At 75.5% G+C, this 55,495-nt stretch carries 58 protein-coding genes and 1 pseudogene (2 of these 59 only partly in view); 20 read left to right on the top strand and 39 right to left on the bottom strand.

Annotated elements, in window-relative coordinates:
• The 3 genes from J5O08_RS00720 to glp all read right to left on the bottom strand — a co-directional run.
• Window positions 1-353, bottom strand: the start of a protein-coding gene (locus J5O08_RS00720) for a hypothetical protein (protein WP_218704929.1). The gene continues 784 nt to the left of window position 1, outside the view; the window shows 353 of its 1,137 coding nt (coding positions 1-353); its start codon is at window positions 351-353; its stop codon lies beyond the left edge, outside the window.
• A gap of 150 nt (window positions 354-503) precedes the next feature.
• The gene (locus tag J5O08_RS00715) at window positions 504-1,109 is read right to left on the bottom strand and encodes a GNAT family N-acetyltransferase (RefSeq protein WP_147795702.1); all 606 of its coding nucleotides are present in this window, start codon (window positions 1,107-1,109) and stop codon (window positions 504-506) included.
• Entirely contained in the window at window positions 1,109-2,332 is a 1,224-nt protein-coding gene (glp, locus tag J5O08_RS00710) for a gephyrin-like molybdotransferase Glp (protein ID WP_218704928.1), read from the bottom strand. The genes J5O08_RS00715 and glp overlap by 1 nt, the downstream gene beginning before the upstream one ends.
• Window positions 2,333-2,435: 103 nt before the next feature.
• On the opposite strand from glp, the gene J5O08_RS00705 reads away from it, so the two are divergent.
• A complete protein-coding gene (locus tag J5O08_RS00705; RefSeq protein WP_147795700.1) occupies window positions 2,436-3,074 on the top strand; it encodes a 5-formyltetrahydrofolate cyclo-ligase in 639 nt (212 codons plus the stop codon).
• Window positions 3,075-3,245: 171 nt separating this feature from the next.
• Window positions 3,246-3,338: pseudogene (locus J5O08_RS21460) on the top strand (FmdB family zinc ribbon protein); the annotation flags it as partial.
• Between the two features lie 62 nt (window positions 3,339-3,400).
• Here J5O08_RS21460 and J5O08_RS21455 read toward each other — a convergent pair.
• On the bottom strand, window positions 3,401-3,601 hold the full coding sequence (locus J5O08_RS21455) for a hypothetical protein (protein ID WP_308281224.1): 201 nt from the start codon (window positions 3,599-3,601) through the stop codon (window positions 3,401-3,403).
• 121 nt (window positions 3,602-3,722) lie between these two features.
• On the opposite strand from J5O08_RS21455, the gene J5O08_RS00695 reads away from it, so the two are divergent.
• Together J5O08_RS00695 and mscL are read left to right on the top strand one after the other, a co-directional pair.
• Window positions 3,723-4,523, top strand: coding sequence for an SAF domain-containing protein (locus tag J5O08_RS00695; RefSeq protein WP_308281209.1), 801 nt, complete (start codon window positions 3,723-3,725; stop codon window positions 4,521-4,523).
• A 40-nt stretch (window positions 4,524-4,563) separates the two neighbouring features.
• Entirely contained in the window at window positions 4,564-5,154 is a 591-nt protein-coding gene (mscL, locus tag J5O08_RS00690; RefSeq protein WP_217615134.1) for a large conductance mechanosensitive channel protein MscL, read from the top strand.
• 253 nt (window positions 5,155-5,407) lie between these two features.
• Here the strand turns inward: mscL and J5O08_RS00685 are convergent, their stop codons facing one another.
• Window positions 5,408-5,581 carry a hypothetical protein gene (locus tag J5O08_RS00685; RefSeq protein WP_218704926.1) on the bottom strand — a complete coding sequence of 58 codons (174 nt, stop codon included), beginning with the start codon at window positions 5,579-5,581 and terminating at the stop codon, window positions 5,408-5,410.
• Between the two features lie 352 nt (window positions 5,582-5,933).
• The gene (locus J5O08_RS00680; protein WP_374225895.1) at window positions 5,934-10,706 is read right to left on the bottom strand and encodes a hypothetical protein; all 4,773 of its coding nucleotides are present in this window, start codon (window positions 10,704-10,706) and stop codon (window positions 5,934-5,936) included.
• Window positions 10,707-11,354: 648 nt separating this feature from the next.
• Between J5O08_RS00680 and J5O08_RS00675 the strand changes: the two genes are divergently transcribed.
• Entirely contained in the window at window positions 11,355-11,768 is a 414-nt protein-coding gene (locus J5O08_RS00675) for an OsmC family protein (protein ID WP_218704925.1), read from the top strand.
• Here J5O08_RS00675 and J5O08_RS21450 read toward each other — a convergent pair.
• Window positions 11,734-14,406, bottom strand: coding sequence for a LuxR C-terminal-related transcriptional regulator (locus J5O08_RS21450; protein ID WP_218704924.1), 2,673 nt, complete (start codon window positions 14,404-14,406; stop codon window positions 11,734-11,736). The two genes, J5O08_RS00675 and J5O08_RS21450, sit on opposite strands and share 35 nt — an antisense overlap.
• 287 nt (window positions 14,407-14,693) lie before the next feature.
• Between J5O08_RS21450 and J5O08_RS00665 the strand changes: the two genes are divergently transcribed.
• Window positions 14,694-15,293 (top strand): NADPH-dependent FMN reductase, encoded by a 600-nt coding sequence (locus J5O08_RS00665; protein ID WP_218704923.1) that lies wholly within the window; start codon window positions 14,694-14,696, stop codon window positions 15,291-15,293.
• Window positions 15,294-15,330: 37 nt separating this feature from the next.
• On the opposite strand, the gene J5O08_RS00660 is transcribed toward J5O08_RS00665, so the two are convergent.
• Window positions 15,331-16,323, bottom strand: a complete 993-nt coding sequence (locus tag J5O08_RS00660) for a pirin family protein (RefSeq protein ID WP_218704922.1) — start codon at window positions 16,321-16,323, stop codon at window positions 15,331-15,333.
• Window positions 16,324-16,481: 158 nt separating this feature from the next.
• On the opposite strand from J5O08_RS00660, the gene J5O08_RS00655 reads away from it, so the two are divergent.
• Window positions 16,482-18,482 carry a hypothetical protein gene (locus J5O08_RS00655; protein ID WP_218704921.1) on the top strand — a complete coding sequence of 667 codons (2,001 nt, stop codon included), beginning with the start codon at window positions 16,482-16,484 and terminating at the stop codon, window positions 18,480-18,482.
• A 25-nt stretch (window positions 18,483-18,507) separates the two neighbouring features.
• On the opposite strand, the gene J5O08_RS00650 is transcribed toward J5O08_RS00655, so the two are convergent.
• The gene (locus J5O08_RS00650; RefSeq protein WP_218704920.1) at window positions 18,508-19,068 is read right to left on the bottom strand and encodes a hypothetical protein; all 561 of its coding nucleotides are present in this window, start codon (window positions 19,066-19,068) and stop codon (window positions 18,508-18,510) included.
• 14 nt (window positions 19,069-19,082) lie between these two features.
• Entirely contained in the window at window positions 19,083-20,231 is a 1,149-nt protein-coding gene (locus tag J5O08_RS00645) for a zinc-dependent alcohol dehydrogenase (RefSeq protein ID WP_218704919.1), read from the bottom strand.
• A 100-nt stretch (window positions 20,232-20,331) separates the two neighbouring features.
• On the opposite strand from J5O08_RS00645, the gene J5O08_RS00640 reads away from it, so the two are divergent.
• Window positions 20,332-20,751, top strand: coding sequence for a hypothetical protein (locus J5O08_RS00640; protein ID WP_218704918.1), 420 nt, complete (start codon window positions 20,332-20,334; stop codon window positions 20,749-20,751).
• A 6-nt stretch (window positions 20,752-20,757) separates the two neighbouring features.
• Here J5O08_RS00640 and J5O08_RS00635 read toward each other — a convergent pair whose 3' ends face one another.
• Window positions 20,758-21,198 (bottom strand): DUF5615 family PIN-like protein, encoded by a 441-nt coding sequence (locus J5O08_RS00635; protein WP_218704917.1) that lies wholly within the window; start codon window positions 21,196-21,198, stop codon window positions 20,758-20,760.
• On the bottom strand, window positions 21,195-21,821 hold the full coding sequence (locus tag J5O08_RS00630) for a DUF433 domain-containing protein (RefSeq protein WP_218704916.1): 627 nt from the start codon (window positions 21,819-21,821) through the stop codon (window positions 21,195-21,197). Before J5O08_RS00630 ends, J5O08_RS00635 begins: the two co-directional genes overlap by 4 nt.
• Window positions 21,822-21,988: 167 nt before the next feature.
• Here J5O08_RS00630 and J5O08_RS00625 point away from each other — a divergent pair, with 167 nt between their 5' ends.
• Window positions 21,989-24,229, top strand: coding sequence for a DEAD/DEAH box helicase (locus J5O08_RS00625; RefSeq protein WP_218704915.1), 2,241 nt, complete (start codon window positions 21,989-21,991; stop codon window positions 24,227-24,229).
• Between the two features lie 7 nt (window positions 24,230-24,236).
• On the opposite strand, the gene J5O08_RS00620 is transcribed toward J5O08_RS00625, so the two are convergent.
• The 11 genes from J5O08_RS00620 to J5O08_RS00570 all read right to left on the bottom strand — a co-directional run bounded on the left by J5O08_RS00620 (window position 24,237) and on the right by J5O08_RS00570 (window position 33,278).
• The gene (locus J5O08_RS00620; protein WP_147795687.1) at window positions 24,237-24,485 is read right to left on the bottom strand and encodes a hypothetical protein; all 249 of its coding nucleotides are present in this window, start codon (window positions 24,483-24,485) and stop codon (window positions 24,237-24,239) included.
• A gap of 97 nt (window positions 24,486-24,582) precedes the next feature.
• A complete protein-coding gene (locus tag J5O08_RS00615) occupies window positions 24,583-24,795 on the bottom strand; it encodes a hypothetical protein (protein WP_218704914.1) in 213 nt (70 codons plus the stop codon).
• 51 nt (window positions 24,796-24,846) lie between these two features.
• Complete coding sequence (locus J5O08_RS00610) at window positions 24,847-25,374, bottom strand: hypothetical protein (RefSeq protein WP_218704913.1); 528 nt, start codon at window positions 25,372-25,374, stop codon at window positions 24,847-24,849.
• Window positions 25,371-25,637 (bottom strand): hypothetical protein, encoded by a 267-nt coding sequence (locus tag J5O08_RS00605; protein WP_187365211.1) that lies wholly within the window; start codon window positions 25,635-25,637, stop codon window positions 25,371-25,373. Before J5O08_RS00605 ends, J5O08_RS00610 begins: the two co-directional genes overlap by 4 nt.
• On the bottom strand, window positions 25,634-27,046 hold the full coding sequence (locus J5O08_RS21445) for an ADP-ribosyltransferase (protein ID WP_218704912.1): 1,413 nt from the start codon (window positions 27,044-27,046) through the stop codon (window positions 25,634-25,636). The genes J5O08_RS00605 and J5O08_RS21445 overlap by 4 nt, the downstream gene beginning before the upstream one ends.
• Window positions 27,043-27,363: a type VII secretion target gene (locus tag J5O08_RS00595; RefSeq protein ID WP_218704911.1), complete on the bottom strand. Its 321-nt coding sequence runs from the start codon at window positions 27,361-27,363 to the stop codon at window positions 27,043-27,045. The genes J5O08_RS21445 and J5O08_RS00595 overlap by 4 nt, the downstream gene beginning before the upstream one ends.
• Before the next feature lie 4 nt (window positions 27,364-27,367).
• Window positions 27,368-27,739 (bottom strand): YbaB/EbfC family nucleoid-associated protein, encoded by a 372-nt coding sequence (locus tag J5O08_RS00590; protein ID WP_218704910.1) that lies wholly within the window; start codon window positions 27,737-27,739, stop codon window positions 27,368-27,370.
• A 153-nt stretch (window positions 27,740-27,892) separates the two neighbouring features.
• On the bottom strand, window positions 27,893-30,001 hold the full coding sequence (locus J5O08_RS00585) for a glycoside hydrolase family 2 protein (RefSeq protein ID WP_218704909.1): 2,109 nt from the start codon (window positions 29,999-30,001) through the stop codon (window positions 27,893-27,895).
• Window positions 30,002-30,031: 30 nt separating this feature from the next.
• Window positions 30,032-30,973, bottom strand: coding sequence for a carbohydrate ABC transporter permease (locus tag J5O08_RS00580; protein ID WP_218704908.1), 942 nt, complete (start codon window positions 30,971-30,973; stop codon window positions 30,032-30,034).
• On the bottom strand, window positions 30,973-31,884 hold the full coding sequence (locus tag J5O08_RS00575; protein ID WP_218704907.1) for a carbohydrate ABC transporter permease: 912 nt from the start codon (window positions 31,882-31,884) through the stop codon (window positions 30,973-30,975). The genes J5O08_RS00580 and J5O08_RS00575 overlap by 1 nt, the downstream gene beginning before the upstream one ends.
• Window positions 31,881-33,278: an ABC transporter substrate-binding protein gene (locus J5O08_RS00570; RefSeq protein WP_218704906.1), complete on the bottom strand. Its 1,398-nt coding sequence runs from the start codon at window positions 33,276-33,278 to the stop codon at window positions 31,881-31,883. The genes J5O08_RS00575 and J5O08_RS00570 overlap by 4 nt, the downstream gene beginning before the upstream one ends.
• Window positions 33,279-33,428: 150 nt before the next feature.
• Between J5O08_RS00570 and J5O08_RS00565 the strand changes: the two genes are divergently transcribed.
• On the top strand, window positions 33,429-34,439 hold the full coding sequence (locus tag J5O08_RS00565) for a LacI family DNA-binding transcriptional regulator (RefSeq protein ID WP_218704905.1): 1,011 nt from the start codon (window positions 33,429-33,431) through the stop codon (window positions 34,437-34,439).
• Between the two features lie 135 nt (window positions 34,440-34,574).
• Window positions 34,575-34,901 carry a hypothetical protein gene (locus J5O08_RS00560; RefSeq protein WP_218704904.1) on the top strand — a complete coding sequence of 109 codons (327 nt, stop codon included), beginning with the start codon at window positions 34,575-34,577 and terminating at the stop codon, window positions 34,899-34,901.
• On the opposite strand, the gene J5O08_RS00555 is transcribed toward J5O08_RS00560, so the two are convergent.
• Window positions 34,849-35,826, bottom strand: a complete 978-nt coding sequence (locus J5O08_RS00555) for a DMT family transporter (RefSeq protein WP_255589020.1) — start codon at window positions 35,824-35,826, stop codon at window positions 34,849-34,851. The genes J5O08_RS00560 and J5O08_RS00555 overlap by 53 nt on opposite strands.
• Before the next feature lie 35 nt (window positions 35,827-35,861).
• On the opposite strand from J5O08_RS00555, the gene J5O08_RS00550 reads away from it, so the two are divergent.
• Window positions 35,862-36,440 carry a TetR/AcrR family transcriptional regulator gene (locus J5O08_RS00550; protein WP_218704903.1) on the top strand — a complete coding sequence of 193 codons (579 nt, stop codon included), beginning with the start codon at window positions 35,862-35,864 and terminating at the stop codon, window positions 36,438-36,440.
• Here the strand turns inward: J5O08_RS00550 and J5O08_RS00545 are convergent.
• Window positions 36,437-36,784: a hypothetical protein gene (locus tag J5O08_RS00545; RefSeq protein WP_218704902.1), complete on the bottom strand. Its 348-nt coding sequence runs from the start codon at window positions 36,782-36,784 to the stop codon at window positions 36,437-36,439. The two genes, J5O08_RS00550 and J5O08_RS00545, sit on opposite strands and share 4 nt — an antisense overlap.
• Window positions 36,781-37,269: a hypothetical protein gene (locus J5O08_RS00540; protein ID WP_218704901.1), complete on the bottom strand. Its 489-nt coding sequence runs from the start codon at window positions 37,267-37,269 to the stop codon at window positions 36,781-36,783. The genes J5O08_RS00545 and J5O08_RS00540 overlap by 4 nt, the downstream gene beginning before the upstream one ends.
• 100 nt (window positions 37,270-37,369) lie before the next feature.
• Between J5O08_RS00540 and J5O08_RS00535 the strand changes: the two genes are divergently transcribed.
• On the top strand, window positions 37,370-38,122 hold the full coding sequence (locus J5O08_RS00535; protein WP_218704900.1) for a class I SAM-dependent methyltransferase: 753 nt from the start codon (window positions 37,370-37,372) through the stop codon (window positions 38,120-38,122).
• A gap of 15 nt (window positions 38,123-38,137) precedes the next feature.
• Here J5O08_RS00535 and J5O08_RS00530 read toward each other — a convergent pair whose 3' ends face one another.
• From J5O08_RS00530 to J5O08_RS00505, 6 genes are all read right to left on the bottom strand, one after another.
• The gene (locus J5O08_RS00530; RefSeq protein WP_218704899.1) at window positions 38,138-38,737 is read right to left on the bottom strand and encodes a hypothetical protein; all 600 of its coding nucleotides are present in this window, start codon (window positions 38,735-38,737) and stop codon (window positions 38,138-38,140) included.
• Window positions 38,734-39,537 carry a hypothetical protein gene (locus J5O08_RS00525; RefSeq protein ID WP_217616545.1) on the bottom strand — a complete coding sequence of 268 codons (804 nt, stop codon included), beginning with the start codon at window positions 39,535-39,537 and terminating at the stop codon, window positions 38,734-38,736. Before J5O08_RS00525 ends, J5O08_RS00530 begins: the two co-directional genes overlap by 4 nt.
• A complete protein-coding gene (locus J5O08_RS00520; RefSeq protein WP_217616546.1) occupies window positions 39,534-40,832 on the bottom strand; it encodes a hypothetical protein in 1,299 nt (432 codons plus the stop codon). The genes J5O08_RS00525 and J5O08_RS00520 overlap by 4 nt, the downstream gene beginning before the upstream one ends.
• A complete protein-coding gene (locus J5O08_RS00515; protein ID WP_218704898.1) occupies window positions 40,832-41,128 on the bottom strand; it encodes a hypothetical protein in 297 nt (98 codons plus the stop codon). Before J5O08_RS00515 ends, J5O08_RS00520 begins: the two co-directional genes overlap by 1 nt.
• Before the next feature lie 57 nt (window positions 41,129-41,185).
• The gene (locus J5O08_RS00510) at window positions 41,186-41,650 is read right to left on the bottom strand and encodes a hypothetical protein (protein WP_218704897.1); all 465 of its coding nucleotides are present in this window, start codon (window positions 41,648-41,650) and stop codon (window positions 41,186-41,188) included.
• Window positions 41,651-41,722: 72 nt separating this feature from the next.
• Window positions 41,723-42,007, bottom strand: coding sequence for a hypothetical protein (locus J5O08_RS00505; RefSeq protein WP_218704896.1), 285 nt, complete (start codon window positions 42,005-42,007; stop codon window positions 41,723-41,725).
• A 71-nt stretch (window positions 42,008-42,078) separates the two neighbouring features.
• Between J5O08_RS00505 and J5O08_RS00500 the strand changes: the two genes are divergently transcribed.
• Window positions 42,079-42,387 (top strand): hypothetical protein, encoded by a 309-nt coding sequence (locus J5O08_RS00500; RefSeq protein ID WP_218704895.1) that lies wholly within the window; start codon window positions 42,079-42,081, stop codon window positions 42,385-42,387.
• Between the two features lie 339 nt (window positions 42,388-42,726).
• Here J5O08_RS00500 and J5O08_RS00495 read toward each other — a convergent pair whose 3' ends face one another.
• From J5O08_RS00495 to J5O08_RS00465, 7 genes are all read right to left on the bottom strand, one after another.
• Window positions 42,727-43,446, bottom strand: a complete 720-nt coding sequence (locus tag J5O08_RS00495; RefSeq protein ID WP_218704894.1) for a WXG100 family type VII secretion target — start codon at window positions 43,444-43,446, stop codon at window positions 42,727-42,729.
• Complete coding sequence (locus tag J5O08_RS00490) at window positions 43,443-43,751, bottom strand: hypothetical protein (protein WP_218704893.1); 309 nt, start codon at window positions 43,749-43,751, stop codon at window positions 43,443-43,445. Before J5O08_RS00490 ends, J5O08_RS00495 begins: the two co-directional genes overlap by 4 nt.
• A gap of 384 nt (window positions 43,752-44,135) precedes the next feature.
• Window positions 44,136-44,627, bottom strand: coding sequence for a hypothetical protein (locus tag J5O08_RS00485; protein ID WP_218704892.1), 492 nt, complete (start codon window positions 44,625-44,627; stop codon window positions 44,136-44,138).
• Window positions 44,621-46,393 (bottom strand): alpha/beta hydrolase, encoded by a 1,773-nt coding sequence (locus J5O08_RS21440; RefSeq protein ID WP_218704891.1) that lies wholly within the window; start codon window positions 46,391-46,393, stop codon window positions 44,621-44,623. Before J5O08_RS21440 ends, J5O08_RS00485 begins: the two co-directional genes overlap by 7 nt.
• Window positions 46,390-46,692, bottom strand: coding sequence for a hypothetical protein (locus J5O08_RS00475; RefSeq protein WP_218704890.1), 303 nt, complete (start codon window positions 46,690-46,692; stop codon window positions 46,390-46,392). The genes J5O08_RS21440 and J5O08_RS00475 overlap by 4 nt, the downstream gene beginning before the upstream one ends.
• Window positions 46,689-47,228 (bottom strand): hypothetical protein, encoded by a 540-nt coding sequence (locus J5O08_RS00470; protein ID WP_218704889.1) that lies wholly within the window; start codon window positions 47,226-47,228, stop codon window positions 46,689-46,691. The genes J5O08_RS00475 and J5O08_RS00470 overlap by 4 nt, the downstream gene beginning before the upstream one ends.
• Window positions 47,229-47,294: 66 nt before the next feature.
• Window positions 47,295-48,131, bottom strand: coding sequence for a hypothetical protein (locus J5O08_RS00465; protein WP_218704888.1), 837 nt, complete (start codon window positions 48,129-48,131; stop codon window positions 47,295-47,297).
• 395 nt (window positions 48,132-48,526) lie between these two features.
• On the opposite strand from J5O08_RS00465, the gene J5O08_RS00460 reads away from it, so the two are divergent.
• The 6 genes from J5O08_RS00460 to J5O08_RS00435 all read left to right on the top strand — a co-directional run.
• Complete coding sequence (locus tag J5O08_RS00460) at window positions 48,527-49,471, top strand: carbohydrate ABC transporter permease (protein ID WP_218704887.1); 945 nt, start codon at window positions 48,527-48,529, stop codon at window positions 49,469-49,471.
• A complete protein-coding gene (locus tag J5O08_RS21435; protein ID WP_308281205.1) occupies window positions 49,468-50,439 on the top strand; it encodes a carbohydrate ABC transporter permease in 972 nt (323 codons plus the stop codon). Before J5O08_RS00460 ends, J5O08_RS21435 begins: the two co-directional genes overlap by 4 nt.
• An 88-nt stretch (window positions 50,440-50,527) precedes the next feature.
• Window positions 50,528-51,883: an extracellular solute-binding protein gene (locus tag J5O08_RS00450; RefSeq protein WP_218704886.1), complete on the top strand. Its 1,356-nt coding sequence runs from the start codon at window positions 50,528-50,530 to the stop codon at window positions 51,881-51,883.
• 80 nt (window positions 51,884-51,963) lie between these two features.
• The gene (locus J5O08_RS00445; RefSeq protein WP_218704885.1) at window positions 51,964-53,583 is read left to right on the top strand and encodes a glycoside hydrolase family 31 protein; all 1,620 of its coding nucleotides are present in this window, start codon (window positions 51,964-51,966) and stop codon (window positions 53,581-53,583) included.
• A complete protein-coding gene (locus J5O08_RS00440; RefSeq protein ID WP_218704884.1) occupies window positions 53,580-54,779 on the top strand; it encodes a Gfo/Idh/MocA family protein in 1,200 nt (399 codons plus the stop codon). Before J5O08_RS00445 ends, J5O08_RS00440 begins: the two co-directional genes overlap by 4 nt.
• A protein-coding gene (locus J5O08_RS00435; protein WP_255589019.1) for an ROK family protein crosses the window boundary here: on the top strand, window positions 54,772-55,495 show its 5' portion. 314 nt of this gene lie beyond the right edge of the window; the window shows 724 of its 1,038 coding nt (coding positions 1-724); the start codon lies at window positions 54,772-54,774; its stop codon lies beyond the right edge, outside the window. The genes J5O08_RS00440 and J5O08_RS00435 overlap by 8 nt, the downstream gene beginning before the upstream one ends.

Below are 55,495 nucleotides of genomic sequence, written 5' to 3'. Positions count from 1 at the left end.
GCGGCACGACGGGCGGCGTCGGCGCCGATCCTGTCCTGGGTCCCGTGCGGTCGGTCCACCTCGGCCCCTCCCCTCTCCGTCGTCGCGAGCCGGTTCCCCGTCCCCGGGGTCAGCAGCCCGGCCCGCTTCTCCACCGGGCCGCAGTCCTGCCGGACCCCGCCCGCCACCTCCGCGCGCCGCCGGCGGCCGGACCCCTCCGGGCCGGTCACGGCGAGCACCCGCAGGGCGTCGGAGAACCGGTCGTCGGTCCGCGACTCCAGCAGCTGCTGCCGGTGCCGCAGCTTGTGCGGCACCAGGTACGCGATCCACAGGCCGACCACCACGAGGGCGGCTGGTCCGGCGAATTCGTACACTCCACGACGGTAGGTGCGGCGCAGGCACCGGCCCCGGACCCGTCGCGGCGTGTCGAGCGGCCCGCCGCGTGAAAATCACACCGATGTCATTCGGCGAGCCGAGCACAGCCTGCCACACCCGGACGAACCCGGGCAGAGCGGACGGATCGGTCAGACGTCCGAGGACCGCCGCGCGTGCCAGCGCGCCAGCAGCCCGCGCGGCACGTCCTCCGTCGTCAGGGCGAACGTGCGGTGGTCGCACCACGCGCCCTGGATGTGCAGGTACCGCTCGCGCAGGCCCTCGTCCCGGAACCCGAGCTTCTCGACCACGCGCAGCGACGGCCGGTTCTCCGGGCGGATGTTCACCTCGACCCGGTGCAGCCCGAGCGCGGTGAAGCAGTGGTCGGTCGCCAGCGCAACCGCGGTCGGCGTGATCCCCCGGCCCGCGACGTGCTGCGCGACCCAGTAGCCGACCGACGCCGAGTAGAGCGACCCGTAGGTGATCCCCGAGACGGTGAGCTGGCCGACCAGCTCCCCGGCGTGCTCGATCGCGAACGGCAGCGACGTCCCGGAGCGGGCCTGCCGGTCGAGCGTCCGCACGAACTGCCCGAACGTCGGCCGCCGACCCGTCACGGGCTCGGGCGACGTCGCATCCCAGGGCTCCAGCCACGCCGCGTTCACCGCGCGCAGCCGCATCCACGCGGCCTCGTCGGACCGCCGCAGCGGCCGCAGCCGGACGTCGCCGTCGGTGAGGGCCACGGGCCAACCGCGCGGCATCAACCCTCCAGCACCAGGCAGTGCACGACCTGCCCGGCGACGACGGCGGAGTCCTGCTCCCCCACGACGGCGAGGGCGTTGGCGTGCGCGAACCCGGTGATCGACGGGACGGCGGGGTCGCCGACGGGCGTGACGCGGTACCCCTCGCCCGGGGTGCCGACGACCGCGGCCGGCACGAACTGCCGCACGCCCGCCGGAGACGGCCAGCCGACGTCCGCGCGCGCCGTCACCGACGGCCGGAACAGGTCGGTGTGCCCGGCCATCGCCCGCAGCGCGGGGCGGACGAACACCTCGAACGCGACTTGCGAGGCCACCGGGTGACCCGGCAGAGCGAACAGCGGCACGGCGTCCGGCCCGTCGCCGAGGGTGCCGAACCCGTGCCGGAAGCCCGGTGCCATCGCCACCTGGTCGAACCGCACCGTGCCCAGCGGCGCGAGGACGTCCGCGAGGGTGTCGTGCTGCGACTCGGACAGCCCGCCCGTGGTGACCACGACGTCCGCGCGCACCAGCTGGTCCTCGAGCGCCTCGCTCAGCACGGCGCGGTCGTCCGGCACGACGCCCGCCCGGACCGGGGTCGCGCCCGTGTCCCGGACCGCCGCCTCGAGCGCGTGGCCCGCCGACTCGTACACGCCGCCGTCGCGCGGGGGCGTGCCGGGCTCCGCGAGCTCGGAGCCGATCGAGACGATCACGACGCGCGGCGCGGGGTGCACCCGGAGCCGGCCACGACCCGCGGCCGCGGCGGTCGCGAGCTGCCGCGCGCCGAGCCGGGTGCCGGCCGCGAGCACGACGGTGCCGCGCACGGTGTCGGCCCCGACGGCGCGGACGTGCTCGCCCGGCACCGGCACCCGGTGCAGGGCCACCCGCACGGCACCGCGGTCCGTGTCCTCGGCCGGGATCACCGCGTCCGCGCCGGCCGGCACCGGGCCGCCCGACGCGATCCGCACCGCCTGGCCCGGCGCCAGCCGCAGCGCCGCCGGGTCGCCCGCGAGCACGTCGTGCGCGACCGGCAGCACCAGGGGCGCGCCCGGGGCACCGCCGCGCAGGTCGCCGGTCGCCACCGCGTAGCCGTCGCGCGCGGCGACCGGCCGGGCGGGGACGTCCGCCGGGGCCACGACGTCCTCGGCGAGGATCGTGCCGGCCGCGTCGGCGAGCACCACGTCGAGCGGGGCCACCGGTCCGACCCCGGCGAGCACCGCCGCGAGCTGGTCCTGGACGGATCTCATGCCCGCATCATGCCCGGCCATCGCGGCCCGCCGCCCACCGGCCGCGCCGGTTCAACCCCTTTGGTCCTACCCGGTGCGGGGGCGATTTGCGAGACTGGGTGCCATGAGCGCCGCTGCCCAGCCGTATCCGCACGTCTCCGACGGCAGCAGCATCACCGAGGTGAAGGACGAGTTCCGGGCCGCGATCCGCGCCGCGCGCCGCGCCCGGTCGCCCCGCCTGCGGGCCGCCGCGGCCGAGGCGTTCGTCGACGTCGTCCAGACGATCCCGGTCCTCGCGGACGCCGGGGTGGTCGCGGCCTACAGCGCCCGACCGACCGAGCCCGACACCGGCCCGCTGCTCGACGCGCTCGCGGCACGCGGCGCGCGAGTGCTGCTCCCCGTGCTCGGCGCCGGCCTGCAGCGCGAGTGGGCGTGGTTCGCGGGACGGCACGACCTGCTCGAGCGAGCCCCCGGCCGCCCGCCGGAGCCGTCCGGCCCCTCGCTCGGCGCCGACGCCATCGCGGAGGTCGACGTGATCGTGGCGCCCGCGCTCGCCGTCGACACCGCCGGGAACCGGCTCGGGCAGGGCGGCGGCTGGTACGACCGCGCGCTCGCGCACGCCCGCCCCGGGACGCCCGTCGTCGCGCTGGTGTTCGCCGAGGAGCTCTACGACGCCGGGACCCGGCCGCTGCCGCACGAGCCGCACGACCGGACCGTCGACATGGTCGCGACGCCCGAGCGCTGGGTCCGGCTGGGCGGCTGAACGGGGGGCGCGCAGGGCCCGCCTCCGGGGCCAGCGCGGACGCACGGCGAGGAATATCGCGGGCGCGCGTATCATTGGCACTCGGACAGAGGGAGTGCCAGGGGCGCGGGCGGGTCCGCCCGGCGACCGGCTCCCCGTCCACCCAGGTCACGTCATCCGCGGGAGACAGCAGTGCCCACCTACGCCTACACCTGCACCGAGTGCGGCCACGCCTTCGACATCCACCAGTCGTTCAGCGACGCGGCGCTCACCGAGTGCCCCGCCTGCGGCGGGAAGCTGCGCAAGGTGTTCTCCTCCGTCGGCGTCGTGTTCAAGGGCTCGGGCTTCTACCGCAACGACTCGCGGTCGACCTCCAGCTCCACGACCTCCGCGAGCAGCAGCAGCTCGTCGTCGAGCACGTCGTCGTCGAGCACGTCGTCCTCGTCGACCACGAGCACGTCGACCCCGGCGCCGGCCGCGTCGACGTCGTCCTCCACGAGCGCCGCGAAGCCCGCCGCGAGCTGACGCCCCGGGCCGTTCGCGGCCACTCCGCCGGACCCGCGCCCCGAGCGGGCGCCGAGTCCTCCACAGCCTGGGCGGGCGCGCGCCGTCCCCAGCCGGCCGGCCGGCGGGGCGCCGCCGTCCCGTGGGCTGCCTAGCGTCGGCGTCGTGCCTCTCACCGACCCGCTCTCCGCGGCCGCCCGCCGCCGGCTCCGCCTGCTGACCTGGCGCGCCCGCCGGCCGGTGGCCGCGCTGTGCGCCGGGCTCGCCGCCCTGCTCGCCGTCGGGCTGGTCCGTCCGGCCGACCCGCCCTCCGCGCGGGTGCCGGTCGCGGCGCGCGACCTGGCGGTCGGCACCGTGCTGGCGCCCGGGGACGTGCGGCTCGCGGAGGTACCGGTCGCGCTGCTGCCGTCGGCGCTGGCCGACGAGTGGTCGGCGACCGGGTCGGAGGCAGACGCGTCCGCGGCCGCGGACGGGCGCGCCGGGGACGACGGAGCCGACGCCGCCGGTGCCACGGTCGACGGGGCGAGCGACGCGGGTTCGACACGGTCGTCGGCGGTCACGGCCCTGACCGGGCGACGACTCGCGGTCGCGGTGCCCGCGGGTCTGCCGCTCGTGGCCGAGCTGCTCGTGGACGACGCCGCCACCGGGCCCTCCGGGACCGTCGTCGTGCCGGTGCGGTTCGCCGACGCCGGCGTCGCGGACGTGCTGGTGCCGGGCATGCGCGTCGACGTCGTCGCGGCCGCGCTGCACGACGGCGACGAGGCGACCCGGCTCGCCCGAGCGGCCGTGGTGCTCGCGCGGCCGGGCGGGGACGACCCCGGTCCGGGCACCGGCGGCGGGCTCCTCGGCGGCGGCGCGACGTCGACGGAGAGCACGCCGGTGCTCCTCGCGGTCGACCCCGACGAGTCGGTCGCCCTGAGCGGCGCGGCCGCATCCCGTGTGCTCAGCGCGGTCATCGTGGGATGATGCGGACATATCGCCGCAGCACACCGGGGGACCTCACCGCATGAGCGACGCACTGAACAAGGGCCTGCGCACCGCGACCGAGGGCGCCAGGGGCGCCGGCAAGGTCCTGCAGGGGTTCAAGGACTTCATCTCTCGCGGGAACGCGATCGAGCTGGCCGTCGGCGTGGTGATCGGCGCGGCGTTCAGCACCGTCATCGCCGCCATCCAGAACGGGTTCATCTCGCCGCTGATCGCGATGATCTTCGGCAAGCCGGACATCTCGGAGATCTGGGTGATCGGGCCGATCAACAAGGCCACGATCGACATGGGCCTGATCCTCAACGCCCTGCTGCAGTTCCTCATCACCGCCGCGGCGATCTACTTCTTCATCGTGCTGCCGCTCAACAAGCTGGCCGAGCGCCGCAAGCGTGGCATCGAGGCGGAGCCCGCGCGGCCGTCCGAGGACATCCTGCTGCTCCAGGAGATCCGCGACCTGCTGGCCGCCCAGTCGAGCCCGGCGCTGACCCAGGACACCGCGGGCTCCCCCGCACCCGGGACTGCCGGGACCTCCGGTGCCTCCGGCCCCGCGGCCCCGGGCGTCACGGGCCGCTCGACCGGCACCGGCGACCCGGGCCACCCGCCCCTCGCCTGACCGCCCTCCGCCTCACGCGCCGGCGCTCCCGCGCCACCCGGTCCCCGCCCTGACCGCCCGCCCGCTCACGCGCCACCCGCCCCCGCCCGACGAGCCGGTCGCCGCGCCCGAGCGGCACCGGTCGCTCGCGCCGAGATCGGTGCTTCGCGTCCAGATCGGTGCTTCGCGTCGAGATCGGTGCTTTGCGCCGAGATCGGTGCCTAGAACCACCGATCTCGGCCGGAAGCACCGATCTCGTCGCAGCCGGCACGGGTCACCAGTGCGGCGGGACGTCCCGGCGAAGGCGGTCGTCGTTGGAGTCGCCGCGGTCGTCGCCCCAGCCCGTGTCGGAGTCGTCGGCGCTGCGGCTCGGGATGAGCGGGGAGTCGTCGACCGGACGGCGGGGTCGGTCCGTGGGCTCGGGGCCCGGCTCGGTCGGAGTGGTCACCCGCCCAGTGTCCCACCCCGCGCCCCGACGACACGGGCGGCGCCGCCCGACCCCCGCCCTCGCCCGCTCGCCGAATCCGGGACATCCGCCCCCCGCCGAGCCTCGCCCGCGACCGCTTCGCCCTCCCCGATCCCGTCGCCCAACCGTCGCCGAGATAGGACCTCCGCTCCGAGATAGGACCGTCGACGGTCCTATCTCGGCGAGACGGTCCGATCTCGGCGGAGCGGTGACCGGCGCTGCGGTCCTGGGCTGTCCCCGGCGGCCGGCCCGCGCACCCTGACGCCTCGGTCCTCGGCGCACCCCGGTCCGCGCGCCGGGAACCCGCGCGCCGCCCGCGGCCGACGCGACGCCGTCAGCGGGTCGCGCGGGTGACCGCGGCCGAGACGACCGAGTCGACCCGGGCGCCGCGGCGGGTGATGCCGAGCTCGGCGCGGAGGGCCGCCGCGAGCTCGTCCGGGGTGCGCTCGGTGCCGTCGGACACCAGCCAGGCGACGAGGTCGTCGAGCTGGTCGTCGGAGTAGGCGCTGATCGGCAGGCCCGGTCGCACGTCGGGGCGTGGGCCGCCCGGGACGGCGAGCGTCGGCTGGACCGCGCGGACGGCGCCGGTCATCGGCGCGGCCGCCTCCATCACGCCCGGGATCTGCGCGGCGGTCGCCGGGGCGGCCGACGAGGCCGGGCGCTCCTGCGACGAGCCGGCACCCGGCGCACCCGGCGCATCGGGCGCACCCAGCGCATCGGGCGCCCCCGCCCCCGGCGCCGCCGGCGGGGTCCACCGCGCCGGCGCCTCGGGCGTGCTCGCCGTCCCCGAGGCGCCCTCGCCGCCGCCGTCCTCGTCGTCCGCCGACGTGTCCGGCACCACCGTGATCGCGCCGGTCGCGTCGAGCACCCGGCGCTCGCCGGGCCGCGCGCCGCCGCCCGCGGGCAGGTCGGCACCCGGGACGACGGCGAACCCGGTCAGCGTGGGCGCGGGCCCGGTGCCGTCGTCGTCGAGCAGGGGCGCCGGGACCAGCAGCCGGGCGCGCGCCCGGTCGGCCTCGGCCTCGGCGAGCCGGCGGTCGGCGACCGCGTGCAGGGCGCGGCGGATGCGGTCGACCTCGGCCTCGGGGTCGAGGAACGCGGCGGCCGACCAGACGCGCAGCACGCTCCAGCCGAGGCGCTCGAGCCGCTCGGCGACCTGGCGGTCGCGCACCCGGACGCTGGGCTCGTGCAGGTAGGCGTCGTCGTCGGTGAGGACGGCGACGAGCAGCTCGCCCGGCAGGTCGGGGTGGCCGACGGCGAGCGGCAGGTGCAGCCCGCCCGGCAGGCCGTGGTCCAGCTCGACGACCAGCCCGTGCCGCCACAGCCGCTCGGCGAGGTCGACGACGAGACGGTCGGGCGCGTGCTCGGCCGCGGGGGCCTTGACCTCCTCCGCCACGGCCGGGGCCGCGGCCTCCTCGGCGGCGGGCGTGCCGTCCGCGTCGTCGGACGCGTCGGTCCCCTCGACCGCCGCCTCCACCTCGGCCGGCGCCGCCGCGATCGCCAGGTCCGTCTCCCCCGCGGCCCGCCGCTCGGCGAACCGCAGCAGGTCGGCCAGCAGCCGCGGACCCGGGCCGCGCAGCCGCTCGGGGTCAACGTCGCCGACCGCGAAGCAGGACACGACGTCGAGCCGGTGCCGGGTGACGCCGAGCGCCGCGAGCAGCAGCGCATCGCCGCCGGGCCCGCTGATCGGCCCGAACCGGTGCAGCACCCGCCCGTGCGGGGTCCGGCCGAAGCCGAGCGACAGGATGAGCGCGTCCCGGCGCAGGCCGGCGACGTTGGTCAGGTCGGTGACGACGAACGGCTCGGGCCGCGCACCGTCGAGGCAGGCGGCCAGCGACGGCGAGTCCCGGACCTGCGCGAGCACGGCCTCGCGGATCTGCGCGGTGTGCACGGGCGACGCCGTGACGACGGCCAGCGACTCCTCGCCGTGGGTGAGCGCGTGCTCGATGACCAGCTCGACGACCCGGTCGACGTCGGCGCGGGTGCTCTGCACGGCGCCGGACCCGTCGGGCATCCCGGTGCCGTCGACCAGGTGGTGCCCGACGGCGGCCGCGCTCGTGGGCAGCGGCGTGGGCGACAGCACGTCGGCGTAGCCGTGCGCGGCGAGGAAGGCCGTGAGGTACGGGTCGCGCCGGGACGCGTCCGCGCGCAGCGGCACGGTCGGCAGCACGTCGGCGAGCTCGCGGACGGCGGTGCCGGACGCGCACCGCCGGTCTCCGACGACGACAACCTGGCGGCCGCGGGCGATCGCGGGCAGCGCGACTTCGACGGGCAGGTGCGCGGCCGCGTCGAGGACCACGAGGTCGACGGTCCGGGTCGCGGGCAGCACCTGCGGCACCAGCATCGGCGCGGCGGCGAGCACGGGCCGCAGCCGGCGGGCGACGTCCGGGTACCGCTCGAACGTCTCGCGGAGCCCGGTCAGCCGCTCCTCGACGAGCTCGGCGAACAGCGCCTCGGTCTGCTCGGTGTGCGCGGCCATGGTGTTCCGCACGTGCGCGGCGGCGCGGGCGCGCACCGGTCCTGCGAGCGCGGCGGTGTGCGCGACGTCGAGCTGCCGGTACTCGGCGGCCAGCCGGCCGAGGGTGCGGCCGTCGTAGCCCGCGAGGGCGGGGTCGGCGGCGAGCAGCTGCTCGAAGACGGTGCTCCACCAGGCGAGCTCGAGCTCCGCGGGCACCAGCCCGGCCGGGACCCGGCGCGTGGCCAGGTCGTCGAGCAGGTCGTCCAGGCCGGCGGCGCGCAGCGACCGGAGCAGCCGGGTGCGCTCGGGCAGCCGGGCGAGGGTGTCCCGCGCCGCGACCAGCCGCCGCGCGCGGTCCAGGACCTCGCCGATCGGGCGGTCGAGCAGGTCGGCGCCCTCGGGGGTCCCGGCGAGCACGACGGCGAGCGCCTCGACGTCGGCGCGCACCTCGCGGTGCTCGGCCTCGATCTCCCCGAGGCCCTCGGGCAGCCGCGGCCAGCCGCCGGCGGGGCAGTGCTCGGCCCAGATGGCGCGCTGCCGCTGCACGTCGAGCAGCGCGGCGTGCAGGTCCGCGACCGGGCGGCCCGGTCGCAGCAGGTCCTTGGCCTGCTTCTTGAGCCGCCGGCGCAGCCAGTAGCCCATGGGGGTGCCGTGCTCGGCCCGCCAGGCCTTCGACGCCGTGGCGGCGACCATGTCGGCCGGGCTCCGCTCGAACACGATCGGCTGGAACACGTCGAGCGCGCCGCGGACGCCCGCGAGCACCTCGAGCTGCTCGGCCCAGGTGGCGAGCGTCGTCGCGGTCGTGAACCCGGTGACCTCGGCGACCTCCGCGATCCGGCGCTCGACCCGGGCCAGCCCGTCCTCGCCGGCCAGGCGCTCGGCGCGGCGCAGGGCGTCCGCCGCCTCGGCGTCGCTGAGCAGGGCGGCGCCGTACCAGGGCGTGTCGACCGGGCGGAGCGTGAAGGCCCCGGCCTCGGCGGCCTCGCGCAGCTCCGCCCCGACGGCGGCGCGGCGCGCGGCGTCCAGGGTGCGCGCGACCTCGGCGGCCAGCCGGACCGTGGTGCGGGGCGCGGGCCGCTCGGCGGTGAGCCGGGCCAGCGCCTGGAACGCGTCGTAGGCGGACGCGCCCCAGGGCTCCCGGACCCGGTGCAGGCCGTCGACGTAGCCGCGCAGCCGCTCCCGGCGCTCGACCAGGGCCCGGCGGAGCTCGCCGGTCGCCGCCGGGTCGCCCGGGTCGACGTCGAGCGTCATCGCGCCCATGAGCCGGCGCGACGAGGCGGCGCGCCACGCGGCGTCGGGCGCGACGTCCAGCAGGACCTCGCCCACCCCGAGCTGCTCCAGGCGCTCGCGCAGCGCGACGGCGGCGCGACGGTGCCCGGGGACGTACAGGACGGTCCGGCCCTCGGCCGCGGCGTCGGCGACCAGCGCGGCCAGGGTGCCGGTGACGTCGCTGTCGGCGGGGGCGTCCACGAAGACGTGCGACCCGCCGGCGACCACGTCGAGGACGTGCTGCTGGGCGGGGTCCAGGTCGCCCACCCCGCGCTCCAGCGCCGGGTCGCGGTCGCCGCGGGACGGCTCGGGCAGGGCGACGTCGAGCGCGGCGACGGCCTCGGGGACGCCCGCCAGCGCGGCGACCACCTCGTGCCGGTCCAGGGCGGATGCCAGCCGGTCCAGGTCGTCGACGAGCACCTGGCCGGGGTGCACGAACGTGCCGACGACGATCCGGTCGACGAGCTGGAAGTCGTCGAGGACCGCGGTGCCGAGCGAGGTCAGCCGGGTGATGGCGTCGCGCGGGTCGAAGCCCGACCCGGTGAACGCGCTCCGGGCGACGGCGCCGGGGTCGAGCAGCGCCCCGCGCGAGCGCAGCGCGCGGGCCAGGACCGGGTTGACCTCGAGGGACGGCTCGAGGGTCAGCTCGTAGTCGCTCTCGGCAGTGCCGCGGGCGCGGAGCGAGACCGGCCGGAGCAGCACGGGCGCGCGCACCTTGCGGGCGGTCGGGGCGGGCGCGTCGTCGTCCGCGGCGACGCCGTCCGGGCGCGCCGCCGACTCCCGCGTCGCCGTGGCGATCGCCGCGACGTCATCGGTCGCCACGTCGGGCGTCGAGTGCTCGGTCCAGGAGGCGACGCCGATGGCCAGGTAGGTCGGCGCGATGCCGTACTGCTGCGCGTAGGTCCCGGCGCGGGCGGCGACGGCGCGGGCCCGGCGGCGGGCGGTGCCGAGCGCGGCGCCCTCCCGGACCAGGTTCGACAGCCGGGTCTCCCGCCCGGCGAACAGCTGGGCGATGCCGGAGGGGTGCGCGGCGGACAGGTCGAGGGCGGCGTCGCCGAGCAGCTCGACGTCGGCCAGCGTGGAGCCGCCGGCCGCCTCGACGAGCGCGGCGCGCCAGGTGCCGGCGGCGCCCTCGACGAGCTCGGCGGCGGACGGCGGCTCGACCAGCACGGGTCCGGCCGGGGTCGCGGGGTCGGTGGGGTCGGACATGGGCGTCTCGCCGTCGTGCGGGGTGTCGCGCCGGGGCGCGGGGCCGTCGGTGCCGGTCCCGGCGGTCGGCCCACCGGCGGTCGTCTCGGGGGTCGGCGGCGTCACCGGCGCGGCCTCGGCGGAGGCGGCCGGCTGCTGCCCGGGGACGGAGCGGCGCGCAGGGACCTTCACCCGCAGCACGCTAACCGGGACTCCCCCCGACCGCGGGCGTGACGCGCCGCCGAGGCGGGTGATGACGCGGAACTCGCCGGCCGGGACGCCCTCGGGGGCGGTCCTCGGGGCGGCTCGGAGGAGCTCGGCCCGGAGGAGTGGCCGCGGGCCCGGAGCGGCGGCTCGACGGGCGACGGCGGCGACGTAGTGAACGGTGCGCACCGCGCAGGGGGCAGGCGATGCGCACCGTCGGGATGAACTATGGCCCCCGTTGGTGCAGCGGTCAACAATCTGGCGTCCGCGGGGGTGAACGCTCACACAGCGTGGTCACAGACCGGGAGCATCGCCGCAGGTCGACCGTCGGGGCTCGTGACCGAGATCACGATCCGACGACGAGGGCCCCGGTGCCCGACGGGGGGCGGTGCCGAGCACCGGCGACCTCGACGTCGGAGGGCCTGTCAGCCGCTGCAGGCCCTCCGACGTCGTCCATTCAAGGCGCCCCGGACCGCCGCTCACCGCGCGGTGAGTGGTGCAGGCGACTCCGTTGAGTGGCGGGAGGCGGCGGCCTGAGGGTCGCGGGGCCGTCGGTGAGCGTCACGCTCCGCCCCACGTAGGTGCCGCGAGGTCGGGTGCCTACGCTGCCGTCGACGCCCGAGGGGAGGACCGCCGGTGCCCGAGGACTTCGCGGTCACGGTCGGCGCGGGCACGCTGGCGCCCGCGGACGGCGACGCGGTCGCCCTCCCCCACCGGTGGACGGACGGCGGCGTCCGCGCCACGGTCGCTTTCACCGGCGCGCACCTGCTGCACCTCGCGGTCGCCGGCTGCGTGCTCAACGACCTGTTCCGCGAGGCGCACTCTCGCGGCCTGCCGCTCGCCGGCGCCGCGGTGACGGCGCGCGGCGGGTTCGCGCCGGAGACCTGGGCGTCCACGGGCGTCACCTACGAGGTGCGGCTCGACACGACGGCCCCCGATGAGGCCGTCGCGCGGCTGCTCGCCGTCGTCGACGAGGTCGCCGAGATCCCCCGGGCCCTGCGTCAGGGCGTGCCCGTCAGCCGCCCCACTGCACCAGCTCGCCCCGGCTGACCAGCCCGAGCTTCCGCAGGGCGCGGCTCATGTGGTTCTCGACGGTCCGGACGCTCAGGTAAAGCTGGTCGGCGATCTGCCGGTTGCTCAGGCCCTCGCGCGCGAGGACCGCGACCTCCTGCTCCCGGACCGACAGCGGCTCGGCGCGCACGCCGGCCAGCAGCCGGGGCACGGGCGCCCGCGCGGGCCGCGGGGTGCCCTCCTGGACACCGAGCACCTGCTCGGCCGCGCGGGCGAGCGCCGGGGCGGTCGCCGCGCTCGTCCGCGACACGGCCGCCGCGACCGACTCCCGGTCGCCCTCGACGAGCCCGACCACCACCTGGGCGTACGGCTCCAGCAGCGGGACCCGGGTCCGGGCCGCGAGGTCGCGGACGGCGTTCCCCCGGTGGGCGTCGAGGTCGCCCGTGCCGAGCGTCCAGCACAGCAGCGCGGGCTGCAGCAGCCCCTCCGCCGCGTAGGCCCGGGCCGCCCGGCGGACGATGCGCGCGCCGGCCAGCGCCTCCCCCGACGCCGCCGCGAGCGCCGCGCGGGCGAGCGGCCGCATCGAGCGCAGCAGCGGCCGGTACGCCTGCGGCGAGCGGTCCAGCTCGCGCACGAGCACCTGGGCGAGCGTGAGGTTGCCCGCGTGCGCCTGGATGACGGCGCCGACCGTCAGGCCGCGCCGGTAGAACGTGGTGCCGACCGGGCCGGGCGCGCCGAGGCGGAGCGCCGTGCTCACCGCGCGCCAGGCGGCGGCGGTCTGGGACGACATGTACAGCACCTCGGCGAGCATGCTCGCGTGCACCCGGATGGCCAGGGCGTCGACCTCGTCGTAGGCGGCGTCCAGCATCCGGCGCTGCCACTGCTCGGCCTCGTCGATCCGGCCGGCCTGCAGGAGGCCCTGCCCGCGCAGGGCCGCGAGGTAGTGCCGCGGCTCGGGGGCCGCGCAGGACAGGTCCGCACGCTCGACCACCTCGAGCGCGGCCTCGGGCCAGCCGGCCTCGAGCAGCGCGGCGGCGCGCAGCACCGACGGCCAGCCGCGCACGAACGGCACCCGCGTCTCGGGCTCGACCTCCGCCGCCACCTCCTCGGGACTGCGGCCGCCCGCCAGCTCGCGCAGCAGGCGCGGCTTGAGCCGGCCGAGCTCGGCGACCGGGGCGAGGTCGGGGTCGACGGGGTCCGGCCACGCGTCGTCCGGCCCCGCGACGGGCCAGCCGTCGTCGGCGGGCTCGACGTCGGGCACGACCTCGCCGTCGGCCGCGTCCTGCTCCGCGTCGCCCTCGGCCGCGTCGCCCTCCCACGGCCCGTCGCCCGCCGGCTGCCCGCCCGCGAGGTCCACGGGAAGCGGCGCCTCCGGCGCCGTGGTCGCGGCGGTGGCCGCCCAGGCGGCCCACCGCGAGCGGTAGAACGCGAACGCCGCGCGCGCCCCCGCGTCGTCGTGCTCACCCGGCTCCACCCGCGCGAACACCTCCTCGAGCTGCTCGGCCGCCGGCCGGAGCATCAGCGCCGCCAGGTAGGCGTTGGCCGTGGCCAGCGTCGGGTGCGCCAGCCACTCCGCCCGGCGCGCGCCCTCGTCCGCGGTGGCGCGCTCGTGCACGAGGCCGGCGACCTGCGCGACCCACGCGGGCGCGCCGCCCTCGCCGGACGGCGCGGCCAGCAGCACGGTCGTCAGGTCGTCGACCGGCGAGGCGGCCGCGGCGAGCCCGCCGCCCTCGGCCGCGACCCGCTCCGCGAGCCGGCGCCGGCGGTACGGCGACACCCGCTCCCGCAGCGCCCGGGCGAGCAGCGGCGGCGACACCGCCAGCACCTCGCCGGCGCCCGCGAGCTCGTGGCCGACGACGCGGCCGTGGTCCGACAGCTCCGCGAGCGCGGACGGGTCGACCAGCCGGCCCGCGACGTCGGCGGGGAGCGGTCCGGCGCTGGCGAGCGTCTCCAGCGCGCCGACGCACGCCGGGCCGAGCCCGGACAGGAACACGTAGGCGACCGCCTCCACGGGCACGTCGCCCAGCGTCCCGTCCTCGACCCACAAGCCGTCCTGCCGGCGCAGCGTGCCCGCCGCCCGGGCCGCGTCCGCGAGCGCCACGACCGCGCGCGGGTTGCCCCCGGTCCCGGCCATCACGGAGGCGGTCAGCCCGGTGTCGGCGGGCGCCCCGAGGACGGACTCCAGCAGGGTCGCGACCGCCCGGAAGCCGAACGGCTGCACCCGCACCTCGGCGGGCGCCCGGCCGAGCAGCAGGTCGCGCAGGCCGCCGCCGGGGGCGCGGAGCGGGTCGGAGGTGCTGGCGGCGACGAGCAGCGACCCCGTGCGGCCGAGGACCCGCCGGGCCACGCCGAGGCTGGCGTCGTCCATCCGGTCCGCGTCGTCGACCAGGAGCACGCTGCGGCGCGCGCGCAGCTCGTCCGTGAGCCAGTCGGTCAGCGCCGCCTCGTCCGGCACGCGCACCGACGACGACGCGTGGTCGAGCAGCGCCGACAGCGGCCGGGAGCCGCCCGCGCGCAGCAGGATGCCCGTGACGCCCCGCCGCGAGGCGTCGGCGAGCAGGCCCTCCAGCACCGTCGTCTTGCCCGCGCCGCGGTCCCCGCGCACGAGGACGTCGCGGCCGAGCGGCAGCCACCGCTGCGCCGCCGCCACCGTCAGCCCGAATCCCTCTGCCTCCACCGTCAGCCCTCCGTGTGCGTCGGCCCCCGGGTAGGGACTGTTCCGCGTGGGGCACCACTCAACGGCGGCACCGGGAGCACCTACGCAGTGCGCGGCCGCCCGGCGGGCCCCCGGCGTGCCGCACGGACGCAGCGGTCGTGGCGGGCACCTACCCAGTCGGCGGGAGGGACACCGACCACCCGGGGACCGCCGCCGGCCGCCGCGCAGCCCGCGCCCGCCGGTGCCAGGCTGGAGGGCGCCGCGCGAGGGCCGGCCGGGCCCCCGCCGCCACAGGACCGGAGACCGCGATGTCGTACACCATCGGCTACTTCGTCGGCAGCCTGTCGAGCACCTCGATCAACCGCACCCTGGCGAACGCCCTGGTCGCGCTCGCCCCCGAGCAGCTGGAGTTCCGGGAGATCCCCATCGGCGGGCTCCCGCTCTACAGCCCCGACCACGACGCGGACTACCCGCCGGAGGCCCGGGAGCTCAAGCGGGCGATCACCGAGTCGGACGGCATCCTGTTCGTCTCCCCGGAGTACAACCGCTCCATCCCCGGCGCGCTGAAGAACGCGATCGACTGGGGCTCGCGGCCGTGGGGCACCAACGCGTTCGCCCGCAAGCCCACCGGCATCGCCGGCGCCTCGATCGGCAAGATCGGCACCGCGGTGATGCAGTCGTCCATGCGCAGCGTGCTGAGCTTCCTCGACGCGCCGCAGCTCAACGCCCCCGAGGTCTACGTCCAGGTGGAGGCCGGCACGTTCGCCGACGACGGGACGCTGCTCGACGACGAGCTCGCGCAGTTCCTCCGGCACTACATGGCGGAGTACTGCGCGTTCGTGCAGCGCGTGCTCGCTGCGAACGCGCCCGGGCACATCGGCGACCCGGACGCGATGCCGGTCGCCTGACGGCCGAGGCGGGCGCCGCGACAGCGGTCGCGCCGGGTCAGGCGCGCGGCCGCAGCCGGAGCTCCGGCATCGGCGGCGCCGGCAGCGGCGCCGCCGGGTGCCCCTGCACGCGCCCGAACCCGGGCGCCGGCGCGTCGGGGTCGGCGATCTCCGCCTGCCACCGGGCCCGCGCCGCGACGACCTCGTCGTGGTCCCGCCCGATGAAGTTCCACCACATGACGATCTGCTCGCCGAGCGGCAGCCCGCCGATGAGCAGCACCCGGGCCTCGGTGTCGCCGGTCGCCGCCAGGGTGAGCGTCGTCGCGCCCGGCTCCCGGTACAGCAGGTGGTGGGCGGGCGCCGCGACGCCGTCGACCGCGAGCGCCCCGGCGTCGACGAGCACCGCGTGCTCGAAGGCCGGGTCCACCTCGAACGTGTGCGCGGCGCCGGGTCGCAGCCGCACCTCCGCCCCCACCAGCGGGCTGAACGTCCGCACCGGCGACGTCGAGCCGGCGAGCGTCCCGAGGAAGACGCGCGCCTCCCCGCCGTCGAGCGGGACGACCGGGGGGACGTGGTGCTCGAACGCGGGCGGCGCGCCGCGGTCGGCTTCCGGCAGCACCGTCCACAGCTGGACGCCGTGCAGCACCGTCGTCGCGTCGGTCGAGTCCTCGGAGTGGCTGATGCCCCGGCCGGCGGTCATGAGGTTCATCTCGCCCGGCCGCACGAGGCAGTGCGTGCCGAGGCTGTCCCGGTGCTCGATCTCCCCCGAGAACAGCCAGGACACCGTCTGCAGGCCGGTGTGCGGGTGCGGCGGGACGCGCATCCCGCCGGTCGCCGCGACGTCGTCCGGGCCGTAGTGGTCGAGGAAGCACCAGGCGCCGACGAACGACCGGGCGCGCTGCGGCAGCGTGCGCCGGACCGACATGGCGCGGATGCCGCCGAGCGGGACGTCGCGGGGCTCGAGCAGCTCGAACCCGGCGGGGAGCCCTGCCCCGGGCGCGCCGCCCGGGGTGCACACGCGCTCGGTGGCGACGGCCTCGAGGTTGGTCATGTCGCTCCCGTGATCGCGCTGTCGTGCCGGCCGCGCCCAGGGTACGTCGGGCGCGGCCGCCCACCGCGGCGCCGCGGTCCCCTCAAGACCGGGTGCGCCGAGGCCGATGGACAGGCGATCGCGCCGCGCACCGCCGGCGCCGGGGTCGAGGGAGTCCCGTGCCGCCGTACCGCCTGCTCACCCGCGCGCTCGCCGGCGTGGTCACCGACCGGGTCCCGCCCGGCCTCGTCCAGGTGGCCGTGCTGCTGGGCGTGCTCACGCCGGTGGTGGGGTCGCTGTCCGGCGCGGGCGTCGCGGTGCCCGCCGCGACCGCCGAGTCGCTGCCGTACTACCTCACGGGCACGGCGCAGGCGGTGGTGCTGGCCTGCCTCGTGCTGGTGTGGCTGGTCCCGTCGACGGCCCTCGTCCTCACGGCGGCGGGCACGGCGGTGTGCGGGCTCGCCTCGGATGCGCTCGCCGGGCCGAGCGGGCTGTGGCTGGCGGCCGCGGCCCCTCTCGGCGTCCTGGCCGTCGCGGACCAGCTGCTCGCCGTGCGGCGACGGGCGCTCGCCCGGGCCGTGCTCCGCGACGGGAGCTCGACGGTGACGCTGCCGCCCGTGCACCCCGCGGTGCGCGCCGACCTGCTGCGGACCGGGTGGGGCCGCGGCGCGCTGGGCGTGCTGCTGCTCGCGGCCGGGCTGGCGGCGACCGTCCTGCTCGTGCACGACCACGTGGCGGCGACCCGGTTCCGTGCCGGTGCGGAGACGGCCACGGGCGTCGTCGAGCGGGTGACGGAGGACGGGCTGTCCATGTCGGTGCGGGTGGACGAGGGTACGTTCGACGCGCCGGTGAACTACCAGGAGCGGTCACCGGGCGACGCCGTGCGGCTGCGGTTCGACCCCGTGACCGGGCGCGCGGAGGCCGTCGACGACGTGTTCGACGCGTCGACCGCGCTCATCCCCGTCGTCGGCTGCGGGCTCACCGGCGGGCTGCTGCTCGCGCAGGTGCGCCGGCGCCGGGCCCGCCTCGCCGCGCTGCTGGACGAGCCGCAGCCGGCCGTCGTCGCGCTCGCGCACGGCGCACCCCGGGCGGGCGGGGCGCTGCTCACCCCCGTGGACGACGTCACGCACCTGCTCGCGACCGCTCCGGCCCTGGTGCCGGTCGCCGGGCCGGCGCTCGTCCTGGTCGTACCGGACGACGACCCGGACGACGACCCGGACGACGGGCGCGACGACTTCGACGACGTCACCGACAACCCGCAGGGGCACAAGGCGTGGGACGTCGCCGCCGACGCATGGCACCGCGAGGACGAGGACGACGACGAGCACCGCGTCCTGGTCTCCGAGCTCTCCGACGCGGAGCTGCTCGACCTCGCGCGCGAGGTCGGGGCCGACGACGAGCCGCCCGGTGAGCACGACCCGTTTCGGCCCCCGGCCGGCGACCCGGTGCGCGCCGCCGGCGTCCCCGTGGTGCTCATGGGCCTGGCCGGCGACGACGCCCCGGTCGCGGTCGGCGTCGGCCCGGACGTGTACGTCTCGCTGCGGCCGCTGCGCCCGCCGCGGTGGCGCTGGCCGCGCCGGGTCGCGGTGGCGGAGCGGCCGGGTGCGTGGCGGGCGTTCGCCGACAGCAGGGACCGCGCCGTCGAGCAGCTGGGCCGCCGGGCGGGCCGGTGGCTGCCGTGGGTCGCGCTGCTGCCCGCCGGCTGGGGTCTGCGCGGGGTGGCGCGCTGGGGCGACGCCACGTGGTCGACGGCGGCGGGCCTCGTGTTCGGCCTCGTCGCTCTGGCCTGGTCCGTCTCCGTGTGGGGCCAGCCGCGCGTCGACCTGAGCCCGCGCGGGCTCCGCGTCCGCGGCTTCCTGCTGGACACGCTGGTGCCGTGGAGGCGCGTGACCGGGACCGCGGCGGACGACGAGGCGCTGGTGGTGCGGTACGACGACGACGAGCCGGGCGGCAACGCGATGCTCGTGCCCCTCGGGGGCGGCGGGCTCCCGCTGACCCGCGACGGCGCGACGCCGGCGGAGGTCCGCGCGCGCATCGAGGGGCGGGCGGCCGCGGCCCGGGCCGAGCCGCTCCGCACTCCTCACGGGGCCGTGCCCCCGGTCGAGCGGCGGCCGACGGTCCCGGTGCTGGCAGCCCTCGCCTGGCTCGTCGTATGCGTGGTGGCGGTCGCCGGGGCCTGACCGCGGTCGCGGCCCCGGCGGGGCGTCAGCCCCTCTTCGCCACCTTGCGCAGCACCGCGACGGCCGCCAGGCCGCCCGCGATCCACGGACCCGCCACGATCAGCGGGTCCAGCACCTGGTGCCGCACGTCGACGCGGCCCCGCCGCGAGGCGATCGGGTGCCGGCGCGGCTCGGACAGGATCCCGGTCTGCGTGATCGGGTTGTCGGGCCGGGTCGTCGCGAACGACTTCAGGTGCTCCGTCGTCGACTCGACCCGGTCGGCGGCGATGAGCAGCAACCAGTGCGCGGCGCGGCCCTCGCTGAACCGCTCATAGGCGTACCGCCGGATCGCCCCGGCGGGGCCGTGCAGCGGCTGCGCGGTGCCGAACACCGGCGGCAGCTGCTCGTGCTCGATCGACCTCTCCCGCGGGAACGTCTCCTCCTGGCGGTCCGGGAAGTCCCAGTGGGCGCCGGTCGGCAGGTCGGACCGCTCGCGCGGGTAGGACGGGCGGTCGGCGGGGTCGAGGTCGGCGCCCCACCCGGGGATGCGGGCGCGGAGCTGCTCCGGGGTCTCGGGGAGCGGCGGCTTCTCGGCTCGGTACGGCATGGTCCCGGCTCCCCTCAGTCCTCGTCCGGCACGATGACCGGCTTGATGATGCCGTCGAGCTTCGACGACATCAGGTGGTACCCCTCGGCGATGTGCTCCAGGGGGATGCGGTGCGTCACGATGTCCGACGGCTTCAGGTAGCCGTTGCGGATGTGCTCGAGCAGCCGCGGCCACTGCCGGCTGGCAGGCGCCTGGTTCATCCGCAGCGTCAGGCCCTTGTTCATCGCGTCGCCGAACCTCACGGCCGAGAAGATCGGGCCGTACGCGCCCATCACCGAGACGGTGCCGCCCTTGCGGACGCCGTCGATCGCCCAGTTGAGCGCCACCGGCGACCCGCCCTGCAGCTTGAGCTTGGCCGCGGTGACGTGCTGGATCAGGTTGCCGTCCGCCTCGGCACCCACGGCCTCGATCACCCGGTCGAAGCCCAGGCCGTCGGTCGCCTTCTTCATCTCGACGACGATGTCCTGGTACTCGGTGTAGTTCCGGGTCTCGGCGTAGGCGAACTCCTTCGCCTTCTCCAGCCGGTAGTCGAGCTGGTCGATCACGACGACCCGGCCGGCGCCCATCAGCCAGGCCGAGCGCGCCGCGAACAGCCCGACCGGGCCCGCGCCGAGCACGGCCACCGTGTCGCCCTCGGCGATGTCCGCGAGCTGCGCACCGAAGTACCCGGTCGACAGCGCGTCGGTCATCATCAGCGCGTCCTCGTCGGCCAGCCAGTCCGGGATCTTCTGCGGGCCGACGTCGGCGAACGGCACGCGCACGTACTGCGCCTGGCCGCCGTCGTAGCCGCCCGTGCTGTGCGAGTAGCCGTAGATCCCGCCGATCGCCGTCGCGTTCGGGTTGACGTTGTGGCAGTTCGAGTACAGGCCCCGGGAGCAGAAGAAGCAGGTGCCGCAGTAGATGGTGAACGGCACCATCACGCGGTCGCCGACCTGCAGGTTCTGCACCGACGACCCGACCTGCTCGACGACCCCGATGAACTCGTGCCCGAACGTGTGGCCGATCCGGGTGTCCGGCATCATCCCGTGGTAGAGGTGCAGGTCGGAGCCGCAGATCGCGGCGCGCACGACCTTCACGACCGCGTCGTTCGGGTGCTCGATCCTCGGGACGTCCTTCTCCTCCACCCGGACCTTGTACGGCCCGCGGTAGACCATGGCGCGCATCGGCGTTCCCCCTCCAGCTGCTCGGTCACCCCAGCCTGCGGAACGCGTGGCCGGTGCGCATCTGGAGCGGGTGCTCGGCGGCAGGTGCGACCATCGCTCCGTGCTCACCCGTCCCCCGCGCCGCGCCCGCGCCCTGCTCGGCGCGGCCCTGCTCGCCGCCGTCGCCGCCGTCGCCGGCTGCGGCCCCGCCGACTCCCCCGCGGCTCCGGCGCCGTCCGCGTCCGAGCACCTCGGCGGCCAGCCGACCCCGGACGTGACCGGCGTGGTCGCGGGCGGCTCGCTGACGCAGGCGTCGGACCCGTACTTCGAGGGGATGGGGCTCGCCGGGCTCGGTGACGAGCCGTCGGTGCTCGCGGCCGACGGCTCGCAGGCGACCGTGGCCGACCTGCGCGACGGCGACCGGGTCGAGGTGTGGCTCGGGTCCGAGGGGAGGTGCGCGGAGTCGTTCCCCGTGCAGTGCGACCTGCTGACCGTCCGGGTGACCGAGGCGGCCGCGACTGCGAGCCCGACCCAGGGCTGAGCCGCGTCAGCGCCAGTAGTTGCTCGGAGGTCGGGTCGCCGGGTCGGTGATCTCGTAGCGTCGGGTTCCCGCCCGGAACGACCGGATCCGAGCCAGACGCTGGCTGCCGGCCACGTCCAGCTCGTCCACCAGGGCGCGGAGCGAGGCGCACAGCGCCGCCGACGCGAGCGCCAGGCCGTCCAGGCCGGACGCGGGCAGCTGGTACGTGACGTGGTGCAGCCCGCTGCGCCGGATGGCGTCGCACTCGTCCGGGTCGTCGTACTGGCTGACGTCGTTGGTGACGAAGGCCGCGTACCCCCGCCTCCGGGCATCGCGGAGCAGCGGCACGTCCTTCTTTCCGCGCCACGCGATCGCCGCGACGTGGTCCACCTCGTGCCGAGGCCGGAGGAGCCGCGCCAGGACGGCGTGCAGCGGTTCGGGCACGTTCTCGTCGAGCAGGACCCTCATGCCGCGGTCATGCCCCGTTCCACCAGGTCGGCGAGCACCCGTGCTCCCTCGACGCCGGCGGCGGTGGCCGACGGGTAGAGCTCCAGGATCTCCGCGGTCCCGAGTCCGTCCCGCACCAGGCCGGCCACCTCGTCGAACGGCAGTCGCGTGCCCTCGAGCACCGGGTACCCGCCGCGCACCTCCGGGTCCAGCGACAGCCCACGAGCCGGCGTCCGGAGGTCCGGGACCACCCGGCCGTCGTCCGTGCGGAACTCACCGAAGACGTGCTCCATCACCACCGCGAAGCCCGCCTGCCCGGGGTGCTCGACCACGTCCAGGTAGTCCCCGTCCTGCGTCAGCCAGACGATGGTGCGGCCGCCGGGAGCCGCGCGCAGGGCATGCGCTGACAGGTGGGTCGACGGGTGCTCACGACGGAGGTGCGCGACCGCCCGCCGGATCCGCTGCAGGCTCGTGTCCTTGCGGAGGACGACGAACATGCGGAGAGCGACGACGTCCTCGAACGAGTAGCGCGCGCGGCCGTTCCTGCGGGCGGAGGGCAGCAGGAGCGGCCCCCGACCGCCGCCCGGGTCCTTCCGCCAGTTGCGGAGCTGAGCCACGGTGGCCCCGGTGAGCACACTCGTCATGCCCGTGCTGTACACCGCTCACCCACCTCCGTCGTGTCCGTTCCCGCGCGATTCACCTGGAGTATGCCGTTCGACGGCGTCCCGGGGGAGGCCCATTTCTGGCGCCCCTGCCCTGCGCCCGGGTTCCCGACGGCGACCGAGGCGACCGCCCCGTAGCATCGCGGGCGATGAGCACCGCGCCCCTCGCCGAGCCCGCCCCGGTCGAGCCCGGCGCCGCCGCGCGCGACCTGCTCGCCCGGCACGTCGCCCTCGCGGACCGCGCCCGGGCGGTGCTCGACCGCCTCGACGGCGCGACCGTGCGGGTGGCGGCGCTGGTCGAGGCCGACCGCGAGCAGCGGGTCCGCGCCGAGCTGGGCGTCGTCCCCGTCGAGCAGCTCGGCGCGATGACCGACCGGAACCTGCGGCTGCGGGCCCTGACGGACGCCGGGTACGCCACGGCCGCCGACCTGCTCGGGGTCCCCGCGGCCGCGCTCGACGAGGTCCCGGGCGTTGGGGCGCAGACCGCGCGGAGCGTGGTGGCCGCGGTGCAGCAGCTCGCCGAGGCCGTGCGCGCCGGGGTGCCGGTGCGGCTGGAGGTCGACCGGTCCGGACGGCCCGACACGGCGACGACCGCCGAGGTGCTGCGGCTGCTCGACCGGCTGCTCCGGCTGCGCCCGCTTGTCGAGCCGCACCGCGAGGCGCTCACCGCGTACGCCTCGGCGGTGCCGGTGCACGCGACGTCCGCCGCGCCCGCCGCGGGGCGGCTGCGGTTCGCGCTGTCCCGGCGGGCGACGAAGGACCGCGCGCGCCGGGCGCTGGCAGCCCTGGCGGGCTGGGACGCGACGCTCGACGCGGGCGGCCTGTCCGCGACGATCGAGACCCTCGCCGCCGCCTGCGCCGTCCCCGACACCGACGGCCCGGCGCTCTGGGCAGTGTTCGAGCGCCGGGCGGCCGAGCTGTACGGCGTCCTCGGCACGATCGTGCCGCTCGCCCAGGACGTGCTCGCCGCCCGCGGCCTGCTCACCGCCGAGCTCGCCGAGCGGGTCGCCGCGCACCCGCTGGACCTGTCGGCGGTGCGCGTCCCGCTGCGGGGTTACCAGGAGTTCGGCGCGCGGTTCGCGCTGAACCAGGGCCGGGCGCTGCTCGGCGACGAGATGGGCCTCGGCAAGACGGTGCAGGCGCTGGCCGCGATCGCGCACCTGGCGGCCGGCGGCGAGCGGCGGTTCCTCGTCGTCTGCCCCGCCGGTGTCCTGGTGAACTGGCTCCGCGAGATCGACGCGAAGACCACGCTGACGGGGCACCGCCTGCACGGCCCGGACCGCGCCGCGGCGATCGCCCGCTGGCACGCCGAGGGCGGCGTCGGGGTGACGACGTTCGAGGGCCTGCCGCACGTGCCGCTCGACGGCGCCGACGGGGTGGCGATGCTGGTCGTCGACGAGGCGCACTACGTGAAGAACCCGGAGGCGCAGCGGTCCCGGGCGGTGGCGGCGTGGGCCGCGGCGGTGTGGCGGGTGCTGCTGCTGACCGGCACGCCGATGGACAACCGGATCGACGACTTCGTCGCGCTGGTGCGGCTGCTCGACCCGGACCTGGCGGGGTCGCTCCCGCGGCACCTCGGCCTCGTCGGCGCCGACACCTTCCGCCGGGACGTCGCCCCGGTCTACCTGCGGCGCAACCAGGCGGACGTGCTGGTCGAGCTGCCCGACCTCGTCCTCGTCGACGAGTGGGAGGACCTGTCCCCCGCCGGCGAGGAGGTCTACCGGGCCGCAGTGGCGAGCGGGAACTTCATGGCGATGCGCCGCGCCGCCTGGCTCACGGCAGACCCGGGCGAGTCGACCAAGCTCGGCCGGCTGCGCGAGATCGTCGCCGAGGCGGGGGCGGCCGGGCAGCGCACCGTCGTGTTCTCGTACTTCCGGGACGTGCTGGACGTCGTCGCCGGGGCCCTCTCGCGGCCGGGCGGTCCCCCGGTGTTCGGGCCGCTGACCGGGGACGTGCCGGCCGACGAGCGCCAGGCCGTGATCGACGCGTTCTCGGCCGGGCCCCGCGACGGCGTGCTGGTCGCGCAGATCACCGTCGGCGGCGTCGGGCTGAACCTCCAGGCCGCGTCCGTGGCGGTGCTCTGCGAGCCGCAGCTCACCCCGTCGGCGGAGTCGCAGGCGGTCGCCCGGCTGCACCGGATGGGCCAGGTGCGGGCGGTCGTCGCGCACCGGCTGCTCGCCGAGGACGGCGTGGACGAACGGATCGTCGAGCTGCTGGCCGGCAAGCGGCGGGTGTTCGACGCCTACGTCCGGGAGTCGTCGGTCGCGGCGGCGGCCGTCGCGGCGGTCGACGTGACCGAGGCGGGGCTGGCGCGGGAGGTCGTCGCGATGGAGCAGGCGCGCCTCGGCTACGGGCCGGTGTGGGACGAGCTGGCGGCCGCCCCGGAGTAGCGCGGGGCTACTGCTGCGCGACCCGGTCGGGCCAGGCGCCCTGCTCGCCGCGGTGCCGGACCGCGCGGCCGACGACCAGGCCGGCGAGCGCGCTGGACGCGTTCCTGCCCTCGACGTGCCAGGTGTTCCGGTCGCCCGAGGTCTCGATCACCAGGACGCCGTCGACCTGGCCGTCCGGCTGGTCGCGGCGGACCTCGTAGCGGACCTCCGCCGCGTTCTCGTCGATCTTGTCGGCGTAGACCAGGACCCCGCTCATACGCACTGTGTACACGGTGCGGGCCGGGAGAAGCGAACCGGCTCCTCGTCGCGCTGCAGGGAGGCGGCCGGTCTCCATCTCGCGAGGCCGCGAGCGGTCACGAGAAGAACGAGGCGTCTCGCGGCCAGACCCCGTCACGCCGCCTGAGCCGGAGCGCCTTGTGCAGCACGTTGCGCGCGAGCACCGATCTCTCCTCCTGCCCGTCGACGTACCACTGCTCAGGATCGTCGAGCGGGATCACCAGGACACCGCGGACCGAGTTCGGCTCGGGGCCGAACTCGTACCGGACGACATCGGCGCCCTCGCTCACCAGTCGGCCGAACCCCGTCGTGCCCATCGTCGTCCCACTCCGCGCCGGTACTCAGGACGGCGTGGTGCCGTCCTGCGCGGGCAGCGGCTGCGTGGGCCACGGCCCGACGTACTTGCCCGGCACGGCGACGGGCTCCGGATCTGCGGCCAGTCCCTGCTGGACCAGGCGCACGACGCGCGTGGCGAGCTCGTCCAGGGTGTCGCCCCACTCGGTCGGGGCAGGCGTCGTCCCCGAGGGGTCGAGCTCCTCCAGCACCAGCACGGGGATCTTGGTACCGGTGACGGTGACCTCGATCAGCGCGCGCCAGACCGTGCCGGGGCGGACGACGACCTCGCCCTCCCCGGGGTGCTCCGAGAACTCGGCGATGCTGCGCCCCGTCCGGTTCAGCAGGACGAGCAACCGGGCCGCCGAGAAGTTCTCCGTCGCCACGCGCGCGCTGCGGGAGGACGAGACGACGCCTGCCAGGACGCCGACGGCGTGCGGGAGCGGCTCACCGACCGCCAGCCCGCGGAAGGTGATCCCGTTGAAGGCGGGCAGCTTGGCGATGGCGTCGAGGAAGCTGCTCAGCGGGGTGCTCACCGGCGTCGCTCCTGCTCTGCGCGTGCTGCGCGTTCCTCCGGCGTCGAGACCAGCTCGGTGATCGTGGGCATCCTGCCCTTGCGATCGCTGATGTCCCCCGGGCGCAGCTCGCCGATGCGCCGCCTGCTCTCCTCCAGGGCACGCTGCAGCATGCCCTCGACCTGCCGCTTGCGTTCCTCGGGGGAGAGCCCCTCGAGGTCGTCGGAGCTCCAGGTCCGCGGGTCCGGCCGGGGGTCCTGCGTCGCATCGTCCACCGGGCTCATCGTGCCACCTCCCTCCCGACGAACGACCAGTAGCTGCCGGCACCCTCGCCGATCAGCTGCGCCTCGCGGACCTCGAACACCGTGCCTGGCGGCATCAGGACCTCCGCTTCTCTCCCGTAGTGCGAGAGCGGCTGGACGTCGACCCCGCTGCGCCCCTCGACGGTGACGAAGGCGTTGCCGCCGTTCCGTATCCGGAAGTCCTCGGCGACGCCGGCCTCCGTCGAGGTGCTCCAGAACGCCCGGTCGCTCACGTGGTTCCCGACCTGCTGCCACTGCTCCAGCACCGGCTCGGGGAAGTAGGTACCCCGGAAGGTGGTGTCGCCGTGGGTGGGGAGCTTCGACATGCCCGACACCGCGGAGTCGACCTCGCTCCGGATCCGGACGGCATCGGCGTCCGAGTAGGCCGAGGGGTTCCGGAGGTAGCCGTTCATCTCCTGGTACCCCTGGTCCGTCGTGTACCGGTAGATGTTGCGCACCTCGTCCGGTTCGAGCGTCGGGTGCCGCGCCGCGACCGCGTCGGACCACGCGTCGAGGTCGCCGCCCGGGTTCTTGGGATGGAGCGCGTCGAGGTCGCTGATGTCCGGGAGCGGGCTGCGCGCCGGAACCGACGGCCCATCGGGCACCCGCGGCGCCGACGGCGCCCCGCTCCCACCGGGCAACCGTCCCCGCACGCCCGAGGCGAGCCGCGCGAGCACGTCCTTCATCGCCTCCAGCAGCCCCTTCAGCGACTTCGCCGAGGTGAGCAGGTCCGTCACCGACCGCCCGACCCGCACGGCCAGCGACGACACCCGGGTCGTCACCTGCGACACCACATACGGCGTCGCCAGCCCGACGGTCACGACGAGCTCCGCGGCCCACGAGATGATCGAGCCGACGAGCTGGGCCAGGGTGTCCCGCACCAGGTCGTGCACCACCTGGACGACGGTCGAGCACGTGCGCAGCGCGGACGCCATCGCCGAGGCGGACCCGCCACCGGCGCGCACCCGGTCCGCGAGGTTGTTCGCGTAGGTCGCGTACGCGACGACCGAGGCGCCCGACATCGCCTCCAGGTCGGCGGTCACGATGCGGTTGAGCTCGTCGCCCGCGCCGTTCATCGCGGTCGCGACGTTCTCCCACGTCGCGGCGAACCCGAGGACCGCACCGGCGTCGCCGGTCAGGTCGTTCAGCCAGCCCTTCAGCGGCTCCAGGTGCTCCATCAGCCAGCCGAGCCCGGCCGCAATGAGCGAGCCCAGGGGGTCCATGACGGCCGCGGCGGTGTCCAGCGCGACGCCGACCCCGGAGAGCCCCGCCGCGAGCCAGTCGCCCGACTGCAGGGACGCCGACAGCTGGGTCACGGAGTCGAGCAGGCCGGCGCCGCCGAACGCGGTCGAGGTGTCGACCGGCCCCGCGACCAAGGGGTTGGCCGTCACCGGTCGAGCGCCCGGGCGATGGACTGCATGCGGGCCTCGACGCGCTGGTCGGCCTCGTCGATCGACCGCGCCATCGCGCCCAGCTCGGTGATCATGCCGTCGGCGGCCTCGCGCATCGCCGCGACGGCGTCCCGGGCGGCGCTGTCGACGCCCGAGACGATGCCCGGCAGGAACGAGCACAGGACGCCGAACGCGCCGCCGTGCAGGTCGATGGAACCGGCGGCCGCCTGCGCGGTGCCGAGGTCGCCGGCCACCTGGCCGACGCGCGTGCCATGGCGCCGCAGCACCTCGGTGTCGACCTCGAAGCCCCCGCTCACGCGGTCACCGCAGCCGACCGGCGAGCTCGCCGCGCAGGTGCTCGGTCACCGGCGACTCGTCACCGAACGCGTCGGCCGTGACCGCGAGCGCCTGGCGTCCGGCGTCGCGGCCCGCGGCGCGGACGGTCTCGACGATGAGCGCCGCCAGGTCGCGGGGCGCGAGGTCGGTCGCGCCGTCGGCGAGCTGAAGGTCGACCAGCTGGCCCGACGGGTCGGCCTCGGCGGTCACCTCGCCGCGCGGGCTGCGCGCCCGGCCGCGGAGGCGGTCGAGCGCGTCCTTCACCTCGGCGGCCTTGGCGGCGCGCTCCTGAGCGGCGCGGATGTCGGCCTGGACACGCTCGATCGCGGCGTCCGGGTCGTCGTAGAACGAGGTCACGTGACGCACTGTAACGGCGGCTCCGACCGCCCGCGCCCACCGCGGGCCGGGACCACCCGTCCGGGCGCCGCCCGTGCGCCGAGACTGCGGAACCGGACTGCAGCACGCGCCGCGCGCACAGTCCGGTTCTGCAGTCTCGGCGGCCGATCGGGATCAGGCGGGCGGGGCGGGCGGCGTCGCACCCGCGGGCGTCACGCGCGCGCCGCGGCGGTTCGGGGCCTCGATCGGCGCCGCGTCGACGAAGGCCCGGGCGCGGACGCGGTCGTCCTCGTCGACGAGCCACACGTGCAGCCGCGCCGCCGGCACGGTGCCGGGCGACGGCACCACCACGCGCACGGCCCCACTCAGCAGGTACGGCTCCGCCTTCACGGGCTCGGACTTCGCCGCCGCGGCGACCGGGTCGGAACCGAACGGCGTCCCCGCCGGCACCCACGCCGCCCGCACCCGCCCGAGCAGCGGCGCCGGACCGTGGTGCGACACGTGCACGTCGAGGTTGAGCGGACCGGACGGCACCGGGATGTCCGCGCCGGCGTGCGCCGGGACCAGGTCCAGCACCAGCGTCGTGGGCGCGTTCACGTCCCGCGGGTCGACGCCGCCGAGGTCCTTGGGCCGCCGGTCGGCGTCGCGCAGACCGGCCATCTCGTGCTCGACGTCGGTGAGCTCGGTGTAGACGTACCCGACGAACCGGTCGTGCCGCCGGATCTCCTGGGTCTGCCAGCGCAGGTGCCAGCCGCGCTCCAGCGACGTGAACCCGGCGCCGTACTCGCTGTTCAGCACCGGCACGCCCGTGCGGGGGAACGCCGCCGAGCCGTAGAACGACTTGTCGACGACGAAGTCCGGCCCCAGCTTCACGGGGAAGTCCTCGCGGGTCCCGTCCGCGAGCGCCGCGAGGTTCGCCGCCCAGGTCGCGGGGTCCTCGTCGTAGTAGTGCCAGTCGACCAGGTCGGTGCGGACGTGCGCCCAGCCGGAGTTCTCCACGACCGGCCGGGTGTCGTCGAGCGACCGCAGCAGGTCGTACGCCCGGGCCGCCGCCTCGGCGCGCTCCGGCGACCCCGGGATGTCCCAGTCCAGGCCCCACTCCTCGTTGTAGAGCCCCCAGATGACGATCGACGGGTGGTTGCCGTCCCGCTCGACCATCGGCGCGAGCTGCGCCTCGAACGCCGCGGCCGCGGCCTCGCTGAACCGGCTCGGCGCCGGCGGCTCCGCCCAGACGAGCACGCCCATGCGGTCGGCGGCGTGCAGCCAGCGCGGGTCCTCGAGCTTGATGTGCTTGCGCACCAGCGTGTACCCGAGGTCCCGGGCGAGCTCCAGGTCGGCGAGCAGCGCGGCCTCGTCCGGCGCGGTCGGGCCGGCGCCGGGCCAGTAGCCCTGGTCCAGGACCCCGGAGACGTAGAGGCGCTCGCCGTTGAGCAGCAGGTGCTCGCCCGCCGTCTCGACGCGGCGCAGGCCCGCCGTCACCCGGACCGCGTCGGCGTCGCCCGGCGTGCCGTCGTCGGTCGACACGGCCAGGACGTACAGGTGCGGGTCGGCCGGGCTCCACGTCCGCGGCTGGGCGAGGTCGAGCCGGCCGCGCGCGACGCCGTCGGCGCCCGCCACGAGCGCGAGCCGCTCCCCCGCGGCCGACCCCTCGACCACCTCGACCTCGACCCTGGCCCCGGCCGGGGCCGAGCCCGCGAGCGCGACCGTCACCTCGAAGCCCGCGAGCGAGTCGCCCCGGACCGCGACCGACGCGGCGTAGGTCGACCCGCGCGCCTCCAGCCACACGCTCTGCCAGATGCCGGACGTCGGCGTGAAGGACACCCCGTCGTAGTCGTCGCGCGGGATCGACCGCTGCTTGCCGTGCGGGATCGACCGCTTGTCGGCGGGGGCGTGCACCTCGACCTCCAGCACCCCGGTGGCGCCGGGCGCCAGGACGCCGGTCAGGTCGACCTCGAACGGGGTGTGCCCGCCGACGTGCTCGGCCACCTCGACCCCGTCGACCCGGACGACCGCCCGGTGGTGCACCGCGCCGAAGCACAGCAGCGCGCGCGCCCCGGCCCAGCCCGCGGGGACGGTGACCGACCGGCGGTACGTCGCGTGCTCGAGCCAGGTGCGGGCGACGCCGGAGGCCGCGGTCTCCCAGGCGAACGGCACCACGACGGGCACGGTGCCGTCGGGCAGGTCGAGGTCCCAGGTGCCGTTGAGCGGGACCCAACGGCCGGAGCGGTCGAGGTCGGGGCGCGGGTACTCGGGTCGGGGGACGGCGGGCAGGGCTGCGGTCATCGGTGCGGCCTTTCGAGGAAGAAGAGGAGGTCAGCCCTTGACGCTTCCGGCGAGGATGCCGTTGATGAAGTGCTTCTGGAGGGCGATGAAGACGAGCAGGAGCGGGATCAGCGCGATCGACGCGGCGGCCAGCAGCTCGCCGGTGACGGTGGCGTAGTCGGCGCCGATCCGGTTGCCGGTGATGTTCTGCGCGAGCGTCGACAGCACGACCTGGAGCGTCGCCATCCGCGAGGACGAGGCGGCGACGACCGGCCAGACGAAGTCGTTGTAGATGTTCATGACGGTCAGCACCGCGAGGCCCGCGAGCGCCGGCCGGATCACCGGCAGGACGATCCGCCAGAAGATGCCGAACTCGGTGCAGCCGTCGACACGGGCGGCGTCGAGCAGCTCGTCGGGGACGGCCGCGATCACCTGGCGCATCCAGAAGATCGCGAACGCGTCGACCGCGCCGGGGAGGATCAGCGCCTGGTACGTGTTGACCCAGCCGAGCTCCTTCATCTCCAGCAGCAGCGGGATGATGAGCACGATCGTCGGGAGCATCAGCGTGATCAGCACCGTGCCGAACAGCAGGTCCCGCCCGCGGAACGTGTACTTGGCGAACGCGTAGGCGGCGAGCGGCGCGCAGAACAACGTGAGCGAGCCCTTCACGACCAGCACGACGGCGGTGTTGAGGAACCCCTGGCCGATCGGCACGTCCGCGAACATCCGGCGGAAGTTCTCCAGGGTCAGCGACGACGGGTCGAGCCCGAGCGGGTCGCCGACGATCTGGGTCGCCGGCTTGAACGCGGACACCAGCGCCCACACCACCGGCGCGAGGAACGCGAGCGCCAGGACGAGCAGGAACGCCTGGGTGCCGAGCGGGCCGGGTGCCCAGCGGCGGCGAGGGCCGCGGGCGCGGCCGGCGCGCGGGTCGGCGGGGCGGCGCGGCGCGCGGGGCGCCGAGCCGACGGGACGGGTCTCGGTGGCGGTCATCAGTCCTCCGACCGGAGCAGCCGCACGAACCCCAGCGACAGCGCCATCACGATGATCACGAGCAGGAACGAGTTGGCCGCGCCGGTGCCGAGGTCGGCCCGGTTGATGTGGTCGTACAGGTGCAGGCCGGCGGTGGTCGTCGAGCCGTAGGGACCGCCGTCGGTGACGACGAACGGCTCGGCGAACATCTGGAACACCGCGAGGGTCTGCAGCACGACCGAGAACATCAGCGTGCGGCGGACGAGCGGGACGGTGATGCTGAGGAACCGGCGCACCGGCGACGCCCCGTCGATCGAGGCCGCCTCGTAGACCGCGCCGTCGATGGACTGCAGCCCGGACAGCAGGATCACGACGATGAAGCCCGTGGTCTTCCACAGGAACAGCAGCGCGAGGGTCGGCTTGGCCCACTGGGTCGTCGTCAGCCAGCCGACGTCGGGCAGCCCGACCAGGTTCAGCAGGCCGTTGACCGCGCCGTAGTCCCGGTCGAACACGACGACCCAGATCTGCGCGACCGCCACCAGCGGCGTCACGAACGGCACCAGGAACGCGATCCGGTAGAACCCGCGCATCCGGGTCTTCGCGTTGTCCAGCAGCACGGCGACGACGAGGGCCAGCACCATCTGCACCGGCACGATCAGCAGCCACAGCACGGCGGAGTTGCCGAGCGACGACCAGAACGCCTCGTTGCCGAGCAGGTAGGTGTAGTTGCCCAGCCCGACCCATTCCGCCGCGCCGCTCCCCCGCCAGTTGGTGAAGGACAGCCGCAGGGTGAACAGCATCGGGTAGACGCTGAACGCCACGAAGATCGCGACGAACGGGGCGACGAACACGTACGGGGCCACGGCCCGGGGCAGGTGCGGGCGCCTCCTGCCCCGGGTCGCGACGCGTGCCGTGGTGGCGGCAGCGGTCACTGCCGGTCCACGAGGTTGGCCTGGATGTCGGCGGTCGACTGCTCGATCACCTGGTCCGGCGTGAGCTCGCCGTCGAGCATGCGCTGCACGTTCGTCCCCAGGTAGTCGACGGCGCCCGCCCACCACGACGGCGTCGGCGCGCCGCCGGGGATCTCGGACCCGGCCTCGACCGCGGTGGTCCACAGGTCCTGGTCGCCCAGCCCGGCCACCGGGCCGAACAGCGGCTTCTCCGGGTCGGCCGCCGGCGCGTAGGCCGGGATCGAGGTGGCGAGGCCGTTCGGGTAGGTGTCGTTCGGGCCCCAGACCGCCGAGTAGCCGGCCTCGTCGTACATGAGGAACTCGTAGAACAGCCACGCGAGCTCCGAGTTCTCCCCGGCCTTCGGGAGCACGAACGACGAGCCGCCCATCGCGCCGGACCGCGCCCCGCCGTCCTCCCACGCCGGCAGCGGCATGGCCCGCCAGTCGCCAGAGGTCTCGGTGAGCTGCTGCTCGGGGGCGAACGAGAACCAGATCGCCCACGGGTAGAACACCTGCTGGCCGCTCTCCAGCGGGCCGACGTCGCTGGGCGACAGGTACTCGGCGCGGGTGCCGAGGCCCTCGGTCTGCACGGTGTCGAGCCAGCCGAGGATCTGCCGGTACGCGTCGGAGTCGAGCCGCAGCTCGCCGTCCTCGTCCGCGATCGACGTGCCGAGCTGGCTCGCGTACATCTCGAGCTGCAGCTGGCCGAGGAACGCGCTCTGCTCCAGGTGGATCGGCTTCGAGCCCGGCACGGCGGCCTGGTACTGCCGTGCCGCCTCCAGCAGGTCGTCGTAGGTGGCGATCTGCGTGGCGTCGACGCCGGCCGCCTCCAGGGCGGTCGCGTTGTAGAAGAGCAGGCCCGGGTCGAGGTCGAACGGGACGCCGTAGATGCCGCCGTCGAGCGAGTTCACGTCGATCTTCTGCGGCGCGATGTCGCCGGCGTACGGCTCGAGGACGTCGGTGAGGTCCCAGAGGTAGTCCGCGTACCCGGCGACCTTGGCGTCGTCGAGGAACACGCCGTCGGGGACGTCGGTCTCGGTGATGAGCGTGTTCTGCAGCTTCGCGTCGACGTCGACCGCCTCGTGGTGCACCACGATGTCCGGGTACACCTCGTTGAAGTCGTCGATCACGGCGTCGAAGACGTTGAACAGGTCGCCGGAGCGGTCCCAGATCGTGATCTCGCCGCTGGGGCTGTCGCCGGTCGGGGCCTGGAGGCGGTCGGCGTCGGCCGCGGCGGTGCTGCCGCCGTCGTCGGAGCCGCCGCCGGAGATGGAGGGGCCGCAGGCGGCGAGCGCTGTCGCGGCGGCGAGCGCGGTCGCCACCAGGGCGATCGGGCGTCCGCGGCGGGCTCGCCGGGCGGGGTGGGTCGGGTGCATCGGCACTCCCTTGTGCGATCGGCCGCCGTCCCGCGGGGGGCGCGGGGTGGCGGGTCCGGCGTGCGTCTTTGCCAACGTGTGCAAAGTAGCCGCTCTTTGCACACGTTGCAAGACCCCTATGCTGGGCTTCACCCACGACGAGGAGGTGGCATGGCCGCGACCCTGCGCGACGTCGCCGAGCACGCCCAGGTCTCCGTGCGGACCGTGTCGAACGTGGTCAGCGGGTACACCCACGTGAGCGAGCGCATGCGCACCCGCGTGCTCGCCGCGATCGAGGAGCTCGACTACCGCCCCAACCCCGTCGCCCGCACCCTGCGCACCGGCCGCACCGGCGTGCTCGCGCTGGTCGTCCCCGAGATCGACCTGCCGTACTTCGCCGAGCTCGCCCGCGAGGTCATCAACGCCGCCGCCGACCTCGGCTACCGCGTGATGGTCGACCAGACCGGGCACGACCACGAGCGCGAGCGGCAGCTCCTCACCGGCGCCGACCGGACGATGCTGTTCGACGGCGTCCTGTTCAGCCCCCTGGTCACGCGGTCCGAGCTGCTGGAGATGCAGGGGTCGTCGACCATGCCGCTCGTGCTGCTCGGCGAGCACGACTTCGACGGCCGGTACGACCACGTGGCGATCGACAACGTGCAGGCCGCGGCCGACGCGGTCGGGCACCTCGCCGCGACCGGGCGGACGCGCATCGCGGCGATCGGGGCCCAGCCCGAGGAGTCGTACGCGACGCCGCAGCAGCGGACGACGGGCTACGAGCGGGCGCTCGGGCTGGCCGGGCTGCCGGTCGATCCCGCGCTGCTGCGCGCCGCCGCGCACTACCGGCGGGCCGACGGGTACGCCGCGGCGGCCTCGCTGCTCGCACTGCCCGACCGGCCGGACGCGATCTTCTGTTACTCGGACCTGCTGGCGATGGGCGCGATGCGCGCCGTGTTCGACGCCGGGCTGCGGGTGCCGGAGGACGTCGCGGTCATCGGGATCGACGACATCGAGGAGGGCCGGTACTCGCGGCCCACGCTGTCGACGGTCTCGCTGGACACGCCGTTCATCGCCCGCGAGGCGGTGGCGCGCATCGCGGCGCGGATCGCGGACCCGGACACCCCGGCGGTCGAGGTGACGGCGCCGCACACGGTGCGCGCCCGCGAGAGCACCGGGGCCTGACCCCCGCGCCTGACCCCGGTGCCGACCCCGCCGAGACGGCAGCTCTCGGCTGTGCGCGGGCGCGCTCACGCAGCCGAGAGTTGCCGTCTCGGCGATCGGGGGGGCACTGCGAGGGGCGCTGCCACGATGACCGGCATGGAGACCCCCCGCAGGCCGCGCAACCGGATCGCTCTCGCCGTCGGGGTCGCCGCCGCGACCGCGCTGCTGCTCGCCGCCTGCGCCGCAGGCGTGAACCCCGACGTCGGTCAGGCGCCGCCCGGGGCCGAGGAGCCCGCCGGGTTCTGGCTCGGGCTGTGGCACGGAATCATCCTGCCGGTCACCTGGATCGTGTCGCTGTTCACCAGGACCGTCTCGCCGTACGAGGTGTTCAACTCGGGGAACTGGTACGACTTCGGGTTCGTCCTGGGCATCACGATCGTGTTCGGTGGGCCGTTCGGGGCGGGGCGGGCGCGCCGGCGCTGACGGGCGCGGGTGCGGGTGCCGCCGACCGCGCGACCCGCGCCTCCACCGCCAGCACCACCGCCACCCCGGCCCCGCACAGCGCGAATCCCACGAGCGTGACCGCGGTCAGCGGCTCCCCCAGCCCGACGGCGCCCGCCGCCGCGGTGGCCGGCGCGACCAGGAACAGCAGCGCGTTGAGCGCCGTCACCCCGATCCGGCGCAGCAGCCACCAGTACAGCCCGTAGGCCACGAGCGTCGGGAACACCGCGGCCAGCGCCGTGGCCACCCAGAACGCGCCGTCGGCCGGCGGCGCGAGCTCACCCGCGACCGCCGCCGCGACCAGCAGCGCCGCGGCCGTGACCACCACCTGCACCGTGAGCACGGCCAGCACCGGCGGCCGCGCGGGCGACCGACGCTCGAGGAAGGTCGCCGCCACCAGGCACGCCATCGCGGCGAGCGGCAGCAGGTACGCCGCCGCGGGCGCCTGCGACCCGCCGAGCTGCGACCGCACGACGAGCAGCACCCCGACCGCACCGACGGCCAGGCCGGCCCACTGCGCCCCGCGCGCCCGCAGCCCGAGCAGCGGCCCGACGAGCGTCGCGACGACCAGCGGCTGCACCGCGTCGATGAGCGCCGTGGTCCCCGTCGCCACGCCCGCGGCGATCGCGGCGTACACGAGCACGACGTAGCCGAGCTGCGCGAACAGCCCGATCACCGCCTGCCGGCGCAGGTCCGCTCGCGGGACGTCGCGGGCGGCGCCGGTCGCGAGCGTCACCGCCACGAGGGCGACCGCGACCGGGACGAACCGCCAGACGAGGAGGGTCAGCGCAGGCGCGTCGACGGTCGCCACCTTCGCGATGACGAAGCCGGAGGTCCAGCTCGCGACGAACGCGGCGGAGGCCAACGCCGGCAGCGCGCGACCGAGTACACCGACCTGTCTACTCATGGTCGACGACTATACAGACCTGTATACTCGGCGCCATGGGAACGCCCGAGCCCGCCCCGCTCACCCCCGGCGCCCGCCGCGTGCTCGGCGCCGCGTCGGAGCTGTTCTACGAGCGCGGCATCCACGCCGTCGGCGTCGACACCATCGCCGAGGCCGCCGGGGTCACGAAGAAGACGCTCTACGACCGGTTCGGGTCGAAGGAGGCGCTGGTCGTCGCCTACCTACGGGCGCGGGACGCCCGGTGGCGCGAGCACCTGCTGGCGACGCTGGACGGCGCACCGGCGCCCGGGCCCGACCGGGTGCTGGCGGTGTTCGACGCCGCGGCGTCGTGGTCGACGGCGAACAGCCCGCGGGGATGCAGCGCGATCAACGCCCGGGCCGAGTCGTCCGCCGGCGACGGGGACGCCGTGCTCGCGGAGGTCGCCGCGGAGAAGGCGTGGCAGGTCGGGCTGCTCGTCGACCTGTGCCGGGAGGCGGGGGTGCGGGAGCCCGAGGACACCGCGCGGGCGCTGATGCTGGTGTACGAGGGGGCGATCGTCACCGTGGGGATGGGGACGTTCGACCGGCCGTTCGCGCGGGCGCGCGACGTCGCGGCAGCGCTGCTCGCGGTCTAGCGGAGGACGACCCAGAGGAACGTCAGCGCCGCGACGACGAGCCCGACGCCCGCCGACACCAGCGCGCGGCGCGGCCGGCGGTCGGTCCAGGGCACGATCACCACCGCCGCCCCGACGAGTGCCCCGACGACCAGCGCCGGCCCGATGACGTCACGGACGTCGCCCCGCGGCCCGTCAGCGCACCCCCACACCCCGCACCAGGCGAGGCTCGCCCAGCCGACGGGAACGACCGAGACCACCAGGGCGACCGGCACGGTCCACAGCAGGTCCCAGGCCGGGTGCCGTCGGCGCGCGCTCGGTGCTTCGGCGCGCACCGCGTCGGGCTCGTCCGCCGCCGGGCTCACGGGACGAGCCACAGCCGCACGCGCGTCGACCCGTCGTCGACCTGCGACACGGAGACCCGGGCCGCCCAGCCGTCCGCCGTCCCCTCGGCGCGGCACCGGCGCGAGCAGGCGCCGTCGACGGCGGCGTCGTAGCCCGCCTCGCTCAGCCACTCCTCGAGGTCACCGCTGCTCACTGCGCCGTCGACGACCCACGACCGGTGGACCGACGGGCAGGCGTCGTCACCGAGGCAGAACAGCCGGCGAGGCTCCGACGAGTCCGACGACGGCCCAGCCCGGCCGCCCGGGTCGAAGCGCGCCGCGACGACGCCGATCGATCCCGAGGGCAACGGCGCCGTCGCCACGAACGGGGCGGCGAGGGGCAGCACGAGCGCCGTCGTGAGCACGACCCACCCTCGTCGTCGCACCCGGTCCTCCTCCGCCTCGCGCTCCGCCACGGTAGGGCGCGGCACGGGGCTGCGGGCGTCGTCGGCCTCGCAGTCACCCATGCGGCGGCGCACGTCGCACCGTCGAGCGGGGCGCGCTCCCCCGCGTGGAGCACACGGAAAGACCGCGACCACACCCCCGCCGCGGTGCGACGATGCCGCGATGCGCCCGTTCGAGGACCTGGCCGCCGAGGCCGTCGCCGCCGACGTCACCGGCTGGGGCTTCGGCTGGCTCGACGGCCGCGCCACCGAGGAGCGCCCGCCGTGGGGCTACGCCCGCCTCCTCGCCGACCGCCTCGCGCGCGTCGACTCCGCGCTCGACGTCGACACCGGCGGCGGCGAGGTCGTCGCCGAGGCCCCCGTGCTCCCGCCACGGATGGTCGTCACCGAGGGGTGGCCGCCGAACGCGCGCCGCGCGCGCGAGCTGCTCGGCCCGCGCGGGGTGACGGTGATTGAGCCCGGCGACGGGGTGCGGCTGCCCGATACGTCGTTCGACCTCGTCACCTCCCGGCACCCCGTGCGGCCCGACTGGGCGGAGATCCACCGCGTGCTGCGGCCCGGCGGCACCTACCTCGGGCAGCACGTCGGGCCGCGGTCGGCGTTCGAGCTGATCGAGCGGTTCGTCGGTCCGGTGCCGGGGCTGGTCGCGCGCGACCCCGACGACGAGGCGGCCGACGCCGAGCGCGCCGGGCTGACCGTCGTGGACCTGCGGCGGGCGACCTGCCGGATGGAGCTCCACGACGTCGGGGCGGTCATCTGGGTGCTGCGGAAGTGCGTGTGGTGGGTGCCGGACTTCTCGGTCGACCGCTACGAGGACACGCTGCGGGCGCTCGACGCCGAGATGCGGGCCGGGCGGCCGGTCGTGGCGCACTCGACGCGGCACCTGATCGAGGCGCGCCGGGGGCCGGCGGCCTGACCGGGGTGGCGCCCGTCAGCCCAGGTGCCCGCCGATCGCGCCGGCCCCACCGGTCTTCGCGGCGGTGAGCACGCCGGTCGTGATCAGCCCGGCGAGCGGCGAGCTCGCGACGGTGCCGCCCGCCTCCAGGTGGGCCGCCTGCTTGCGCAGCGCCTCGGCGACCGGGCGTGCGCCGCCGGCGCGGTGCTGCTCGACGGCGTCGGCGAGCTGCCGGAGCAGGGCGGGCGGCTGGGACTGGTCGAGGTAGTCGGTCCGCGCCACGAGCGAGGCGTACAGCGCGCGACCCTGCGGCGCCTTCGCCCTGAGCAGGAGCGCGCCACCACCGTTCGGCACCAGCGACACCGCCGTGCCCGGCTCGAGCCGCACCTCGCGGCGCCACACCCGGCACCGCACGCGCACCAGCGAGCCGGCGACGGGGTCGAGCCACGTCGACTGCCACACCAGCACCACGAAGTACAGCGCCAGCGGGACCATCAGCAGCATGAAGACCCGGTTCTCGGGCTGCGCGACCCAGAGGTAGCCCAGCACGGCGACCACCCCGACGGCCGTCGCGACGATCCACCGCCGCGACGACCGCGACGAGAAGGCCGGGATCCGGACCAGGGTCTCGGTCATCGCGCCCCGGCCGCCGCCGACGCCACCGCCGCCGCGGTCGACACGGCCCGCTCCGCGAGCTCCCGCACCTGCGCCTCCAGCGCCTCCCGGGTGAGCGGCCGCGCGACCACGGGACCCCCGGACGCCTCCCGCGCCGACAGCGCCCACGCCCCGCCCGGCCCGGTGAACAGCCCGAGCAGCTCCGGCTCGCGGTCGTCCGGCACCCGCACGACGACGTCGGCGCGCACCAGCGCGGACCCGAGGTGCTCGACGACCTCGGTCGGCGGCTCGTCGGGGTCGGCGACCGCGATCTCCGGCCCGGTGCCGTCGGCCGTCTCGGGGTGCACCGCCGCGTCGAGCATCAGGTCGCCGAGCGTGCCGGCCGACGCGAGCGCGAACCGGTGCTGCCCGTCGGTCGTGACCTGCTCGACCAGCACGACGTCCCGGACCACGTGCGCGTACCAGTAGTCCTGGCCGAGCACGGTCGACCGGGCGACGCACACCGTGGCCGACGCGCCGCGGCGGAGCGCGACGAGCGACAGCACGTCCTGGCGGACCTGGAGCTCGACGGTCGGCTCGCCGACGGCGGCCGCGAGCGCCGCGGGCGTCGGCGGGTCGACGATGCCGCGCGCGAGCAGCCCGCGGTAGGCGGTGCGCAGGGCGACCTCGCGGTCGGCGTCGGGCAGCGTGGCGAGGTAGGGCGCGACGACGAGGCCGCCGGGCCCGGCCAGGATCGCGAGCTCCTCGTCGGTCAGCACCTCGACCGGCACCGGGGCGCCCGGGGTCTCCGGCGACGCAGCCGCCTCGGGCGCGGCGGTCACAGCAGCCCGCCCGAGAGCACGCTCAGCGCGCCCTTGCCGAAGTCGGACACCGCGTCCTTGGCCTTGTCCACCTGGTCCCCCGCCCAGTCGGCGGCGTTCGACACCGCGTCCGTCGTCGCGTTCCACGCGGTCGTCGCACCGTCCCAGACGGCCTTGCCCGCCGTCGACACGAAGTCGCCGATCGCCTCGCGGTTGTCCCAGATCAGGTTGCCCAGGCTCCAGGCGCCGTAGGCCAGCACCGCGCCGCCCGCGACCGCCAGGCCGACCGGCCCGAGGGCCAGCGCGCCCGTGCCGACGGCGATGAGCGTGCCGGCGCCGGCCGCGCCCGCGAGGCCGAAGCCGCGGGTCGCCCAGCCGCGGGCGCCGTCGTAGCCGCCGCCGGTCACCGTGTCGGCGAGGCCCGTCAGCACGGTCAGCGGCAGGAACGCCTTGCCGGCGGTGCGCAGCAGCCCCGCGCCCCGGGCGCCGAGCAGCTTGGTCATCCACTCGGCCGCGGGCTTGCCGTTCTTGAACACGTCCATCGCGGCGTCGGCCTTGGCGAAGTTGTCGAGCATCGCCTGGTAGTGCGTGATCGGCGCGCCCGAGGCCCGGAGGAAGTCCAGGAACGCCTTGCCCTTGGTCGCCGACTTCATGACGCCCTTGATCACCTGCGCCAGCGCGACGCCGCCGGCGCCGACCGAGCCGAGCGCGCCGATGACGTCGCCGCTGGCGAACGCGCGCTGCAGGTAGGCGTCCACGGCCGACTGCAGCGTCTGGGGCACCTCGACGGCGGACAGCTTGTCCGCCACCTGCTGGTCCGTCGTCGCCACGTCCTGCAGCGACGTCGCGATGGCGTCGGCGTGCTCCTGCGCCTCCGCGTTGAGGGCGCGCTGCTGGGCGTCCCGCTGCGCGCCGGCGCCGTCGGGGTCGCCCGCGGCGGTCATCACCGGCGGGAGCGTGGGCGCCGTGACCCGGCCGTCGCCGGCGACGGTGAACCCGGCGGCGGTCGCGGCGTCGACGGTCGCGAGCACCGCGGACTTGGCCCGGCCGAGGTCGGTGGCCCCCGAGGCCAGCGCCGAGCGCGCCGCCTCCAGGGCGTCCGCGAGCGCGAACCCGGTGGTCGCCTCGCTGGCCATGCGCTGCGCGGCGGCCTGAGCGGCGTCGCCGTCCCAGTGGTCGCCGAGGCGGGTCATCGCGGACTTGGCGGCCTGCACCTGCGCATCGACCGCCTCCTGCGCGGTGCCGACGCCGGTCGCGGCCTCCGACAGCGCCTCGGGCCGCCAGCTCCGCACGACCTCCAGGGTGAGCGCGGCCATCAGAACGCCCCCATTGCGCCGAACCGGGTCTGCACGGACCCGTCCGCCGCGCGGTAGCTGTCCGCCGACCCGGAGGCGCTCGCCGACATCCCGCGGATGTTCTCCCCCAGCACCTGCACCGCGGCGCCGACGCGCGTCGAGACCCACACGGCCGCGTCCGGCACGGCCGAGCCGGGCAGCGCCGCCTCGATCCCCGCGAACGCGCCGGCGACGTCCAGCGCCTGCAGCTCCGACGCCACCGTCTCCAGCTCGGACGCGGCGGTGTCCAGCGCCGCGATCGAGACGTCCACACTCATGCGTTCCGTACCCCCGGGTGTTGCGGTCGTGCGCGTGTCAGAAGGTCATCGGCGAACTCAGAAGTCGCCGAGCGAGGTGAGGGCTCCCCCACCCCCCAGTCCCATGTACCGCCCCAGCGGCGACGACGCCACCGGGAGCCCGGCATCCAGGTGATCCGCGTGCGCCCGGAGCGGGGCGATCACGGCGGTGGTCTCGCGGGTGCCGCGGGCCTCCAGCTCGTCCGCGAGCGCGCGCGCGACCGCGGCGGGGACGCCCAGGGCCGCGCCGTCGTGCACCTCGATCAGCGGGAGGAACACCCGCCGCCAGCCGCGCTCGACCATGAGGCCGGTGCGCTTCTTGCTCGACGTGAGCGCCAGCAGGACCCGGCGGTCCAGCGTCACGGGCTTGGTGCGCAGCGAGCGGCGCTCCGGGTCGAGCACGCCCGTGCCGCGGTCGAGGCGGGCGACGACGGCGCCGTTCTGCGCCGGGTCGAGCGCGCGGACGGCGACGACGCCGCCGCCCAGCGGTGCGGTGCTGCTCACGTTGAACTCTCCCGGGGGACGGCGGCTGGCCTGCCGCGTCACGGTATCAAGGGGCCGAGCGGGGCAGCCCTTTCACGCCTCGGGGTCGAGCGACATCCCCCACCACAGACCGCCGAGCATCACCGCGAGGACCAGCAGCGCCCACCCTGCAGCGGCCAGCTGGAGCGTCGGGGTCGGGTTCGCGCGCCACCGGCGCTCCGCAGCACCGAACGGGATCGTGAGTGCCCACCCCAGCACGAGAGAGGCGCCCGCGACGACCCGGTGCACGCCGCCGCCGACCAGCACCAGGACACCGATGAGCAGCAACGGGCTCGCCGCGACGGGCCAGAGCCATCGACTGGTCAGCAGTGACTTCACGGGTTCCGTCCTCCGGGTGACTGACGCGCGGTTGGGCATCGGGCTCGCTCGACTCGCTAAGGTCAGGCTCCATGACCGACGCACAACTTCTGGCCGGATCGCGCCTCCGGACGGCGCGGATCGTCTCCGTCGGCATCCTGACCGCGGTCGCCCTGGGGACGATTCTCGCCCTGGTGACCTATCCCAGCTGGCAGCTGGCTCTCGCGGCGGTCTGCGTCGTCCCGTGCCCCGTCATCCTGTGGTTCGGGCTGCGCCGCTGGTTGACCCCGTTCGCGCCGGGCGTCAGGGCGACCACCTATCTGATCAGCGCCGTGCCCCCGGTGCTCGTCATCGCACTGCTCGCCGTCGGTGGTTGGCTGCTCAGCAGCGCCCCGATCTGAGACGACACCCACCGAGCACTCAGCGCTCGGGCGGTTCGGACGACCCCCGGAGCGTTCGCTCGCCGTCGGCCGCGAGATCCGATCGCTGCTCCGGCGTCATCCGCGCCCACGCGTCGGCCATCTCGGTGACAGCAGGTCCGACCACCCCGGCGAACGCCGTCGTCCGTGCGGCGTCGCGAAGGCTCCTGCGGCCTGCGAGCACGTCGTCCAGGATCGAGCCGAGCTCGCTCCCGACCGCACGGTCCCGGAGCGCGGTCAGCTGTGCGCGCAGCTGACGGTCGAGTGCGGGGTCCGCGGCTGTGATCCCCAGGAGCGGGGGTGGGGTGTCGCGATCGTCGGTCACGAGAGCTGTCGATTCGTGTAGGAGCCCGAGGGGAGGGGCTGGGTCGAGAAGCCGTGGATCGAGCCGAGGAAGCCTGCGCTGAGGCCGACGACGCCGTTCATCATCGCGACCGCGTTGCCGTGCACCTGCACCACCTGCATCCAGGTCCGCGCCGCCTGCGCGATCGAGAACGCAGTGGCGCCGCCGCCGACGATCCCGCCGACGACGGTCCAGGAGGAGGCCGCGGCAGCTGCGGCTGACACAGCGGCTGCGAGCGCCCAGTCGAGCATCATCCCCATCAACGACTCCAGCGTCGCCTGCGTCGATTTCATACCCTGGGCGACGTTGTCCACCTCGCGCGCGATGTCGCGCAGCGGGCCGGCCTGGTTGTTGACGGCGTCTTCGAGACGGCTGAAGTACGCGGAAGCCGCCTCGGCTGCCTCACCGGTCCAGCCCGCCCGGAATGTCTCCCGCGCGTGCCGCAGTTCGACGGCCATGGCTTCGTGGTACTCACCCAGGTGCTCGAGCGCGGACGACGCCGTCGACATGCGCTCCCAGTCACCCGAGAAGTGCTCCGCGACCCACGCGACGGGGTCCGTCCCGCAGACCTCCTGGATGATGCGGAGCAGCCAGTAGCTGGGGCTGATCAGGTCCGGGAAGTTCATCACCGTCTCGACGAAGTCCGGGATCGGTGCCGACGGCACCGGCACGACCAGCTCGCGGGACGGGTCGCTCATCGAGGTTCCTGACGCGCGTTGCCGTACTGCGAGGTCGGGACGTAGTGGTAGAGGCGGTCCATCGTCGCGGCGGTCGCGTCGTCGGTCGTCCGATAGCTCGCAGCCGTCGCCCGCACCTCCTGCGCCGACGACTCCAGGACCGTCCCCAGATGCGCGAGCTCGGACTCGAGCGCGGTCCGGATTCCGTCCAGGACGCCGATCGCGGTGATGAACAGACCGCTGTCACCGAGGCCGTCCAGCTTGATGTGCTGCGCGACGTAGGACTCCGCGGCCGTGATCGACGGACGCAATCCGTCCAGCTTCACAGCGGCGTCATCCAGCGCTGCCTCATCGACACGAAAACTCATGTCAGCCCCCTTTCCGCAGGCCACGTTAGCGGGCCGCTCGGCTGCAACTCACGTCCGTCACCCGAACGCTGTGGACGACGCCTCCGGAGAGGTGGCGAGGGCGAGCGGGAGCCCTGCAGAACCGGGCCCGGGCCGCCGCTGGGAAGGACCGTCCCACAGCTCCTGACCGATCGGACCGATCCCGGTCAGCCGGGTGGTGCTGCAGTGCCTCGGGTGCTGAGCCGGTCTACCGTGGACCGCGGGTGGCCGACCTGACGGTAAGGCCAGACACGGATCGGGTTCCTGCTGCGGCGGGGGCCCGAGACGGTCAGGAACGAGACCCCGGCCTGTCACCACCCGCGCTCAGCCCAGGTCGACCTCCTGGCGCGCAGCCTCCCGCGCCACCCCGTCGACGACCTCGAGGTACGGCCCGCTGACGCTCACGCTCATGTCGCGACCCCCGGGGTCGGACCCGGAGACGTCGAGCCCGTCGCGCTGCCCGGCGGCCCCGCCGATCGGGTTCACCTGGACGTCGGTGACGCCGGCGTCCTCCAACGCGGCGACGAGGTCGTCGGTGTCCGCCTGCGCGCCGGTGGCGATCACGGTGACGGTGTACCGCCGGCGGTCGACGACGCCGTCGCCGCCCATGTCGAACTCGCCGTAGGCGTCCTGGACCTGCGCGCCGAGGGCGTCGACGACGCCGGGCAGCACCTGGCGCGCGGCGTCGAGCACCTCGTCCCGGCTCGCGTCCAGGTCGTCGGCGGTCGCCCCGCCGCCGCCGCTGCCGCAGCCCGACAGCGCGAGCGCGGACAGCGCGACGAGCACCGCTGCCGTGCGCACGTGACGGTTCACCACTCGGGCCTCCTGCCCTCGAACGACTGCGGGTCGCGGGTCGCCTCCGGGTCCACCGGGCCGTCGTACCAGGGGTCGTACGAGTGCTCCGCCGCGATGACCTCGTCGTAGTCGCCGACGACGATCTGCCCGATGTTGTACAGCGACTCGGTGCCCGGGTCGAAGTACTTGGTGTGGTCGCCGAAGTTCCGCATCACGTCGGCGCGAGTCGTGGACTCGGCCTGGAACCGGTTGGCGCCGAAGTCGTCCTCGACGATGTCGTTGCCGAGGCCCGCGCCGCCGAGCATCCAGCCGCCGACCCAGCCGTCGTCGGCGAGCGCGGCGACCAGGTCGCGGCTGTTGTTGCCCGCCCAGACGTGGTCGGCGCCGACGCCGAGCTCGGAGGCGTGCTCGACGCCCCCGCCCGCGCCCGGGCTGCCGACCAGCACGATGTCGTCGGCAGCGAGGCCGTGATCGGTCGCGCCGTGCGCCGTGGTGGTCGAGCCGTAGCTGTGCCCGATGACGGTCAGGTGTGCGGGATCGCCCTCGCGGGACGCGCGCAGGCCGTCGATGTACCGCGACAGCAGCGCACCGCCCTCCTCGGCGCGACCCTCGGTCGCCACGGTGGCCGAGTCCCAGTCGCTGGGGGCGTCGTAGCCGATCCACATGATCGAGGAGGCGGTCGAGTACGGGTCCGAGAGCCGCGCGGACTCGTAGATGTTGTAGGCCGCGTCGGCGTTGCCGCCGGCTTCGGTGCCCCGGCTGGTGAGGCCCGGGACCATCACGGAGACGTGGTCGGCCGTGTCGGGGTCCCCGAACGCGATGGCGACCTTCCCGTCGCCGCCGAACGCCGTCGCGTCGTACAGGTGCAGCAGCGGCACGAGCGGCTCGCCGGTGACGGGGTCGACGCGCTGGGCGCCCTCGTCCAGGGCGGCCTGCGCGGCGCGGGCGTTGTCGAGCGCCTGGTAGTCCTCGAACAGCCGCTCACCGCGCTGCTCGCGCAGCTCCATCGCCTCGAGGTCGGTCTCGAGCAGCAGCCGGTTGGCCTGGTCGCGGGCGAGCGCCGGGATGCCGTCGGTGTTGCCGACGAGCTCGGGCCGGGCCGCGAGGACGGCGTACTGCTCCTCCTCGGTCAGCGACGCCCACCACGCGGCGACCTGCTCCGGGGTGCCGCCCTGCGACGGGGAGCCGGGCCGGCCGAGGGCGTCGTCGGCGAGGTCGATCTGCCCGGAGACGGCGGCGCGCGCCTGCGCGAGCGTCGAGTAGGACGAGAACGCGTCGAGCATCGCCTGCTCGGCGGTCGCCAGGTCGCGCACCAGGGCGTCGACGTCCGCGACCACGCCGTCGCGGCGGGTCGCCAGCGACGCCGCCCGGGCCTGCAGCTCCGCGACCGCGGCGTCGTCCACCTCCCCCGCGGACCGGATGTCGGCGTCGAGGTCCTCGCGCGCCTCGTGGTACGACGACCGGGCCTCGACCAGGTCGGTGCGGCGCCGGAGCAGGTCGGTGAGCGCGTCGGCGTGGTCGTCGGCCGCGCGGGCGACCTGCCGCAGCGCGACGCCCATCGCCTGCGCGTCGGCACCGGCGGCGCGGACGTGCCGGCCGTACGCGGTAGCGGCCTCGCCGGACCAGCCGTCGAGGGTGGAGGAGTCGAGCGCGAACGTGTCGAGGTCGTCGAGGTTGACGGCGCTCGCCAGCAGGTCCTGGGCGAACGCGGCCACGACGGCCGGGTCGCCCTCGACGGCAGGGATCGCGTCGATCGCGGGCGGGATGTCGATGGTCACCGTGGTCACGGGGTCCCTCCCAGCCAGGACTCGAAGGTCTCCTGGGCCGCGACGTCGGTGACGGCGTAGGCCTGCTGGGCGTCGCGGAGCCGGGTGCCGATCTCCTCGGCGCGGTCGGCGACGTCGCCGAGGACCGTGCCCCACGCGGACGTCCACGACGCGGCGGCACCGGCGACCGCGGGGGTGAAGCCGGAGGTGGTGGCGTCGGCGACCCGGTCGCGCGCGGTGCGCACGCGCGAGCCCTGGTCGGTCCAGTCGTCGGCGGACAGGCTGAGCGTGTACGGGTCGACCTGGATCTCGCCGCTCACCGGTCGCCCTCCGTCCCGGAGACGAGCGCGCGAGCGGTGGCGGTCGCGACCGGGAGGTTCCGGCCGCGCACGGTCAGCAGGACGGCGTCGTCCAGCCAGGCGACGCGCACGGAGCGGTCGTCGAGGGCGGCGAGCAGCAGCGGCGTCACGCCCGCGTGGTCGAGGTGGCCGTCCCAGCCGTCGGCGCGCAGCCTCGCGGACAGGGCGCGGCCCACGACGACGCCGGCCTCGGGGCCGTCGATCGGCAACCGCGTCTCGGCGACGGGCACGACGTGCGACGCGGGGGCGCTGCGCCAGGTGGTGCGGGGGGCGGGTGCGGCGTCCGCCGGGCCGGCGGCGGCGAGGAGCCCGGCGAGGACGGCCTCCACCCGGGACCGCTCGGCGTCCAGCGCGGCGTCGGTGACGGGGACGGGCGCGTCGGCCGGCTCGGGCGCCGGGGCCTCGGGCGGCAGGACGACGACGTCGACGTCCGGGTGGCGCTCGTGGACGACGCGCAGCAGCGGGGCCTGCGCGAGGGGGTCCTGCGGGTCGGTCACGGCGTCACTCTAGGGGGACTCCCGCGCGGGGGCGCGGGAACGGCGCTCTCTACGACCGGGGCGAGGTCAGCGCCAGCGGTAGCTGAACGCCCAGTCCAGCGCCGCGAGCGCCTGCGGGCCCAGCTCCGGGTGCCGCGCCCGCAGCGTCGCCGCGGCCTCCGCGCAGCCGCCCTGGTACCCGTGCCGGTCCCAGTCGACCTCGTAGCCGGTCATCTCGGCGTCGATCACCCGCACGCGCTCGACCAGCTCCGCGGGGTCGCCGTCGACGTGGAGCGCCGCGACCGCCTGCTCGTCGGCCCACGGGAACGGCGAGCTGCCGTAGGAGAGGTAGGCGACCACCGCGGCGCTGAGCGCCTCGTCGACGACCTCGCTGCCGGCGTACGGATCGCCCTGCGGCGGCGCGGGCGGCACGCCGCGGGGGCCGAGGCCGGCCGGCGCGGGCTCGGGTCCGGCCGGGAAGGAGAACCGGAGCTCGTCGCCGCGCGCGCGGCTCGCCCACGTGTGCACGGCTCGCGACGCCCGCACCAGCTCCTGCAGCGGCTCGCCGTCGAGGTGCAGCGCCCACGGCGTCCCCGGGTCGAGGACCAGGCGCCGCACGTCGGCTCGCCGCAGCGCCGAGGCCAGCCCGCGCACCCGCAGTCGGCCGGGCGCTCCGACGAGTGCCGCCGCATCCGCGCCGGAGTGCAGGACGAGGACGCCGTCGGCCGCGGCGGTGCGACCGGTCGGCGCCAGCACGTCGTGGTGCAGCAGGGCGGTGCGGATCAGCGGGGTCGGGATCACGGACCGGTGCGCGAGCAGCGTGCGGAGGGACGTGGCCCGGATCCAGCGCTCGTGGTCGCGCCAGGTCGGGTGCAGGGCGTCGGCGTGCTCGTCCGGGACCGGGGCGACGGACCGCTCCGTCACCTCCCAGAGCGTCGCGCAGCCCGTGCACCGCCACAGCCAGAGGCGCGTCTCCGCGAAGTCGAGGAGGAAGGGCTCGTGACCGGCGGTGTCCGCGAGCTGCCGGCACGCGCGGCAGCCCGCGGGCGCGGTGCCGCTCACCGGGCGGGGCCGGGCGGCGACCAGGCACGACGTGCGCTCATCCGGGCACTGTAGGGCCGCCCGGCGCCCCGCGCGGTCGACCGTCTGAGCCGCCGCGACGTCCTGGCAGGGGCTCGGCAGGGCGCCGCGCGCTGCTCGGGCGTGCGCGTAAACGATGCGTTACATGCTTGATTCTGATTGCTTGGAGCGCTTACGCTCGTCTTCACGCAGCGCAGGGTGCACAGTCGCACCCCTGACGCCAGGACGAGAGGTGTGTGATGTCCAGCTCAGCCACCCGGGAACGAGGCCAGTCCTCCCCGGCCGAAGCGGAGGGCGAGCCCCGGGCCCGCCGACCGATCCACCACCGCGAGAAGTGGGCGGCGCTCGTCCTCCTCGTGCCTGCGATGGTCGGCTTCGTCGTGTTCTGGATCCTGCCGAGCGGCCGGAGCATCTGGTACTCGCTCACGGACTTCGACCTGCTCAACGACCCGCAGTTCATCGGCCTGGACAACTACCGCGAGCTGCTGACCGACGAGGTCGCCCGCAACTCGCTGGTCGTCACGATCCAGTTCGTCGTCGCCAGCGTCGTCCTCGGCACGGTCCTCGCGCTGCTGACCGCGGCCCTCATGCAGCGGCTGCGGCTCAAGACCTGGGTGCGGTCGATCCTGCTGCTCCCGTGGCTCGTCCCGAACGTCGCCATCGCGCTGATCTGGGCCTGGCTGCTCGACGGTCAGCTGGGCTACCTGAACCACCTGCTGCACGCCGTCGGCCTCCCGGGCGTCTCGTTCTACAACGCCAGCCAGGCCATGCCGATCATCATCGCCATCGGGATCTGGTCGGGCCTCGGGTACACCGCGCTGCTGCTCTACGCCGGGATGACCCAGGTGCCGAACGAGATGTACGAGGCCGGCGCGATCGACGGGGCCACCGAGAAGCGGATGTTCTTCCAGATCACGCTGCCGCTGATCCGGCCGGTGATCGCGCTCGTCGTGGTGATGTCGGCGATCGGCTCGTTCCAGGTGTTCGACCTGGTGCTGATCGGGTACGGCGGCAACCCGATCCCGGCCGTCCGGACGATCTTCTTCTACATCTACCAGCAGTCGTTCGCGTTCTTCCGGATGGGCTACGGCAGCGCGATCGCGCTGGTCCTCGCCGTCATCCTCGGCGCCCTGACGGCCATCCAGATGCGAGCGATGCGCGCCAACCGATCGGACCTCTCGTGATCAGCACCCCCGTCCCCGACCTCGCCCCGTCGAAGAAGAGCGCGCCGACGGGCTCCCCCGCCGGCCCGCGCCGCTCGATCGCCCGCGGCGCCCGCCGGGTGACCCCCGGCAAGGCGGTCGCCTGGACCGTCGTCGGCCTGCTGGTGCTCGTCTCGGTCTTCCCGTTCTACTGGATGGTCCGCACGGCCTTCACGCCCGCGGCCGAGCTGATCCGCGACTCCAGCCAGCTGGTCCCGTCGAACCCCACGTGGATCAACTTCGCCCGCGTGCTCGGGCTCACCTCGATGGAGGAGTCGGTCGCCGCCGGCGGCACCGGCGCGACGCTCGACTTCGTGCGCTACACGGCGAACACGCTGTTCTACGCGGGCTCGATCGCGGTCGTGCAGACGCTCGCCTGCGCCATGGCCGCGTACTCGTTCGCCCGCCTGCGGTTCCGCGGGAACAGCGCCCTGTTCGGGCTGTTCCTCTCGGGGCTGCTCATCCCCGGCATCTTCACGCTGCTGCCGAACTTCGCGCTGATCCGGTCGCTGGGCTGGCTCAACACGTTCCAGGGGCTCATCGCCCCGGCGATCCTGGTGAGCCCGTTCGCGATCTTCTTCCTCCGCCAGTTCTTCCTCTCCCTCCCCCGCGAGGTCGAGGAGGCCGCCGCGATCGACGGCGTCGGCGTCTTCGGCCGGTTCTTCCGGATGACGCTCCCGATGAGCCGCGGCCCCGTCGCCACGATGATGCTCATCACCGTCGTCGGGGTCTGGAAGGAGTTCATGTGGCCGCTGGTGGCCGCGAACTCCGACGGGACGCGGGTCCTGACCGTCGCCCTCCAGCGGTTCCAGGCCCAGTCACCGAACACCTCACCGGACTGGACGGGCCTGATGGCCGCCTCGACCGTGACGGTCATCCCCGTCTTCATCCTGCTCGTCCTGCTCGGGCGGCAGCTGGTCCAGTCGCTCAACTTCTCCGGCGGCAAGTAGCCGCCGGCGCCGCGCCCGCCCGTTCCCCGCCCCACTCCCCCGTCCGGTCTGGCGAGAGCCTGCCCGGAACCCACTGGAAGGAACAGCAATGCTGCGTTTCGCACCGAAGACCGGACTGAAGGTGGCGGCGCTCTCGGCCGCCTCCGTCCTCGCGCTCACCGCCTGCGGGTCGGGCGGCGGGGACGGCGACGGCGGCAGCGCCGGCGGACCCGTCACGATCGAGCACTGGCTCTGGGACGACGTCCAGCGGCCGATGTACGAGGCGTGCGCCACGGCGTTCACCGAGGCCAACCCCGACATCACCGTCAACATCACCCAGACCGCCTGGGCGCAGTACTGGTCGAATCTCACGACGAACTTCGCCTCGGGCACCGGCCCGGACACGTTCACCATGACCGTCCAGTACGTCCGGGAGTACAGCAGCCTCGGCCAGCTCGCGGACCTCGACGAGATCGGCGCCACCGACGGGATCGACTTCGACTCCTACGTCGCCGGCACCGCCGAGAACTACCTCGTCGACGACACCCGCGTGGGCCTCCCCCTCGACTGGGACATCGTCGGGATGGTCTACGACGAGACGGCCGCCACCGAGGCCGGGTACACCAAGGACGACATCAACGCGCTCGAGTTCGACGGCACCGGCGAGGACTCGTTCACCGAGTTCATCAAGGCGATGGCGCTCGACGGGAACGGGAACAACGCGCTCAGCCCCGCGTGGGACGCGGGCAACGTGGTGCGGTTCGGGATGCTCCCGGAGTGGGCCGACGGCTTCACCGGCCAGAACGGCTGGGGCAACCTCGCGCACGCGATCGGCTGGGAGTTCTTCGCCGAGGACGGCAGCCTGAACTTCGACGCCCCCGAGCTCGTCACGACGCTCGAGTGGTACCAGGACATGATCGACCTCGGCGTGATGCAGACGTTCGACGAGACCTCGACCCTGGGCCAGCACCCGACCATGGAGGCGGGCCTCGCGGGCACGACCCTGGCAGGCTCGTGGAACGCGTCGAACTACCTCGCGGACACCCAGGAGATCGACTTCGCCTGGGCCAAGGTCCCGGAGGGCCCCGCGGGCCGGTTCGCCGCGACGAACTCGCTCGCCGGCGTCGTCTGGAACGGCTCGCCGAACAAGGACGCCGCCGCGAAGTGGGTCAACTACCTCGGCTCCCCGGAGTGCCAGGAGGCCACCGGTGAGTTCGGCATCGTCTTCCCCGCCGTCCAGACCGGGACCGACGCCGCCGTCGAGGCGAACGAGGCCAACGGCGCGGGCGTGCCGGAGTTCGCGGAGATGGCCGCGGCCGGCGAGTCGTTCCAGCTGCCGTCCTTCACCCGCAACGCGGAGGTCCGCACGGTGATCCAGGACGCGATCTGGGCGATCGCCGCGGGCGCGGACGTCGAGTCGACGCTCGCCACCGCCAACGACGCGGCGCAGGCCCTCGTCGACTGACGGTCCTGACGTCGGGCGGGGGCGGCACCCGCCCCCGCCCGACGTGCACCACCCCACCCCCGAACGGAAACGAGCTCGACGTGAACCACGCCCCCGCCGCCGCACCCCCGGCCGCCGACGCCGCCGCCGAGACCGGCAGCCCGCTCACCCTCGAGCTGGAGCCGGGCGAGCGCTGGTGGGGCGGCACCGTCAAGGACGCCGTGCAGATGCCGTTCGGTGCGACGAGCACCTACGCGGTCGACCTCGCCGTCCCGCGGCACGACCCCGCGTGGGACAGCGCGGAGGACTCCAGCCAGGCGGCCCCGCTGCTGGTCTCCACGCACGGGCGGGTCGTCACCTCGCCGCGCCCGTTCGCCTTCCGGTTCGCCGACGGGCGGCTCGAGGTCGACGGCACCGACGTCGCGGTGCTGCGCGGCGGCAGCACGCTGCGCGAGGGCTTCCGGGCCGCCTCGGCCCAGCTCTTCCCGCCCGCCGGACGGACCCCCGCGCGGCGGCTGTTCGCCGCGCCGCAGTACAACACCTGGATCGAGACCCCGCTCGTCCCCTCCGAGGAGTCGGTGCTGGCCTACGCGCGCCGGATCCTGGACGCGGGGCTGGAGCCCGGCACGATCTTCATCGACGACAACTGGGCGCCGGACTTCGGCACCTGGCACTTCGACCGCGGGCGGTTCCCGGACCCGGAGCGGCTGGTCCGGACGCTGGCCGACTGGGGCTTCGACGTGATGCTCTGGGTCGTCCCGTTCATCAGCCCCGACTCGAAGGCGTTCCGCGACTGCGAGCGCGACGGCCTGCTGGTCCGCGACGCCGACGGTGGCACCGCGGTCCGCCGCTGGTGGAACGGCTACAGCGCGCTGCTCGACCTCTCCTCCCCCGCGGCCGTGGCGTGGTTCACCGACCAGCTCGACGCGCTCGTCGACATCGGCGTGGCGGGCTTCAAGTTCGACGCCGGCGACGTCCGCGACTACCGGCCCGACGACCTGATCGCCGAGCCGTGCGAGCCGGTGGACATGTCCGAGGCCTGGGCCCGGCTGGGCCTGCGCTACGCCCACAACGAGTACCGCGCCTGCTGGCGGATGGGCGGGCAGCCGCTCGGCCAGCGGCTCCGTGACAAGCCCCCGACCTGGGACGGCGCGGGCCTGGGCTCGCTGATCCCCGAGATGCTCGCGCAGGGCCTGCTGGGCCACCCGTACGTCTGCCCGGACATGGTGGGCGGTGGCGAGGTGGGCGCGATGGGCGGGATGGGCGACCGCCCGGCGGGCGACCAGGAGTTCTTCGTGCGGTACGCGCAGATCGCCGCGCTGTCGCCGATGATCCAGTTCTCGGTGAACCCCGCCCGCGCCCTCGACGCCGAGCACCTCGCCGCGGTCAAGGACGCCCTGGCGGTCCGGGCCGAGCACCTGCCGCTCATCCTGTCGCTCGTGGACGAGGCCGCGGTGACGGGCGAGCCCGTCGTGCGGCCCATGAGCTACCACGAGGCCGGGTACGAGACCGTGACGGACCAGTTCTTCCTCGGCCCCGACCTGCTCGTCGCGCCGGTGCTCGAGCGCGGTGCCACCGCCCGCGCGGTGCAGGTGCCGCCGGGCGCGTGGCGCGCGCCGGACGGGACGACGGTCGAGGGCCCCGCCACCGTCGACGTGCCCGTCGGGCTCACGACCCTGCCGCGCCTCACGCGCGCGACCCCCAGCGCCGCACCACGATGAGCCAGGGTCTCCGCGTCGCGGTGGTCGGGGTCGGCAACCGCGCCGCCCTCGGCCGGCTGGTCCCCGAGGCGTGGCCGAGGGCGGTCGTCGTGGCCGCGGTCGACCCCGACCCCGCCGGCCGCGACCGGGCCCGCGCGCTGTTCGGGCCCGGCATCCCGGTGCACCCGGACGTCGACGCCCTCCTGTCCGCCGGGGGCGTCGACGCCGCGCTCGTGACCACGCCGGACGACACCCACGCCCCGCTCGCGATCCGGCTGCTGCGCGCCGGCGTCGCGGTCTTCGTCGACAAGCCGCTCGCCACCACCACGACGGACGCCGACGCGGTCCTGGTCGCCGCGCAGCAGACCGGTACCCCGCTGCACGTGGGCCACAACCTGCGCCATTGGGAGGTCGTCCGCGTGATGCGCGACGCCATCGCGCGCGGCGAGATCGGCGAGGTCAAGGCCATCTGGGTCCGGCACTTCGTCGGCAACGGCGGCGACTACTTCTTCAAGGACTGGCACGCCGACCGGCGGCGCAGCGGCTCGCTGCTGACCCAGAAGGCGAGCCACGACATCGACGTCGTGCACCACCTCGCCGGCGGGTACACGACGCGGGTCGTGGGCATGGGCGCGCTGATGGTCTACGGCGACGTCACGGACCGCCGCGAGCGCCCCGGGCAGATCGCGCCGGACTGGACCAGCCACGCGAACTGGCCGCCGCGCGCCCTGACCGGGCTCAACCCGGTGGTCGACGTCGAGGACCTGTCCATGCTGATGATGACGCTCGACAACGGGGTCATGGCCAGCTACCAGCAGTGCCACTTCACCCCCGACTACTGGCGCAGCTACACCGTCATCGGCACCGAAGGGCGGCTGGAGAACGCCGGCGACACGGGCGGCGCGGTCGTCCGTGTGTGGAACCGGCGCCTGGAGTGGTCCCCGACCGGGCACGTCGAGCACCCGGTCCACGACCCCGCGGGCGGCCACCTCGCCGCGGACGCCGCCGTGCTCGCCGAGTTCTTCGCCCACGTCGTGGACGGCGCCCCGACCACCGGCTCGCCTGCCGATGCGCGGCAAGCCGTCGCCGTAGGCTCGCTCGGTGCCGAGTCGCTGCGCCGCGGCTGCGTCCCGCTGGACGTCCCACCGCTGCCCGCCGGCACGCCACCAGCGCGCCGGGCCGACCGTCACCGACCGAAAGAACGCGCAGATGACTGACACGACCGTCCGCCCGGCCGACGCCCCGGCCGACGCGCCCGCCGACCGCGCCGCCACCTCGATCGGGCCCGGCGTGCCCGTGCTGGCGTTCGACGTCGGCGGGACGACGATCAAGGCCGCGTACGTCGACGCCGACGGCACGCCCGGCGCCGTCCTCCGCACGCCGTCGCCGGCCTTCGGCCCGTCCAGCGCCGAGGCCGTCGTCGACGCGGTCGCGGAGCTCGCCGCCCGCCTCACGCCGCCCGGCGCCGAGCCGCGCGCCATCGGGCTCACCCTGCCGGGCATCGTCGACGACGAGACCGGGTTCGCCACCTACTCCGAGAACCTCGGCTGGCGCGACGTCGACTTCGCCGCGCTGTGCCGCGCGAGGATCGCGCTCCCGGTCGCCATCGGGCACGACGTCCGCTCCGGGGGCACGGCCGAGATGGAGCTCGGCGCCGGCCGCGGGCATCGGACGGCCGTCGTGGTCGTGCTGGGCACCGGGGTCTCCGCCGCGGTGTTCGTCGACGGTCGCCCCGTCGTCGCGCGCGGCTACGCGGGCGAGATCGGGCACGCCGTCGTGATCCCGCGCGGCGAGGCCTGCGTGTGCGGCAACCAGGGCTGCCTCGAGGCGGTCTCCTCCGCGGCCGCGATCGCCCGGCGCTACTCCCGGATGTCCGGCCGCGAGGTCGCCGGCGCGCGCGAGGTCGTCGAGGCCATGGCGGCGGGCGACACGA

The sequence above is a fragment of the Cellulomonas sp. PS-H5 genome, from assembly GCF_019265565.1.
In the GTDB taxonomy this organism is placed as follows: domain Bacteria; phylum Actinomycetota; class Actinomycetes; order Actinomycetales; family Cellulomonadaceae; genus Cellulomonas.
Note: the sequence above shows the minus strand (reverse complement) of the source record. Positions and strands in the feature narration are given on the sequence as shown.

Coding starts and splice junctions, on each gene's coding strand:
- J5O08_RS00605 (WP_187365211.1), bottom strand. CDS start 25,637: ATGAGCCCGGTGGACGATGCGACGCAGGACCCCCGGCCGGACCCGCGG.
- J5O08_RS00625 (WP_218704915.1), top strand. CDS start 21,989: ATGAGCACCGCGCCCCTCGCCGAGCCCGCCCCGGTCGAGCCCGGCGCC.
- J5O08_RS00500 (WP_218704895.1), top strand. CDS start 42,079: ATGACCGACGCACAACTTCTGGCCGGATCGCGCCTCCGGACGGCGCGG.
- mscL (WP_217615134.1), top strand. CDS start 4,564: ATGAGCGACGCACTGAACAAGGGCCTGCGCACCGCGACCGAGGGCGCC.
- J5O08_RS00705 (WP_147795700.1), top strand. CDS start 2,436: ATGAGCGCCGCTGCCCAGCCGTATCCGCACGTCTCCGACGGCAGCAGC.
- J5O08_RS00665 (WP_218704923.1), top strand. CDS start 14,694: ATGTCGTACACCATCGGCTACTTCGTCGGCAGCCTGTCGAGCACCTCG.
- J5O08_RS00450 (WP_218704886.1), top strand. CDS start 50,528: ATGCTGCGTTTCGCACCGAAGACCGGACTGAAGGTGGCGGCGCTCTCG.
- J5O08_RS00555 (WP_255589020.1), bottom strand. CDS start 35,826: ATGAGTAGACAGGTCGGTGTACTCGGTCGCGCGCTGCCGGCGTTGGCC.
- J5O08_RS00630 (WP_218704916.1), bottom strand. CDS start 21,821: ATGACGAGTGTGCTCACCGGGGCCACCGTGGCTCAGCTCCGCAACTGG.
- J5O08_RS00520 (WP_217616546.1), bottom strand. CDS start 40,832: ATGGCCGCGCTCACCCTGGAGGTCGTGCGGAGCTGGCGGCCCGAGGCG.
- J5O08_RS00660 (WP_218704922.1), bottom strand. CDS start 16,323: ATGACCAACCTCGAGGCCGTCGCCACCGAGCGCGTGTGCACCCCGGGC.
- J5O08_RS00570 (WP_218704906.1), bottom strand. CDS start 33,278: ATGCACCCGACCCACCCCGCCCGGCGAGCCCGCCGCGGACGCCCGATC.
- J5O08_RS00580 (WP_218704908.1), bottom strand. CDS start 30,973: ATGACCGCCACCGAGACCCGTCCCGTCGGCTCGGCGCCCCGCGCGCCG.
- J5O08_RS00515 (WP_218704898.1), bottom strand. CDS start 41,128: ATGAGTGTGGACGTCTCGATCGCGGCGCTGGACACCGCCGCGTCCGAG.
- J5O08_RS00560 (WP_218704904.1), top strand. CDS start 34,575: ATGGAGACCCCCCGCAGGCCGCGCAACCGGATCGCTCTCGCCGTCGGG.
- J5O08_RS00635 (WP_218704917.1), bottom strand. CDS start 21,198: ATGAGGGTCCTGCTCGACGAGAACGTGCCCGAACCGCTGCACGCCGTC.
- J5O08_RS00550 (WP_218704903.1), top strand. CDS start 35,862: ATGGGAACGCCCGAGCCCGCCCCGCTCACCCCCGGCGCCCGCCGCGTG.
- J5O08_RS00585 (WP_218704909.1), bottom strand. CDS start 30,001: ATGACCGCAGCCCTGCCCGCCGTCCCCCGACCCGAGTACCCGCGCCCC.
- J5O08_RS00540 (WP_218704901.1), bottom strand. CDS start 37,269: ATGGGTGACTGCGAGGCCGACGACGCCCGCAGCCCCGTGCCGCGCCCT.
- J5O08_RS00535 (WP_218704900.1), top strand. CDS start 37,370: ATGCGCCCGTTCGAGGACCTGGCCGCCGAGGCCGTCGCCGCCGACGTC.
- J5O08_RS00530 (WP_218704899.1), bottom strand. CDS start 38,737: ATGACCGAGACCCTGGTCCGGATCCCGGCCTTCTCGTCGCGGTCGTCG.
- glp (WP_218704928.1), bottom strand. CDS start 2,332: ATGAGATCCGTCCAGGACCAGCTCGCGGCGGTGCTCGCCGGGGTCGGA.
- J5O08_RS00460 (WP_218704887.1), top strand. CDS start 48,527: ATGTCCAGCTCAGCCACCCGGGAACGAGGCCAGTCCTCCCCGGCCGAA.
- J5O08_RS00440 (WP_218704884.1), top strand. CDS start 53,580: ATGAGCCAGGGTCTCCGCGTCGCGGTGGTCGGGGTCGGCAACCGCGCC.
- J5O08_RS00715 (WP_147795702.1), bottom strand. CDS start 1,109: ATGCCGCGCGGTTGGCCCGTGGCCCTCACCGACGGCGACGTCCGGCTG.
- J5O08_RS00565 (WP_218704905.1), top strand. CDS start 33,429: ATGGCCGCGACCCTGCGCGACGTCGCCGAGCACGCCCAGGTCTCCGTG.
- J5O08_RS00645 (WP_218704919.1), bottom strand. CDS start 20,231: ATGCGCGCCATGGTCTACCGCGGGCCGTACAAGGTCCGGGTGGAGGAG.
- J5O08_RS00620 (WP_147795687.1), bottom strand. CDS start 24,485: ATGAGCGGGGTCCTGGTCTACGCCGACAAGATCGACGAGAACGCGGCG.
- J5O08_RS00495 (WP_218704894.1), bottom strand. CDS start 43,446: ATGAGCGACCCGTCCCGCGAGCTGGTCGTGCCGGTGCCGTCGGCACCG.
- J5O08_RS00650 (WP_218704920.1), bottom strand. CDS start 19,068: ATGCCGTACCGAGCCGAGAAGCCGCCGCTCCCCGAGACCCCGGAGCAG.